The following is a 56691-nucleotide window of genomic DNA, read 5'->3' as shown; positions in this document are numbered from 1 at the left end:
ACCTCCACGGTCACCCCCTGCTGCCGGCGGTCCACGCGGACCTGAACCAGCCCCTGCCCCGCCGGCACGAACTTGGCGGCGTTGGACAGGAGGTTGAGCATCACCTGCGTGAGGCGGTCCGCATCGGCCCGCACCATCACGGCTTCGGACGGCGCGTGCACCGTCACCTGGGCACCCCGCTCCCGCAACAATTCCGCCGTCGTCTGCACCGACTGCCTGACCAGACTGACGATATCCAGCTCGGAGTTGTGCCATTCGGCGTGGCCGGACTCGATCTTGGCCATGTCCAGGACCTGGTTGACCAGACGGGTCAGGCGCTCCGTCTCGGAAACGATGATTGCAAGGAAACGCTGGCGTTGGACGACATCCATGTCTGCATCATCCACCATGAGTTCAGCCAGCGCCCTGATCGACGTCAAGGGCGTTCGCAACTCGTGCGTCACCGAGGACATGAAGTCGTCCTTCAGCCGGTCCAGGCTCTGCAATTGCTCGTTGGCGGCCCGCAGTTCCGCGGTCGCCAGTTCGAGCGAACGCGATTTTTCCTCCAGCTCGTGGGAGTGCAGGCGCAGCCGGTTGGCTTCCTCCAGAATGCCCATCACGTCGTTCAGATCAAGCGATTCCTCCTTGACCACGGACGCCACCATCACCCGTGCAGACGCACTGCCGATGGCACCTGCCAGCTGCGTTTCAACGAATTGCACCAGTTCCGGCGTGGCCTGCAACTGGTCTACGGATGCCACCCCCTGGGCCTGGGCGTAGGTGCGGAATAGCTGGTTGGCGCGCTCCACGCCCAGGAAGCGGCCAGCCAGGGGCAGCAAGGCCGCCACGCTGGCCTGGCCGCGCCAGAACACCGGGTGCCGCGAGCTGGGGCGGTCACTGCGGTCAAACACGTCCACGAACAGCAGCGCCTGGCTGGTTTCCCGGGCCGAAGGCGTGCGCCAGACCGACACGACCACATAGGCACCAGCGTTGAACAGCATGCTCCAGAACAGCGAATGGGTCAGGTTGTCCAGCCCCCTCAACCCGAAGAGTTGCTCAGGCATGAGCAGCGCCACACCCCAGGGTCCGTGCTCCAGGAAATCGGCGGGCAACCAGCCGGACTTGGCCAGCGAAGGCAGCATCAGCGTATAGCTCCACAAGGCGAACCCCAGGAGCAGGCCAGCCATGGCCCCCTGCCGCGTACCGCCCTTCCAGTACATGCCCCCCAGCAGCGCTGGCGCAAACTGGGCCACGGCCGCAAAACTGATGAGGCCGATGCTGACGAGCGCGTACGCCTCACCTGCCAGGTGATAGTACAGGTAGCCCAGCAGCAGGATCAGCAGGATGGCCAGGCGGCGTATGTACAGGAGCAGCCGGGTCAGGTCGCTGCCCTGCGCACGCATCCAGCGCTGGGTGCGCAGCAGCACGGGCATGACCAGGTCGTTGCAGACCATGGTGGAAACCGCGATGGCCTCGACGATCACCATGCCCGTTGCCGCCGAAAGCCCCCCGACGAAGGCCAGCAGGGCCAGCGCGCTCTGCCCGTGGGCCAGCGGCAGGGTCAGCACGAAGGTTTCGGGGTCCACCGTGCCGCGCCCGAAGTCGAGCAAGCCGCCGAGCGCGATCGGCAGCACAAACAGGTTGATGAGCAACAGGTACAGGGGAAACACCCAGACCGCGCGCTTGAGGTGGCGCTCGTCGACGTTCTCCACAACCATCACCTGGAACTGGCGCGGCAGAAGGATGACCGACAACATGGCCAGCACCGTCATGCCGAACCATTGCGCGTAGGCAAACGGCTTGCCCTGCCCCAGCGTCAGCAGCTGCGCCAGCTCGGGCACGGCACGCACGCGCTCGAAGATGTCCCCCACCCCCTCGAAAAGCCCGTAGGACACGAACAGGCCGACGGCCAGAAACGCCAGCAGCTTCACCACCGACTCGAACGCGATGGCGGCGACCATGCCCTCGTGCCGTTCGGTGCTGTCAAGGTGGCGCGCACCGAACACCATGGTGAAGCCCGCCAGCGCCAGCGCCAGGTAGAACGTGCTTTCCTGCCACCAAGGCTGCGAGGACATCAGCGGCTCCCCCGGCGGGGTGGTCATCACAGCGTAGCCGACCGATATCGCCTTGAGCTGCAAGGCGATGTAGGGAACGATGCCGACAACCGTGATGAGCGTGACGGCACCGGCCAGCACAGGGCTCTTGCCATAGCGGCTGGAGATGAAGTCGGCGATGGAGGTGATGCGGTAGGTCTTGGCGATGCGAATCATCTTGCGCACCACGAGCCAGGCGAGGATCATCGCCAGCATGGGCCCCAGGTAGATGGGCAGGAACCACACCCCCGAGCTGGCCGCGCGCCCCACGCTGCCGAAGTAAGTCCAGGCAGTGCAATACACCGCCATGGAAAGCGCGTAGACCCATGCGCTGCCGATGACGGAGCGACCTTGCGCCGCCCGCCGGTCGCCCCAGTACGCCACCGCGAACAGCAGCAGCAGGTAGGCAAAAGAGACCGAGACGACCAGCAGCGCAGACACGGCAACGTCACTCCGGCTGTCGCTCGACGATCCAGGCCAGCAGCGCTATCAGGCTCCCCCACACGATGAAAAGCGCCAGCGGAAACAGCGGCAGACCGAACCACTGCACATCGCGGTCCCAAAGGGCGATGAGCGGAAAGTTGAACAACAGCCCACCAGCGAAAAACAGCGCCAGCAGGCGTTGGGACACCAGCGTCTGGTTCATGGTTTGCCTCCTCTTGCGCCGGTGCAGCCAGACCGGCCACCCTATTGTGCTCCCAAGGGGCTTACCAAGCACTTACCGGGCGCAGATGAAAAAAGGGCCGTTGCCGGCCCTTTTTGTGGTCGATGCGTGAACCCGGTCACTTGGCGGCAAGTTTCTGCCAGGTGTCCACCACGGAATCGGGGTTCAGGGAGATGGAGCTGATGCCCTCGTCCTTGAGCCACTGGGCGAAGTCGGGGTGGTCGCTGGGGCCCTGGCCGCAGATGCCGATGTACTTGCCCTGCGCGCGGCAGGCCTTGATGGCCTGACTGATGAGCGCCGTGACAGCGGGGTCGCGCTCGTCGAAGTCGTGGGCCAGCAGTTCCAGGCCGGAGTCACGGTCCAGACCCAGGGTGAGCTGGGTCAGGTCGTTGGAGCCGATGGAGAAGCCGTCAAAGAACTGCAGGTACTGCTCGGCCAGGATGGCGTTGCTGGGGATCTCGCACATCATGATGAGCTTGAGATCGTTCTCGCCACGCTTCAGACCGAACTTGGCCAGCAGGTCCACCACACGCTCGGCCTGCTTGAGGGTACGAACGAAGGGAACCATCACCTGCACGTTGGTCAGGCCCATGTCCTCGCGCACGCGCTTGAGCGCCTCGCACTCCATGGCAAAGGCTTCGCCGAAGTCGTCGCTGATGTAACGAGCGGCGCCACGGAAACCCAGCATGGGGTTTTCCTCGTCCGGCTCGTAGCGGCTGCCGCCCACCAGCTTGCGGTACTCGTTGCTCTTGAAGTCGCTCAGGCGCACGATGACCGGCTTGGGCCAGAAGGCCGCGGCGATGGTGGCCACGCCCTCGGCAACCTTGTCGACATAGAAGGCGCGCGGGCTGGCATGGCCACGGGCCACGGATTCCACGGCCTTCTTCAGGTCGGCGTCCACCTGGGGGTAGTCCAGGATGGCCTTGGGGTGCACACCGATGTTGTTGTTGATGATGAATTCCAGACGCGCCAGGCCGACGCCGCCGTTGGGGATCTGGGCGAAGTCGAAGGCGAGCTGCGGGTTGCCCACGTTCATCATGATCTTGACGTCCAGCTCGGGCATCTCACCGCGCTTGACCTCGGTGACCTCGGTTTCCAGCAGACCGTCGTAGATGTTGCCGGTATCGCCCTCGGCGCAGCTCACGGTGACGAGCGTGCCATCCTTGAGCGTGTCGGTGGCGTTGCCGCAACCCACCACGGCGGGGATGCCCAGTTCACGCGCGATGATGGCGGCGTGGCAGGTGCGCCCGCCGCGGTTGGTGACGATGGCGCTGGCGCGCTTCATCACGGGTTCCCAGTTGGGGTCGGTCATGTCGGTGACGAGCACGTCGCCGGGCTGGACCTTGTCCATTTCGGAGATGTTGTGCACCAGGCGCACCGGGCCAGTGCCCACCTTCTGGCCAATGGCGCGGCCAGAGGCCAGCACGGTGCCCTTGCCCTTGAGCTTGTAGCGCATTTCCACCTGACCTGCCGCCTGGCTCTTCACCGTCTCGGGGCGGGCCTGCAGGATGTAGAGCTGGCCGTCGTTGCCGTCCTTGCCCCACTCGATATCCATGGGGCGGCCGTAGTGCTGTTCGATCACGATGGCGTACTTGGCCAGCTCGCGCACGTCGGCATCGGTCAGGCTGTAGCGGTTGCGCTGCTCCACCGGTACGTCGATGGTTTTGACGAGCTTCTTGGTGGCGGCCTTTTCCTCAGGGGTGCTGAAGACCATCTGGATCAGCTTGGAGCCCAGGTTGCGGCGGATGAGCGCCTGCTTGCCCGCCTTGAGCATGGGCTTGTGCACGTAGAACTCGTCAGGGTTCACAGCGCCCTGCACCACCGTCTCACCCAGGCCGTAGCTGGAGGTGATGAAAACCACATCCTCAAAGCCACTTTCGGTGTCGATGGTGAACATCACGCCAGCGGCGCCCAGATCGGAACGCACCATGCGCTGGATACCGGCGGACAGCGCCACTTCAGAGTGGGTGAAACCCTTGTGCACGCGATAGCTGATGGCGCGATCGTTGTAGAGACTGGCGAACACTTCCTTGATCTTGTGCAGCACCTCCTCGATGCCGTGCACGTTCAGGAAGGTTTCCTGCTGGCCAGCGAAGGAGGCGTCGGGCAGGTCTTCAGCCGTGGCGGAGGAACGCACGGCGTAGGTGGCGGTGGTGCTGTCGCCGTTGAGGGTGGCGTAGCCGTCGCGGATGGCCTGCTCAAGATCGGCCGGGAACGGCTGAGCCTCGACCATGGCGCGGATCTCGGCGCCGACTTCGGCCAGGGCGCGCACGTCTTCGGTGTCCAACGCTGCCAGTTTGGCGTGGATGCGCTCGTCCAGGCCGTCGGCCTTGAGGAACTCGCGGAACGCGTGCGCCGTGGTGGCAAAGCCCGTGGGCACCCGCACGCCTTGCGGCAGTTGCGAGATCATCTCGCCGAGGCTGGCATTCTTGCCGCCGACGGCTTCGACGTCGCTCATTCTGAGTTGTTCAAAGGGCACGACCAGAGCGGTCGGGCTGAACAGTTGGGACATGGTAGGACTCCTAAGTTAAAAAACCGGGAGCCACCCCGCCACCACCACCCCGATCGTTGTTGTGTTCTGGGAGGTGCCGGAAGCCAGGCGACAAATCTGGATAATGGGCGTGATTGTAGGTCCTTGGCTCCCTGACACCATGCCCCACCGCACAGCCTTCTTCATTTCCGACGGCACCGGCATCACCGCCGAAACGTTTGCCAAGGCCATCCTGGCGCAATTCGAGATCGACCCCAAGCGTGTGCGCCTGCCCTTTGTGGACGACGCCGACAAGGCCTGGCAGGCCGTGCGCCAGATCAACCACGCCGCCGAGGTGGACGGTGTGCGCCCGCTGGTCTTCACCACCGTGGTGAACATGGAGGTGCTGGCCGTGCTGCGGGCAGAATGCAAGGGCATGCTGATCGACATGTTCGGCACCTTCATCTCGCCCCTGGAGCACGAGCTGGGCATGAAGTCCAACCACCGCGTGGGGCGCTTTTCGGACGTTTCCAAGAGCCAGGAGTACCACGACCGGATCGAGGCCATCAACTTCGCACTGGAACACGACGACGGCCAGACCAACAACAACCTTGAACAGTCCGACGTGATCCTGGTGGGGGTGAGCCGCAGCGGCAAGACGCCGACCTCGCTGTACCTTGCCATGCAGTTCGGGCTGAAGGCGTCGAACTACCCGCTGATTCCGGACGACTTCGAGCGCCGCCAGCTGCCGCCGCCGCTGGTGCCATTCAAGAAGAAGCTCTTCGGCCTGACCATCCAGCCCGAACGGCTGAGCGAGATCCGCAACGAGCGCCGCCCCAACTCGCGCTACGCGAGCCTGCAGAACTGCCGTTACGAGGTGTCTGAGGCCGAGGCCATGATGCGCCGCGCGGGCATCCGCACGCTCTCCACGACGACCAAGTCGATCGAGGAGATCGCCACCATCATCCGGCAGGACCTGAACCTGGAGTGACCAGGCGGCTGAACCGCTGGCTTACATGGCGCCCGGGCGGGCATGCACGGGCGAGCGGTAGAAGTGCAGGATGCGCTGCACGTAGTTCTGCGTCTCGGCATAAGGCGGCACGCCGCCGTGTTTTTCGACAGCGCCTTCACCCGCGTTGTAGGCCGCTGACGCCAGCGCCACGTTCCCGTTGAAACGCTCCAGCAGCCAGCGCAGATAGGCCAGCCCGCCGCGCACGTTCTGCTCCGGGTCAAAGGCGTTGCGCACGCCGAAACGTGCCGCCGTGTCGGGAATGAGCTGCATCAGCCCCTGCGCGTTCTTGGATGACACCGCCGCCGGGTCCAGGTTGGACTCGGCCCGGGCAATGGCCAGGGCCAGCCGGAAATCCACGTCGAAGCGCGGCGCCAGGCGCCGGATCAGCAACGCATGGCGCTGCTTGTCGCGGGGGAGCGTCAGCATGTAACGCTCGACCACCTCGAGCGGCACGGCGGGTTCAACGGCGGGCTCTTGACGTGCCAGTTCGAAAGCGGGTGCACGCCCGGTCAACAGGCACTCCGGCCACAAGTCCATGTGCCGCTGCTCGCCGAGCAGCTCCCTCGCCTTCTCGTGGCCGCGCTGCGCAGCCATGGCCAGCAGCGTCAGGCCTTCCTGCCGCCCGCTGTCGTCTGCACGCTCCAGGAAAAGGCGGCCAAGGCGGTATTGCGCCTCGATGCTGCCAAAACGCGCCGCGGCGCAAAAGCGCTCTGCGGCCAGAACGGGGTTGCGCTTTCGCTGGGCGTCGTAGCCCTCCTCGATCCAGCGCGACAGCCTGGGCGGTTCATCGCTCCACTCAGGCGGGGCATCCTCGGGCAATGGCATGGCCACGGCGCACAGGCTTGCAGCCCATACCCCCAGCACCGCCAGAACCCGAACGGATTTCATGTCTTTTGTGCTTTCTTCTTGCTGAAGTCGATGCCATGCGCATGCCGGCTCAGCGCAAACGAGGCGAATATCTTCATCCACAGCGTCACGCCCGCGGTAGCGATCCAGTCTTCGCGGGCCATGGCCTGGAACCCGAGGACAGCGACGAGCACCCCGACCAGCACCACCACCCCGATCAGGTTGATGACAAGTTCGTACGGCGCATAGCGCTCTGGCTGGGCGGGCGGGACCCCTTTCTTCAGGGCAACCTCGGAAAAATCGCGCTTGACGAGAATGCGCCACACGCGCCTTCCCCAGAAAAATGACACCGGAAACAGGGCCAGCAAAAAGACCCAGTCCAGTATGGCAATGCTTACACCCCAGTCCATCTTGAATATCCCACTTCCGTAACTCACTCTGGCATTCTCTGCCAAAGTCAAGAGATTGTCCAAAGGGCGGTGGCGACCGCCCCTGTCCCCAGAAAAAGAAAAACCCCGCCGGCCCATGACCGGCGGGGTTTCAGGAGCTCAGTTCACACGGACTCAGTGACCGGTGGCTGCGCCTGCGCCCTTGGGCACACGCACGGACTCCACCAGTTCCTGAATGTTGTGCGGCACCGGTGCGGACACCTTGCTCACCAGGAAGGCCACCACGAAGTTGACGATGGCGCCCACGGTACCGAAGGCTTCCGGCGTGATAGTGAAGAAGCTGTTCGCGCCACCGATCAGGTCGGTGTACTCGGTGCCCTTCACAAAGAACAGGCCCTTGTGTGCGAACACGTAGAACAGGGTCACGAACAGACCGGCCAGCATGCCTGCGATTGCGCCCTTGTCAGTGATGGTCTTGCTGAAGATACCCATCATGATGGCGGGGAAGATCGTAGAGGCGGCAATACCGAAGGCCAGAGCCACCGTACCGGCCGCGAAGCCAGGGGGGTTCAGACCCAGGTAACCTGCCAGCACGATGGCACCTGCCATGGAGATCTTGCCTGCCAGGAGTTCACCCTTCTCGCTGATGTTGGGGTTGATGGCACCCTTGATCAGGTCGTGGGAGATGGCGGACGAGATGGCCAGCAGCAGACCGGCAGCGGTGGACAGAGCGGCAGCCAGACCACCCGCAGCGACCAGGGCGATCACCCAGTTCGGCAGCAATGCGATCTCGGGGTTCGCCAGCACGATGATGTCGGCGTTCACGGTCAGCTCGTTGCCTTTCCAGCCTGCGGCCTCAGCCTTGGCCTTCACGCCTTCGCTCTTGTCGTTGTAGAACTGGATGCGGCCGTCGCCGTTCTTGTCTTCGAACTTCAGCAGGCCGGTCTTCTCCCAGCGCTTCATCCAGTCAGGACGCTCGTCGTACTTCAGGCTGGCGTCAGCGGCGAACAGGTCGCCATTCGCCTTGACGACGTCGGCCTTCACCACCATCTGGCCAGCGGCATTGGTGCCCAAGCCCACAGCGGTGTTGGTGGTGCCGAACAGGTTCAGGCGAGCCATGGCGCCCACGGCCGGAGCAGTGGTGTACAGCAGCGCGATGAAGACCAGGGCCCAGCCAGCGGACGAACGGGCATCAGCCACCTTGGGAACGGTGAAGAAGCGAACGATCACGTGCGGCAGACCGGCGGTACCGATCATCAGCGACACGGTGTAGAAGAACATGTTCAGCGTGGAGCCAGCCGAAGTGGTGGTGTACTTGCCAAAGCCGAGGTCGGTCACGACCTGGTCGAGCTTGGCCAGCAGGGACACGTCGGTGCCCGCCAGGGTGGAACCCAGGCCCAGCTGCGGCAGGAAGTTGCCAGTCAGGTTCAGAGAGATGAAGAAGGCAGGCACCAGGTAGGCCAGGATCAGCACGATGTACTGTGCCACCTGGGTGTAGGTGATGCCCTTCATGCCACCGAACACGGCGTAGGCGAACACGATGGCCATGCCAAGGTAGATACCCATGTCGCTCGACACACCCAGGAAGCGCGAGAAGGTCACGCCCACACCGGTCATCTGACCGATGATGTAGGTGATGGAGGCCACCAGCAGACAGACCACGGCAGTGGTGCGCGCAGTCTGAGAGTAGTAGCGGTCGCCGATGAACTGGGGCACGGTGAACTTGCCGAACTTGCGCAGGTACGGTGCCAGCAGGCAGGCCAGCAGCACGTAGCCGCCGGTCCAGCCCATCAGGAACACGGCACCGCCGTAGCCCATGTTGGAGATCAGGCCGGCCATGGATATGAACGAGGCCGCCGACATCCAGTCAGCGGCCGTGGCCATGCCGTTGGTGATGGGGTGCACGCCGCCGCCAGCGACGTAGAAGTCGGAGGTGCTGCCCGCACGCGCCCACACGGCAATGCCGATGTACAGCGCGAACGTGGCACCCACCACGAGATAGGTCAGGGTTTGCAGATCCATTTTGTGGTGTCCTCTCGATCAGTCTTCCTGCATGCCGAACTTGCGGTCGATCTCACCCATCTTCTTGGCGTACCAGAAGATCAGTGCGATGAACACATAAATGGAACCCTGTTGCGCAAACCAGAAACCCACCGGGTAACCGCCCAGATGGATGTTGTTGAGCGCTGGCGCGAACAGGATGCCTGCGCCGTACGACACCAGGAACCAGATGACCAACACTTTGGTCAGCAGCCCCAGCGTTGCGGACCAGTAGGCCTTAGCATTGCTTTCACTTGACATGAACGTCATCTCCTCGGAGTGATGCTTTTCTTCGGCGGTTTGACCCACCACGCTTGAACACCGCAAGGGAACTCGCGATATTGCAGGGGGGACTGTCAGCGCCGTTGCTTACAGTGAACTTATGAAATGGCGCCCCGCCATTGAACCTAGGGAAAGTCCTAGTGAGTCTGGTGGCCGGGTTGCAGCTCGCCGGATTCCCGCTGGGCCACGCCCGCCGATTCGAAGCTCGCCATCTCGCGCAAGATCGCGGTGGCAGACACCAGGAGCGGCCACGCCAGGGCCGCGCCAGACCCTTCGCCCAGCCGCAACCCCAGGTCCAGCAGAGGCTGCGCCTTCAGGTGCGCGAGCATGAGTGCATGCCCGCGTTCCCCCGACTGGTGCGCAAAGACGCAACGCTGCAGCACATGCGCTTGCAGCTTGCTGGCCACCAGCACCGCTGCGGACGCGATGAACCCGTCGACCACGATGACACGCCGCTCAGCGGCGGCCTGCAGCACGGCGCCGGTCATTGACGCGATCTCGAACCCGCCCACGGCGGCCAGGGCATCCAGGGGCGCTTGGGCATCGCCATGGTGCTGCAGAACGTCGCGCAGTATCCCGACCTTGCGCTGCACGGCAGGCGCGTCCAGGCCGGTGCCTGCGCCGGTGCAGTCGACGATGTCCAGCCCCGTTAGGCGGGCCATCAGCATGGACGCTGCCGATGTATTGCCAATGCCCATTTCCCCCAGCAGCAGGACGTTGCCGGGCAGCTGCCGCACCAGTTCGCCGCCGTTGGCAAGCGCCTGGGCGCACTGGGCCGCAGTCATGGCAGGCTGCACGCTGGAGTCTGCGGTGCCATGGGCCACCTTGCGCGGGTGCAGACCCGCTCGCGGCGCAAAGTCGTGACGCACGCCACAGTCCATCACGGTCAGGCCGATGCCGTGCTGACGCGCCAGTACGCTCACCGCCGCACCGCCTGCCAGGAAGTTCTCCACCATCTGCCAGGTGACGTCGCTGGGGTAGGCGGACACCCCCTTTGCTGCAAGGCCATGGTCCCCCGCGAAAACCACCAGCTGGGGGTCGCCAAGCATGGGGGCTTCCGTGCCCAGAATCAGGCCCAGACGCAGGGCCAGGGCCTCCAGGCGGCCAAGCGAACCCAACGGCTTGGTCTTCTGGTCAATCTTGTGCTGCAACGCCTGCGCCAGTCTGGTGTCGGTGATGTCTGCAATGACGGGGGGAAGGTAGTTCATGTGGACTCCAGCAAGGGGGTTGGACAGAGACGGCATCAGCCGCCCGCTAGAAGATCGAGCACGCCCAGCTGGGTATGCTGCGCCAGGAAATCGGCAAGCTGATCGAACACGCCATCCAGCGTGGGCGTCTGGGCGCCGAACAACGCCCGCACCACCGCCTCGTCCTCGAACAGGCCGTGCATGTACAGGCCCAGCACGTTGCCAGCCTGGTTCTGCCACGCCAGACCGGGCAGGACCTCATGGGCCAGAGCGCCCTGGGCCAGCATGCCAGGGTGCAACGCGGTCTGGCCATGGTGTATCTCGTACCCGCTGACGGCCACCCCGTTCAGCGCGCTCAGGGGCCCTGCGGGCACCGACAGCCGCCCCTGGCTGGGTTTCACGGTTTTTTCTGCGGCGAACACCGTGACCAGCGGCAGCAGCCCCAGCCCGGGTGCGTTGCCCGATTCAATGGACTCTATGCCATGGGTGTCGATGAACGCCTCGCCCAGCATCTGCAGCCCGCCGCAGATGCCCAGCACCACCCCGCCCCGCTGCGCATGCGCAGCCACGGCGTGATCCAGGCCCTGCGCGCGCAACCACGCCAGATCAGCGCAGGTGTGTTTGCTGCCTGGCAGAACCACCCAGTCGGCTCCGGCAAGATCGGCCGGGCTGCGCGCCCACACCAACCGCACGCCGGGCACGTTCTTCAACGCCTGGAACTCGTCAAGGTTGCTGATGCGCGGATACGCCACCACGGCCACCGTCAGGCGCAGGGCACCTGCGGTGTGGGTACGGTCGTCGAACACGCCGTCCTCCTCTGGCAGGCCGTGGCCGTAGTACATGGGCAGGGTGGCCACGGTGGGCACGCCGGTCAGCTCCTGCAACATTTGCGGCGCGGGCGCAAGCAAGCTGGCGTCGCCCCGGAACTTGTTGAGCACGAAACCTCGTATCAGCTGGCGCTCCTCGGTAGGCAACAAGGCCCAGGTGCCATACAAGTGGGCAAAGGCACCGCCCCGGTCGATGTCGCTGACCAGCAGGCAGCGGGCCTGGGCGTGGCGGGCGACGCGCATGTTGACGATGTCACTCGCGTGAAGGTTGATCTCTGCTGGCGAACCCGCTCCCTCGATGACCACCACGTCGTGGCTGTCGCGCAGTTCGTCCAGCGCCTGCCGGATGTGTGGCCACACGTGCTCGCTGCGCCCGCTCCAGGGCATGGCGCTGAGTTCGGGGTGAACCCGGCCCATCAGCACGACCTGGCTGCGGGTGTCGGCCTCCGGCTTGAGCAGCAGCGGGTTCATGCGGACATCGGGCACGGCCCGTGCGGCCAAAGCCTGAAAGTACTGCGCGGAGCCGATCTCGCCCCACTCGAAAGCGTCGCCCTGGCGCTGACCGGCAACGACACGGGCGTTGTTGCTCATGTTCTGCGCCTTGAAGGGGGCCACCTTGAGCCCTTGGCGCGCATAGTGGCGGCAAAGCGCCGTGGTGAGCCAGCTCTTGCCAGCGCCACTGGTGGTGCCCAGCACCATGATGCATTTGGCGGTCATGTTCGGTGTTGTGCGGTGGATGTTGGAGCGGCGGCACCTTGCAAGGCCGCCACCAGCGCTTGCTGCGCCACGGGCGGCTGCACGCTCAGGCGCCAGTAGCCGGGCAGGCCGAAGGAAGTGGCATCGCGCAGCTTGATGCCCTGGCTGCGCAAGGCGTCCGCGTCTATTGACGTCGGCGGCCGTGCGCAGAAGAAATTGGCTTGGCTGGGCAAGCAGGACCAGCCCAGGGCCTCCAGGGTGTCCCGCTGACTCGTGCGCCACCGCCGCAGCACATCGCGTGTAGCGGCGAGCCAACGCTGAGTGGCCGGTTGCGTCCAGGCACGGAGCATCGCCACGGCATGGGCGCCCAGTGGCCAGGACGGCCCCAGGGCCTCCAGCTGCCGGGCGCCGGCCTCCGCCCCCACGGGGGCGATCAGGTAAGCGCCGCGCACGCCCGTCAGCCCCAAGGCCTTGTTGGGGGTCCACAGCTGCCACACCTGCTGCAGCTCACTCTCGTTCAAGGATGGCTGACCGTCCAACCGCAGCGGCTCATAGGCCCGGTCCAGCACGGTCACACCTGACTGCCCAACGGTAGCATGCGGCTGCCAGGCCTGGCCCAGGGGGCTGCTCGGCTCACAACCCCAGCGCAGGTCTGCCGCATCACCAGTCTGCAAGGCCATGCCCCAGGCCTGGGCAAGCTGAGCGTAGTCGCCAAACGCATGCTCCGGCACGCTGACCCGCCGCCCCCCCCGCCTGGCCACCCAGGCCGTGACCCGCGCGATGGCCTCGCTCCCGCTGGCGGCAAGAACAATGCGCTGCGAAGCAACTCCATGGAATTCCGCCAGGGCTGCGCGAAGGCTGCCATATGCAGGGTCCGGGTAATGCGTGGGCTCTACAGCGCGCACGGCTTCCAGCGCCATGGTGCACGGCCCACAGGCATTGGCGTTCGTGGAAAAGTCCCAGGCGGGAATGCCCAGTGTGTCGGGGCCACCGTGCACACGGCTCATGACAATGCTCCCATCCAAATCGACAGGGCGGCAAGCACGCACAGCGCCACGCCCCATCCCACAGCGCGGCCAGCCATACCGAGCGCGCGCTCCATGTCCCTGGTGCCAGGCTCAGCGCCCATGGCATTGAGCACATAGACGCCGGGCTTGCCCAAGCGAACGCCCAATGCCATGGCCATGGTGGCCATGGGCCAGCCGCCGTTGGGTGAAGGTGTGAACGCGGCCTCATTCGGCAGGCGAGACCACCGGACGCTCTCGCCCCCTGGCCCATGGCTCGCCGCCCACAGCAGGCCTGCCGTCAGGCGCGCGGGCAGCCAGGAAAGCACGTCGTCGGTCCGCGCCGCCCACTTGCCTGCCCAGGTCCAGACGCGCCCTTGCCGCTCACCACGGTAACCCCACATGGCGTCGGCCGTGTTGGCCATGCGGTACAGCGCCGCGCCCGGCAAACCGGCCACGAGAAACCAGAAAACGGGCGCCACCACCGAGTCGTTCAGGTTTTCGGCCAGCGTTTCGATCGCCGTCTCGCGCACTTCGCTTTCGGTGAGCTGGCTCACGTCGCGGCTGCACAGCCACGACAGGCGCTCCCGGCCAGCCTGGAGGGACTGTTCCAGCGCAGCCTCCACCGCCGCCACTTCTGATCGCAGCATGCGCCAGGCCAGCAGCGGCTTGAGGCACAGGCCCAGCAACAAGGCCTGCGCCCAGACGGGCCACTGCAGCAGCCAGAACTGCAAGCCCAGTGCCACGGCGCACACGGCCGCCGCAAGGCACAGCCACGCCAGCGCCCCGCGCACGAAAGGCCCAGCCGCCGCTTCGGTGCCGCCGTCGCCTCTGGCTGCAGGCGCCGCCCAGCGGCCCAGGTGCTCCAGCGCTTTGCCCATCCACACCACGGGGTGCCAGCGCACGGGCGGCTCGCCCCACCAGCGGTCCACAGCCAGCGCCACGGGAACGGCAGCGGCCAGCGCCAAGGCATCTGGCAAAAACGGGCCGCCGACCATCACTTCGTTACCTCCTTCTGCGCGCCGCAGGCGAACAGTTGGCTCACCTCGCCCCAGACATCGTCGAACACGAGTGCCTCCAAGGGCGCACGGCAGGCCCAGCGCTCCTGCTCCAGCATGGGCTGCGCATAGTAGCCCTGCACCGGCCCCAGGCAGAGAATGGCGATGGGTTCCGCCCCCTCGGGCAGGCCCAGCAAGGTGGCCAGATCCGCCGGTTCGAACAAAGACACCCACCCCATGCCCAGTCCTTCGGCACGGGCCGCCAGCCACAGGTTCTGGATGGCGCAGGCTGCGGACGCCAGGTCCATCGCAGGCATGGTCCTTCGGCCAAAAACGTGCTTGTCCCGCCCGTCGGCCAGCGACACCACCAGCACCTCGGCGGCGTCCAGCACGCCTTGCACCTTCAAGCGCATGAACTCGTCCTGCCGCGCCCCCAAGGCCTGGGCGGTGCGCTTGCGCTCGTCCTCCACCAGCCCATGCAGGCGCTCGCGCATGTCGCGCTGCGTGACCCTGATGAACCGCCACGGCTGCATGAAGCCGACACTGGGCGCGAAGTGGGCCGCCTGCAACAGACGGCGCAGCACGTCCGGTGCCACCACGCCCCCGCAGAAATGCCGCATGTCGCGCCGCTCGCGGATGGCGCGGTAGACGGCGTCGGCGTCTTGCGCGGAAAACGGTTGTGCCGGTCCCCACTGCAGGGCGTTGGATGTCTGCTGCTGGGCGCTCACGGCAGGGAGGGCGCCAGCGTTGGCGGCAGCTTGGCGAGAATGCCGTTGCGCAGGCCCTCAGGCCGCTCGCCCCGCGCAAGCGTACCGTCCGGGGCGTCAGCGTGCAGGCGGGCGCAGGCCAGCACCTGCTCGGCAAGTCCGGCAACTGGCGTCAGATCGCCAAACAGGTAGCTGTGCTTGCCAGGCGCCTGGAAGGCCACGGTACAAGCTCGCGAGCAACCGCTCATGCATGCCATCCCGCGAACCCGCACCCGGCTCCACTGGCCTGACGCATCCGCGCTTTGTGCCGCCTGAACCGCGTCGAACAACAAGGCACCAGCCGCTGGTTCGTCTCGTGAAGCCCCAGGAGGCCTGCAGGTGGTGCAGACGATCAACTCTGTGACAGGAAAAGAAGACGTTTGTGTCATGGGAGTCCGGCTTGTTGGCCGCGTGAGTCAGTCCTCGATGCCGCGCTGCGCGGGCACACCAGCCTGGAAGTGGTGCTTGACCAGCGTCATCTCGGTCACCGTATCGGCCAGCTCGACAAGTTCGGCAGGTGCGTTGCGTCCGGTCAGCACCACATTGACGTGCGACGGCCGCTCCCGCAGACAGGCCAGCACTGGCTCCAGGGGAATCCAGCCGTAACGCAGCGGGTAGGTGATCTCGTCCAGCACCACCATGAAGTGCTCGCCCGCACGGATCGTGGCCTCGGCCCTGCCCCAGCCCTCCTGCGCCAGCTGTGCGGAATGATCCAGGTCACGGCTCTTCCAGCTGAACCCGTCACCCAGTCCTTCGATGGGAATGCCCAACTGGTCGAAAACGCGGTGCTCGCCAAACCTGGCCGTGGGCACCTTCATGAACTGATAGACCTTCACGGCTTTGCCACGGCCATGGGCCCGAACAGCCAGCCCAAAGGCCGCCGTGCTCTTGCCCTTGCCGTTGCCGGTGTGAACGATGACCAGGCCCCGGCGCTCACCCTCAGGTTTTTCGTAGCGTTTGTCGGTAGGCGGTGTTTCGATTTCCATCTTATGTTCCTGTGTTTTGTTCAGCGCGGTAGAGCAACCCACTGGCCCTGCAGCGGCAGGATGCTGATGCGATGATCAAAAACCGCTTCCAGCGCCCGGTGGGTTTGCGGGTCGTCGCAACGCCCATGGCAACACATCCGCCCCTGGGCCATCACGACCATGTCGTCGGCGTGCAAGGCGAACGATATTTCGTGCAGCACGCTCACCACAGTCTTGCCCTCGTCCACCAAGCCCCTAACCAGTTTCAGCCAGTCAGCCTGGTGCGGTGGGTCAAGGTTGGCCAGCGGTTCGTCCATCAGCAGCACCTGGGCCTCCACCGCCAGGGCCCGGGCCAGCAACACACGCTGGCGTTCGCCGCCAGAAAGCGCCGCCAGAGGGCGGTCACGCCACTCCCACGCCTGGGTGGCGCGCAGCGACCGCTCCGCGGCGGCCAGATCGGCCGCGCTGGGTGGGGCCAGCCACCCCTGGTGCGGCAGGCGGCCCAGCATCACCACGTCGTGCACGGTCAGGTCGTCGCTGGCCGATTCGTTCTGGCCCAGCCAGGAAAGCTGCCGCGCGCGCTCACGGTGAGGCACTTCCTGCAACGGCCGGCCCAGCAGATGCACCTGCCCGTGCGCCACACCGTGCGGCAACAGACCGGCCAGAACTTTGAGCAACGTGGACTTGCCTGCACCGTTGGGTCCCACCAGCGCGGTCCAGCGCCCTTGTTCAATCGCCAGATCAATGCCGTGCAGCACCTCTGAGCGGCCCAGCTTGGCACGCACACCTTTGGCTTCAATCGCAAGGCCGCTCATCGCCAGCCTCCCCGCCCTTGCCCGCGGTACATCAACCACAGCAGGTAGCCGCCACCCAGCACCGCCGTCAGCACACCCACAGGCAATTCCTGGGGGGCCAGCACGGCGCGCGCCAGCACGTCGGCCCCCAGCAGCAAGGCGCCACCCGCCAACGCGGACAGCAGCACCAGCCGGTTGTGGGTCGTCTTCACTACCGAGCGCACCAGGTGCGGCGCCGCCAGGCCAACGAAGGCGATCAAACCCGTCTGGGCCACTGCGGTACCCGTGGCCAGCGCCAGCACCGCCACCAGCGCGGCACGCATGGGCGCCAGCGGCAAACCCAGGCTCTGCGCCGTGGCCTCGCCCAGGCTCAGGCCATCCAGCACACGGCTCAAGCCCACCGCCGCGACCACACAAAGCAGCAGCAGCACGGCCATCACACCCGCCGCGCTCCATCCTACAAAACCGGTGGAGCCCAACATGAAGGCCTGCATGGCCTGCAACACGTCCGGGTGGGTGAGCATGACGAGCGACGTCATTGCCCCCAGCACCACGCCCACGATGACGCCTGCCAGCAACAGGCGCAGGCTGTGCTGCACGCCTTGCGCCAGCACCAGCGTGAGCAGCACCGCCGCCACGGCACCGGCAAACGCCGCCCCGGTCAAACCCAGCCGCAACACCCAGGCGGTGGCGAAGGGGCTGCCACCAAAAAGCGCCAGTGCCAGCGCCACGGCCAAAGACGCGCCCGAGGCGCTGCCCAGCAGGTAAGGATCTGCCAGCGGGTTGCGGAACAAGCCTTGCGCCACCGCTCCAGCCAGACCAAGGAGCGCGCCAGCCAGCCAGGCGCCCAGCGAGCGCGGCAAACGGATGTCCCAGACGATCTGCGCGGCCACCGGGTCTTGCCACATGGCCCGCAGGCTGTCCAGGCCCGTGCTGCCCACACTGGTCCCCAGAACCATGAGCATGGCTGCTGCAGACACCAGAACGGCGCTCAGCCACCACGCTCGGCGAGCCATCGGCGACACCCCGTTCACGGCTGGCCCTTGCCCTGCGGTGCGGGCCGCCGCACATCGCCCGTGGCGCCTGGCGCCTTGTCCGCCAGGCAGGCGGCCATGATGCGGGCCGCCTCTGCCATGCGCGGGCCCGGCCGCACCAGCAAGTCGGCCTCTGCCGAGGGGAACACACACAGGCGCTTTTCGCGCACCGCGCGAATGCCCGCCCAGCCCGGCCGGTCGGTCATACCCGCGAAGTTACGGTCACCCACCATGATCACGTCTGGGTTGGCACGCACCACGAACTCGGGGTTGAGCTTGGGAAACGGCCCCAGCGCCGCCCCAACGATATTGCGCGCGCCCAGCCGTTGCAGCGTCTCGCCAATGAAGGACGATTCGCCCGCCGCGTAAGGCGCGCGATTGACTTCGAAATACACACGCGTGCCCCGCGCCGCCGCAGGCAGCGATTGCGCCGCCGCCGACACGGCCGCATCGATGTGCCTCCATACGCGCTCGCTGTCGCTCACGGGCAGGCCCAACACCTGCGCCACTTTGCCCAACACCCGGCGCACATCGGCATGGGTCTTGGGCTCCAGTGCCACCACCTTCAGGCCCAACGCCTGCAGGCGGTCGCTGGCACGCGTGGCGGTGCTCACCAGAACGACATCGGGCCGCAGCGCGACGATGGCTTCAATGTTCGGATCCAGTCCGCCTCCCAGCTGTGGCAGCCGCGTCACGGCCTGCGGCCAGTTGGAATAGCGGTCCACACCCACCAGGCGATGGCATTGACCCAGCTCGCACACGGTCTCCGTCAACGACGGCAGCAGAGACACGATGCGCTGCGGCGCCTGCTCCCAACGCACCATCTGGCCACGGTCATCGGTCACTTCCAACGGCGCCGCGTGCAACGCACTGCCCGCCCAGCACGTGCCAAGCAACACAAGGGTCAGCGCGCGGTGCCACGCCCTGGTCAAAACGCTGGTCATGTGTTTCCTTTCAGCACCATGGGCAGCCCCGCCGCCATGAGGATGGCGCGCTCGCACACCCCGGCCACGCGCTGGTTCAGCCGCCCCAGCGCATCCACAAAGGCGCGCACGTCGCGACCCATGGGAATCACGCCCAGCCCGATCTCGTTGCTGACCAGCACCACCGGTCCAGGCAGGCTTTCCAGCGTTTCCACCAAGCTCGCCAACTGGGCATCAAGCTCATCGGCAGACCAAGGCTCACCAGCCATCGGCATCAGGCCTGCCGTCAACCACAAGGTCAGGCAGTCCACCACCAACAGCGTGTCCGGGCGGCTCTCGCGCACCAAGGCCTCTACCAGGCCAGCCCCCACCTCCAGCGTGGCCATGCCCGGCACCTTCTCTGCCCTATCACGCTGGTGGCGTGCAATGCGCTCGCGCATCTCGTCATCCCAGGGCTGGGCTGTGGCCAGCAGGCACGCACTGTGGCCGGGCTGCGCCAGCCACGCACGCGCCAAGTCTTCCGCCCGGCGCGACTTGCCGCTTTTCTGCCCGCCCAGGATCAACTCGGACCTGGCAATGCTCATGCGCTCAACCATGCGTGACCATCCATTCCGCAACGATGCGGTGCAACTGCTCCAAACCATCGGTCAACGCTGCCGGGCCAGGCTGCAGGATGTCGGCCGACTTGATCTCGAACAGCTGGCCATGCTTTACTGCGGGCACGTCCTGCCAGCCTGCACGGGCTGCCACCTTTTCGGGGCGAAACTTCTTGCCGCACCACGAGCCGATCACGATGTCCGGCGCACGCCGCACGATCTCTGCCCCATCGGCAATGATGCGCTGCTTGCCCATGGGTTGCTGAGCCAGCTCCGGGAAGATGTCATCGCCGCCGGCAATGCCCATCAACTCGGACACCCAGCGGATGGCGCTGATGTGCGGCTCGTCCCACTCCTCAAAGAACACGCGCGGCCTGCGCCGCCCCTGTGCCTGCAACCTCTTCACCGCCACCTCGATCTGTGCGATGCGTTCACGCCGTTGCGCGACCCACTGCTGCGCCTGCGCCTCACAGCCCACCATGGCGGCCACCTGGTAGAGCACGGAAAAAATCTGTGCCACGCTGCGCTGGTTGAATACCGTCACCTGCACACCTGCGCGTACCAGTGCCGCCGCAATGTCGGCCTGCAGGTCGGAGAACCCGAACACGCAATCGGGCTGCAACGCCAGGATCTTGTCGATCTTGGCGTTGAGAAAGGCGCTGACCTTGGGTTTTTCCTCCCGCGCACGCCGGGGCCGCACGGTGTACCCGCTGATGCCGACGATACGGCGCTCCTGCCCCAGCAGGTAGAGCCACTCGGTGGTCTCTTCAGTCAGGCAGACGATGCGTTGTGGCCCAAGGTCGGTGCTCATTGGGGCTCCCCTTGTGCCGTGGGCAGGAACAGGCTGGCCGCCGCCGCTGGCGCCGACGCGAACCAGGCGTGGAAGTAGCTGGCACGCACGCTGCCAAGTTGGTAAAGCGCCTCCCCGGCGTCGGGTACGGGCTCGGCGTCAGGGCGAGCGGTGCGGGTCAGCACCTTGGCACTGGTTGCGGCCGTGGAGTAATGGAAGGTGTGACCACGCAGCGTGCCTTGCGACAGCGCCAGTTGCTGCGGCCCCAGCGCGGCCAGTCGCTTTTGCATGGTGACCCGGCCGGGTAGCAGCCCCCACATCGCATGCACCTCACCCTCGCGCGTTTCCAGTTCGTCAAACAGCGCCATCATGCCGCCACATTCGGCCCAAACGGGGCGCCCAGCCTCCACATGGGCCAACAGACTGTCACGCACAGCGTGCTGCGCGCCCAGCGCCTGCGCATTCAGTTCCGGGTAGCCCCCGGGCAGCCACAGGGCGTCGCAAGCGGGCACCGCCTCACCCGCGAGCGGTGAGAAGTGCACCACTTCGGCCCCCAGCGCCCGCAAGGTATCCAGGTTGGCGTCGTAGATGAAGCAAAAGGCACGGTCCCGCGCCACGGCCACCTTGCGGCCAGCCAGCAACTGAGGTGGGGCAGACAGCTTTGCAGGCGGCGCGAAGTTGACCGCCCAACGATGCAAGTCTTCCGGGCCCATGCGCCCCAACGGGGTGTCGCTCAATACGTCCGCGGCAGCATCCAGCCGCTGCAATGCGTCGTCTATCTCCCCGGCCATGGTCAAGCCCAAATGGCGCTCCGGCAAGGCCCAGGCCGCGTCGCGCCGCAGCGCACCCAGCCAATGCGAAGGATCGTCCAGCGAATCCTGCAACATCTGCGCATGCCGGTCGCTGCCCACCTGGTTGGCCAGCACACCCGCCCAAGGCAGCCCCGGGCGGTAATGCTGCAGGCCATGCGCCAGTGCACCGAACGTCCCTGCCATAGACGACGCATTGATGACGGCCAGCACCGGCAAACCAAAGCGCCGCGCCAGATCGGCCGCGCTCGGTTCGCCATCGAACAACCCCATCACTCCTTCGACCAGAATCAGATCGGCCTCTTGCGCCGCTGCGTGCAGGCGCTCGCGGATGTCTTCCTCACCCGTCATCCACAGGTCGATCTGGTGCACCGGCGCGCCGCTGGCCAGCGCGTGCCAGTGCGGGTCCAGAAAATCTGGCCCGCACTTGAACACGCGCACCCGCCGCCCGGCACGGGCATGCAGGCGCGCCAACGCTGCGGTCAGCGTGGTCTTGCCCTGGCCGGAGGCAGGGGCGGCGATAAGCAATGCCGGGCATTGGCTATTCGCCGCAGCCCGAGCCTCCCGAAGGGTGATGTCCGTCTTCATCACGACTATCTTCTCAGATCAGCGCGCCATTCTGGGTTGCCACCTGACGCCCACATAGAGCGCTCTGCCAGGCTGGTTATATCCCTTGGCCAACTCGTAGGGTTTGTCCGCCAGATTGTTCAACCTGAAATCCAGCCGCCAGTCGCTGGAAAGTTGCCTGGAAGCGTAAAGATCAAGTGTTGCGAAACCAGGCAGGCGAACGGTGTTGGCCGCATCGTCATAACGGTCTGACAGCAGCAGCAGACTGCTGCCCCACGTCCAAGTACCCGCCCGGTACTCCAAGGACGACGTCAGCTGTTGCTCCGCGCGGCGGTTCAGACGCCGACCGTTGACCACGTTACGGGCGTCCAGCCAGTCAAGTTGATTGCGCAGGGACCACTTGCCCAAGTCGCTGGAATGGCTGAGCGTCCACCCGCGCATCCTGGCCTGCGGAACGTTGGCAACAGCCGGCTGCAGCGTGATGAACCCACGAACGCGGTTATCGTAGTAAACCATCTTCCATTCGTGGCTCCCCAAGCTGTAAGCCATCCCCACTTCCCTGTTGCGCCCCCGCTCGGGCTGTGTGGTTGGGTTGCCCTGGAAAGTGGGGGAACTCCAGTACAACGTATTGAATGAAGGCACTTTGAAAGTCGTGCCATATGCGCCATGGACGCGCCAGTGCTGACTCAGCTGGTACCCGTAGCTGACAAGCCCCGTACCGGCCCGGCCGAATTGCGAGTTGCGGTCCTGGCGCAGATTGACCTGCCACACGTGCGATCCGGCCAAGCCATTCAAGCCGACGAACCAGGAATTGGTCGAGCGCTGATTAACCGCATAGGCCTGGGTGCTCTCCACCTCCTCCTCAAGCCTCTCAAAACCTGCCAGCCAAGTACCCAGAACTGTCCGCCACTCGCTCTGCACCCCCCACTGCGTATGGGTGGTGTCAAACGCAGACGTTTTCGTCGCAGAGCCGAAATCGGTCGACAGGTCTTTGCTGGTCGACCAGCTCAAGCGTGTGGAGACATCATCATCCCATTTCCTGGTCAGTCCAGCGCCAAGCACCTGTGTCTTGCTATCCGATCGCACATCAAAGGCCCCCGGCCCTCCGTCGTAGCGACTGGTGCCTTCGGCGTGCAACAGCCGTGCGTCTGCCCGCCAGCCCGCGGCAGGCGTCCACTGCACCGATGCGGACAGGCTGTCCTGATCGAAACCATCGCGATCCGGGTTGTAACGATTGAATGAAACACCGGGGTTGGTAGACGAAAATCCGTCCTCATGCAGATGGGTGACATCCAGCGAATAAAGTACCTCTGGCGTTCCTCCGCCAATACCCGCGCCAATCTTGCGGTAGCCTTGGCTTCCTAGTGAGAAGCCAGCCGAAGGCTGAAACCCGGTCACGCCTCGCTTGGTGAAGATCTGGACCACACCGCCCACAGCGTCGCTGCCATACAACGCCGACGCAGGCCCCTTGAGCACCTCGATGCGCTCGATCATCTCGAGGGGAATGTTGTCCCATGAAGCCGAGCCCTGGGTGGCCGAGCCAAAACGGACACCATCGATCAGCAAGAGAACATGCCGTGTTTCGGTTCCTCTGACAAACAGACCTGACTGTTTGCCCAAACCACCATTCGACGTCATCTGCAAACCCGCCTGACGGGTCAAGACCTCGGAAAGACTTCGGCCGCTCGACCTCTCGATGGTCTCAGCGTCGATCACCATCACATCGCTGAGCAGAATGTCCGCCCGCGTGTCCGTGCGCGTGGCTGTCACCACCGTCTCGACAAGGCTACCACCATCCTGTGCCCAGGCGGGCACCAGACAACCTGGAACGGCCAGGGACAGCGCGGCCACGGGCACGCGCAAATTGCACTTCTTCATGATTGAGAAACAAGCATTGCTGCCCTCACTGCCTTCCCCGACAGTGCATGAGCGACACGGTGATGCTTCTGTGTGCACAGTGGCACCACCACCTTGTTGGCCGGTATCCGGGCTGGTGGAGGCGACCTTCAATGCCTTCCCAGGTAAATGCAATTACCCAGTGGCGATGGATTGAAAGCGGAGCCCGGTCTGAAGAGACAGGGCCCGTCCACTTACCGTTGCGGGGGCAGCGCTGGTTAGAAATCGGCTTGCAGGCCCATTTCCCCCAGCTTCCCGTTGAACTGCAGCGCAAGAACCACGCCGCGAGCACCAACAAAGCACATTGTAGTGATGTCGTCTTACAAGCGACCTACAATGGACGGCAAATGGCTGCCCAGAACTACATAGACCAGATCGCCGAGCGCATTGAGCGCCTGCTGCTGCGTCACGAGGAACTCCAACGCACCAACGCCCTGCTCACCCAGCAGGTGCGTCAGCTCACCCAGGAAAGAGACCACCTCAGGACCCAGACCCAGGCTGCACGTGCGCGGCTCGATGCCCTGCTGCAGCAACTGCCCGACGACCTGGGAGACAACGCGACATGAACAAGCCCGGCATCAAACAGGTGGAAGTCCAGATCATGAGCCAGACCTACATGCTGGCTTGCCCCGTGGATGGCGAACCCGCGCTGCGCGAAGCCGTGGCCAAGGTGGACAGCGCCATGTGCCGCATCCGCGACGCAGGCAAGGTCAAGGCCCGCGACCGCATCGCCGTGCTGGCGGCACTCAACATCGCGTTCGAGCTTTCCCAGAAGGACACGGGCGCGGCATTCCGCAACTCCTCTTTCGGCAACACCGAATCGGGCGAGACGGCGGAATCCGCCGCCGCGTTGCTGGGGGCAGACGAAACCCGCCTGCGCGCCCTGATCGAGAAGCTCGACAACGCGCTGGCCGAAGACGGCCGCCTGATCTGACAGGCGGTCATTGCCAGGCGCGTACCCACCTGGCGCGGGCGTACAATACCAACCGTCTGCCGCTGTGGCCGGGCTTTATATTTCCTTGAACCAATGCTCTCTGAGCCCGGGCTTGGTACATTGCGCAGTGGGTGTGATCGTCTCGCGTCAGACGAACCCGAAGCTGCGTTGCCCTCGCCCACCTGAACCCCCACGTTCAGGATGCCGGTCCGGTTCTGCGGCAGACACCCCCACCCCTCTCTCCCCTCACCATGCTTGAACCCCAGCTGATTGTGGAATTGGCCTTGCTCGGCCTGTGCACCGGCTTTCTCGCTGGCTTGCTCGGCATTGGGGGCGGCATGCTCATGGTGCCCTTCATCACCCTGATCATGACCGGCCGCGGTGTCTCGCCCGATCTGTCGGTCAAGGTGGCGATCGCCACCTCCATGGCCACCATCATCTTCACGTCCGTGTCCAGCGTGCGGGCGCATCACAAGCGCGGCGCCGTCAGGTGGGACGTCGTCTGGCGCCTGGCCCCCGGCATCGTGATGGGTGCCGCGCTGGCCAGCATGGGCGTGTTCTCCGTGCTCAAAGGCAGTTCGCTCGCGCTGTTCTTCGCATTGTTCGTGGCTTTCTCTGCCACGCAGATGTTGCTCGACCGCAAGCCCGCACCCAGCCGCACCCTGCCAGGCACAGGCGGTCAACTGGTAGCAGGCGGCGTCATCGGTTTTCTGTCGGGTCTCGTGGGCGCAGGCGGCGGCTTCGTCAGCGTGCCATTCCTCACCTGGTGCAATGTCGTCATCCACCAGGCCGTGGCCACCAGCGCGGCGCTGGGCTTCCCAATAGCGCTGGCCAACGTTGTGGGCTACATCATCGCAGGGCAATCCGTCGAAGGGCTGCCCAGCGGCGCGCTAGGCTATGTGTACCTGCCCGCACTGGCCGTCATAGCCACTGCCAGCGTGTTGATGGCCCCCTTGGGCGTCAAGGCGGCGCATGCCATGCCGGTCAAACAGCTCAAGCGCGTGTTCGCCTTCATCCTTTACATGCTGGCGGCCTACATGCTCCATCGCGGCCTGACCGCCTGACCCCACCGGAACAGATCAGGTCAGCGGCACGTCGGACACGACGATCCCGTCCTCGTCCGCGTACAACCAGTCACCCGGGCGCACCCAGACTCCTTGAATCTGCACGGCCACGTCGCGCTGGCCTTCGCTGCGCTTTTCGGTGGGCAGCGGCATGCTCGCCAACGCGCGAATGCCCGTGTCGCAAGCAGCCAGCTCCACAACGTCGCGCACGCAGCCGTCCACCAGCACGCCGGCCCAGCCATTGCGCGCCGCCGCGGCCCCCAGGTTGCCACCAACCAGCGCGCGCCGCAAAGATGCGCCGCCATCCACCACCAGCACCCGGCCTTCGCCAGGCGAGTCCACCGCGGCCTTCACCAGGGTGTTGTCTTCGAAACACTTCACCGTGCTCACACGTCCCGCGAAACGGCGCCGGGCGCCGAAATCACGGAACACCGGTGGCAGCACACGAAATGCGCCAGACGAGTTGTTCTTGTGCACATCGCACAGGTCACAGGTGGCGAACGCCAGCTCTTCCCGCTCCATCTTTGCTTCCTCTCAGGTGGTTGTCGCAGCGCAGCAGATCATAGTGGTGTCTCCTTGGCGCCTCGCTGACACCGGGAAAACCCAAAAAAATCCCAAAAATCACTCTCATCAGTCTAGGAAACGCCCATCTTTCAGATTAGGATGGCGTTGCCCCGCGAAAGCCCCTCTGGCTCCACGGGCGAGAATTCAACTTCCAGAAGGATTTCACACATGGCAACTGCGAAAAAAGCCCCCGCCAAGAAAGCTGCTGCACCCGCTAAGAAAGCCGCCGCACCGGCCGCCAAGCGTACGCCCAATGCCGCCTTCATGAAGGCGATGACCCCCAGCGCCACGCTGGCCGCCATCGTCGGCGCCAAGCCGCTGCCGCGCACCGAGGTCACCAAGAAAATCTGGGAATACATCAAGAAGAACAAGCTGCAGGACGCCGCCAACAAGCGCATGATCAACGCAGACGCCAAGCTGAAGGACATCTTCAAGAAGCCTCAGGTCTCCATGTTCGAAATGACCAAGCTGGTCAACGAACACCTGTCCTGATTCGTCTCGGGCACGAAAAGCAAAAGGCCGCATCAGCGGCCTTTTGCTTTGGTACCTAATACAGGCTCAGGCCTTGGCCGTGCGGCGCCCAACGCCGATCGCTGCGTAGACGGACAGCAGCAGCACGCAGCCGGCGCCCGCCAGCGTGGCGGCATACCAGCCACGGTCCATGAACACACCAAAAATGAGCGGTGACACGGCGAAACCCGTGTCAAGCCCGGAATAGACCGTGCCATACACACGGCCGGTGGCGCCCTTGGGTGTGGCACGCTTGATCATCATGTCGCGGCTGGGCCCACCCACACCCACGGCAAACCCTGTTGCAGCCAACACCACCATGGTCCCGGTGCCACCCAGCCATCCCGTGGCGCACAACAGCAGCAACGCCGCACCCGCAGCCATGGCCGCAGCCACCACGCGGTCGGTCTGTCGTGTGTGGCTTGCCACGAAGCCTCCCACCAACATGCCCAGCGCGCTCGACAGCATGTATGCCGTCAGCGTGAACGTGGCAGCCTCCAGACTCACGGCATGCATGGCCTTGAGAATGGAGGCGGAATAGGTCTGCACCACGGCCAGCGTCATGGTGGAAAGCAGGAAGAAGGCGAAGCACCACCACACAACTGGCAGCTTCATGAAGGCCACGTCGGAATGCGGATGGCTGTCCGGATGGCGCACCACCACCTCGGTTCGCAACTTGTCACGCTGCCAATACAACACCGCAAACACACCAACGTAGAGCAGCACCGCAGACTGGTAAGCCACCCGCCAGTCCGACAGCGCGGAAATGCCCACGAGGAAAACGGGTGACAAGGCCCAGCCCAGGCTACCCGTCAGCCCGTGCACGCTGAAGGCGTGACCCAGCCTGGGCGCAGAGACGCGCTGGTTGAGGATAGAAAAATCCACCGGATGGAACGGCGCGTTCCCCAGACCTGCGAGCAGCGCCGACAGCATCAACATGCTGTAGCCATCAGCCATGGATGCGGTGAGCGCCGAAAGCATGAAAAGCACGATCGACGCAAACAAGACGGGGCGGGCCCCCACCCTGTCCACCAAAAAGCCCGCCGACGCCTGCCCGACGCCGGACACGACAAAGAACACGCTCATGAGCAGGCCGACGTCGGAGTAGCTCAAGCCGAAGTCGCGCATGAACACCGGAAACAGCGGCGGCAGCAGCAGGTGGGAAAAGTGGGAAGTCGCGTGCGCCAGGCCGACAAGCCCCATGACTGCGGCATCCTGGCGCAGTGGAACGGCAATGGGAGGGGCGCTCGCGCCCAGGGTGGTGGAGGTCATTCCCCGAATGGTAAGACACGCAACATCTTGTGTCTGTCTCGGGGGCTTGTCCGTGACGTACGCATGCGTACAGGCACAATAGTGCGATGAACATCGTGATCCTCGACGACTACCAAGACGCCGTGCGCAAACTGCCTTGCGCAGCGAAGCTGGAACCCTACCCCGCCAAGGTGTTCACCAACAACGTCAAGGGCGTCGCCCAGTTGTCGGTCAGGCTGCGCGATGCTGACATTCTGGTGCTCATTCGGGAACGCACCCAGGTGCCCCGGCAACTCATCGAAAAACTGCCCAAGCTCAAGCTGATCGCGCAGACGGGCGCCGTCGGCAAACACATCGACGTGCAGGCGTGCACCGAACATGGTGTAGCCGTTGCCGAGGGCGTCGGCTCCCCCATCGCCCCAGCGGAACTCACCTGGGCACTCATCATGGCGGCCATGCGGCGCATTCCGCAGTACGTCGCCAACCTCAAGCACGGCGCCTGGCAGCAGTCAGGTCTGAAGTCCGCATCGATGCCCGCCAACTTTGGCATCGGCATGCTGCTGCACGGCAAGACGCTGGGCGTTTGGGGGTACGGCAAGATCGGCCGGCTCGTCGCGGGTTACGGCAAGGCCTTCGGCATGCGTGTGATGGTCTGGGGCAGCGAGGCATCGTGCCAGCGCGCGGCCGACGATGGCTATGACACGGCCGCGTCCAAAGAAGCCTTTTTCAGCGCCTGCGACGTGCTGAGCCTGCACCTGCGCCTCGCCGAAGGGAACATCGGCTGCGTCAAACTGGAAGACCTGGCCTTGATGAAACCCACGGCCCTGCTCGTCAACACGTCACGCGCGGAACTGATCCAGCCCGACGCGCTGGTGGGAGCGCTCAACCGGGGACGCCCCGGCATGGCGGCGGTGGACGTTTTCGAGTCGGAACCGATCTTGCAAGGGCATGCCCTGCTGCGCCTGGAGAACTGCATCTGCACACCCCACATCGGATTCGTGGAGCAGGACAGCTACGAGAAGTACTTCTCTGCGGCGTTCGACAACGTCGTGAATTTCATCAAGGGCACGCCCACCAACATCGTCAACCCTGGCGCCCTGCACGTGCGAAGGTAAGGCGGCCCGTAGTCCGCCCTCCTGGCTCAGGACTTGGACGAGCCCTTGCTGCCGTCCGGCTTGTCAAAGTCCAGGAAGTCAAAGTCCAGCGGCGCCATGTCGGGCTTCGCTGGCGTCTCCGACACCACGGGTTTGGCCGATTCAGCCTCGCCGTCAGCCTGATCGAGCGTCGCCCAGCCAGAGACATGAAAAGGCATGGCCGCCTGTGGTGCGGGTGCAGCCACCTCCGGCGCTTCCGGTTGCGTCTGAAGGACGTCCCACAGACCACACAGGGTGATCAGGTCGTCGAAGGCGTGGACCGTACGCACCACCAGGCCCGACGCCGCATCGCCTGGCTGCGACAGCAAGGCCTGTTCAAGAAGCCGCCGCGCCTCGTCCTGCGGCCACACGTCGGCCAGTTTCGTGGACAGCGTGGTGTCGTCCTCCAGCCCCAACCCCGCGCCACCGGAAGTGACATTACCGGGGATCAAGCGCTGGTAGTGGTGTTCATAGACCGCCTGGGCCCGCTCGAACATACCCGCCACGCCCAGCTCGGACGTCAGCTTCAGCAGGCGCAGGTACGGCGCCTCGCTGGCGCGCGGATGCTCCTGCACGAATGATTCGAGGGCCTGGGCGGCATCCAGACGCTGGCCAATCGACTCGAAGAAGTCAACCTGCTGCCAAAGGTCGAGCAGCACGCCCACATCCACCCTGGCTATCGGAACTTCCTCGAAACGGGAAGCGCCGGCCTCTTCGACTTCGATGCCTTCAACGCCGGAAACATCGTTGCTCACCGCCATTGGCGCCACGACGGGCTGAACGGCTGTCTTGGGAGGCGCTGCAGGCATGTCGGCAGGCATGACCGAATCGGGGCCGGGCACAGACACCGTCCACCACGGAGCGCTTGCCGGATCGATCGCCGCCTCGGCGCGCCAGCGCCTGCGAACCATCCACAGCAGGCCACCGAGCAATCCCACCACCAGGGCGCCCAGGCCGTAGACCACCGGATTGGCATACCGGTCCTGCTGCGCCTGGGCCAGCTGTGCATTCATGGTCTCGACGGCCAGCCGCAGACGCTCCTGCTCCTGCCGCAATGTCTGCAGTTCCTGTTGAACCGCCGACGCCTGCGGCGCCTGCGCATCGGTTCCCGCACCCGAGGCGGCATCCGCGTCCGCTGGCGCAGATGCCGACGCTGGCGGCGGCGTTTCCGCCGTGCCGGCCTGAAGCACGGCGCCCGTCTGCTCTGAGGTCACATCCAGCGGGTCCAGCTTGAGCCGTGCCCCAGCCGGGGCGGCTGCGGGCGCCTCCTTGTTCGGGGTAGGTGCAGACGGCGCTGCCGAATCGTCCTTCACCGCCTCGGGCGCCTTGACAGACACGGGCGCCACCTTGCTCTTGATACCGCTGACCCCCGTGGGGCGCGGGCTGGGTGCGCTCAGACGGACAGGGGTTTCCTCCTTGGGCGCGGCAGGAGTGGCTGGCGCTGCGCTGACCGCCCCACGAACTGGCTGTGCGGGCACAACACTCTGGGCGGGCGAATCGGCGCGCGCGGGGCGCGTGCCTGTGACGGGCTGCGTCACGACCGGCACGGATCGCTCGGCCACGGGGGCCGCTGCCGCAGGCAGCGGCTCGAAGTCGGCCAGCAGGGAATAGCTGCGGCGGAACGTCTGCTGGCAACCAGCCTTCAGCATCACCGTGACGATGGGCTCGTTGACGGGCTGCGTCACACGCACCCTGAGCGCACCGGATCCGTCCACCCCGACCCTGTGTATGGCCGTGGTGATGGCTGACGCCGGTATCCGCGCTTCGCCGTACAGCACCTCGGCCTCCAGGCACAGCCCCGAAGCGGCATCCTCCGCGTCGATGTTGCTTTGCACCAGAATGTCGAGCGGCCGACCGATAATGACGCTGCCTTGTGTGCCCCCCAACGACAGGGCAACACAATGAGTGGCTGTCACGAGCAGTGCACTTCCCACCGCGAACTTCAACATGCTGCGTTCCTTGCTGTAAGGAGTTTTTTTCTTCTATACGACGCGGCATTTTGTCACAACCGATACTTCAACAAACGAGAGACATCGCATATGAGCAGCAACTTCCAGAACGTGGGCATCGTGGGCGTGGGCGCCATGGGCCGCGGCATCGCGCAGATCGCCGCCCAGGCCGGCAGCACGGTCTGGCTCTACGACACACAGGCACCGGCCGTGGAAGCCGCATACCAGGCCCTGGTCGACCAGTGGGACAAGCTGGTTGGCAAAGGGAAAATGCCACAGGAGCAGCGCGACGGCTGCGTGGAGCGGCTGCGGCGCGCCAGCCAGCTTGCCGACCTTGCAGTGTGCGACCTGGTGGTCGAAGCGATCGTGGAACGGCTCGACATCAAGAAAAACCTGTTTGCCGAACTCGAAGGCCTGGTCGCCGAAACGGCGGTTCTGGCCACCAACACCTCGTCGCTGTCGGTCACGGCCATTGCCAACGGCCTGCGGCGGCCCGCCCAGCTGGCCGGGTTCCACTTCTTCAACCCGGTGCCGCTGATGCGGGTGGTCGAAGTGATCGCAGGGCTCAAGACCAGCCGCGACGTCTGCCAACGGCTGAGTGCGTACGCCCGTGAAATGGGCCACACCCCGGTGACCGCGCAGGACACGCCGGGCTTCATCGTCAACCACGCAGGACGCGGGTACGGCACCGAGGCGCTGCGCATCGTGGGCGAAAGCGTTGCCGACTTCGCCACGGTGGACCGCATCCTGCGCGACCAGATGAGCTTCAAGCTTGGCCCGTTCGAACTGATGGACCTGACCGCACTGGACGTTTCGCACCCAGTGATGGAGTCGATCTACCACCAGTACTACGAAGAACCCCGCTACCGCCCCAGCGTCATCACGGCGCAACGCCTGGCAGGCGGCGTGGTTGGCAAGAAGGTGGGCGAAGGCTTTTACCGCTACACCAACGGGCAGGCCGAAGTGCCTGCAGAGCCCGCCGTGCCGCAGGTAGTCGAACTGCCCCCCGTGTGGGTTCCGGCTCGCGCCGCGCGCCGGGCCGAGTTGTACCAGTTGCTCAAGGACCTGGGCGCCACCATCGAGACCGCACAGCAGCCGTCCGACCGCGCGCTCATCATCGTGGCACCGCTCGGACATGACGTGACCACCGTGGCGGCCGTGGAGCGGCTGGACGCCACGCGCGTGGTGGGCATCGACCTGATGCTGCCCGATGCCGCGACCCGCCGCCGTGTGCTCGCCACCAACCCCGCCACCCGACCCGACATGCGTGACGCCGCACACGCGCTTTTTGCCCGCGACGGCAAGGCCGTCAGCGTGATCCGCGACAGCGGCGGCTTCGTCACCCAGCGCGTGGTGGCCACCATCGTCAACATCGCCACCGACATGTGCCAGCAGGGCATCTGCACGCCCCAGGACCTGGAAACCGCCGTGACCCTGGGCCTGGGCTACCCCGCCGGCCCGCTGGCCATGGGCGACCGCGTGGGCCCGACCAACTTGCTGGAGATCCTCTTCAATCTGCAGACGGTGTATGGCGACGCCCGTTACCGCCCCTCGCCCTGGCTGCGCCGCCGCGGCGCGCTGGGCCTGAGCCTGACGCACGAGGAAGCATGACATGACAGCCTCGCTGAAAAGCCACAGTGAAGGCGGCACGCTGGTGCTGACCATCAGCAACCCGGACATGCGCAACGCCCTGGGTCCGGAGATTTACGCCGCAGGCGTCGAATCCATCATCGCCGCCGACGACAACCCGGAAGTGCACTCCGTCATCATCACCGGCGAGGGAGGCAACTTCTGCGCCGGGGGCAACCTGCAGCGGTTGCTGGCCAACCGCGAGAAACCCGCCGAAGTACAGGCCGAAAGCATTGAAGGCCTGCACAGCTGGATCGAAGCCATCCGCAGCTTTTCCAAACCGGTGGTCGCGGCGGTTGAGGGCGCGTGCGCTGGCGCGGGTTTCTCGCTGGCCCTTGCCTGCGATTTCCTGGTGGCCGCGCGCGACAGCGTGTTCGTCATGGCCTACGCGAACGTTGCCCTGTCGCCGGACGGCGGCGGCAGCTGGAGCCTCACGCGCAACCTGCCCCGCGCCACCGCCATGCAGCTGCTGATGCTGGGTGAACGCATGGGGGCCGAGCGGCTGCAGCAACTGGGACTCATCAACCGCGTGACCGACCCCGGCCACGCGCTGGACGAGGCCCGGCGCCTGACGGACAAGCTCAACGCCAAGGCGCCCAACACCCTGGCGAGCATCAAGGAACTCGTGAACGAGGCACCAGCACAGTCTCTCAACAGCCATCTGAAAATGGAGCGGGACTTTTTTGTGAAGAACCTTCACCACCCCAATGGCGGCGAAGGCATCAGAGCGTTTCTGGAAAAGCGAACGCCTGGCTACCTCTGACGCCGCCGCCCGAGGGAGGTCGCGCGGGTGACAAAACCACTGCCAACCAGTCACACATAAGACAGACGATGGACGAACCGATTCTGACAATGGAAGAACGAGAGGCGATCAACAGCGGTCGCTGGTTCAGCACTCTTTCTCCATCCCTGCGTCACGACATACTTCGATGCGCTTACGTCAAACGTTTCAAGGACGGCGACCTGATTGTTGCCCGGGGCGACCCGCCGACCGAATGGACCGCGGTGGCCAAGGGAGCCGTCCGCGTGAGTTCGACGTCGCTTTCGGGCAAGCAGATCACGCTGACGTACGTGGAGCCCGGGGTGTGGTTCGGCGATGTGGCCATGTTCGATGGCGACCAGCGAACGCACGACGCCTACGCCCACGGCGCCACCACGCTGCTTTGCGTGGCACGCAACGACTTCCAGAAGATTCTCTCGCAGCACGTAGAGCTGTACGAGGCCCTGATGCGCCTGCAGGCACGGCGCATACGCAACCTGTTCGGCCTGGTGGAAGACCTCAACACCCTGCCGCTGCGTGCCCGTCTGGCCAAGCAGTTGCTGCATCTGGTGCGCAGCTATGGTGTTCCCTGCCTGTCCAACAGCAGCGAAACGCGCATCGGTCTGCAACTGGCGCAAGAGGAGCTGGCGCAGATGCTGGGTGCCTCCCGGCAGCGGGTGAACCAGGAACTCAAGACGATGGAGCGCGAGAACGCGATCCGCATCGAACCCGGTGGACTGGTGGTGCGCGACAGGTCTGTTCTGATGCGCATCTCGGAAGCGGACAACTGACCCCTACGATGAGGCAAGGCCATGAGTGAGCAGCAGACATCCGGCGACAACACCATGGCCCCCCTGCCCTTCGAGGTCGAAGCGCTTGAACGCTGGCTAGGCGCACACCTGGAAGGGTTTGCTGGCCCGCTGAGCGTGCACAAGTTTCCCGGCGGGCAGTCCAACCCGACCTACAAGCTTGTCACCCCGGGCAAGCTCTATGTCATGCGGACCAAGCCCGGGCCTGTCGCCAGGCTGCTGCCGTCGGCGCACGCCATCGAACGTGAATTCAAGGTGATGCGCGGTCTGCACGGCACCGGTGTGCCCGTGGCTCGCATGCACGTGCTGTGCGAAGACGAATCCGTCATCGGCCGTGCCTTCTACGTGATGGAACACATCGAAGGCCGGGTGCTTTGGGAACAATCGCTTCCTGGCATGACACGCAGCGAACGCCGGGCGATATACGAGGAAATGAACCGTGTGCAGGCCGCGCTGCACAAGGTGTCACCCGCGGCCGCGGGGCTGGCCGATTTCGGCAGACCGGGCAACTACTTCGAACGCCAGATCGGACGCTGGAGCAAACAGTACCTGGCTTCGGTCACCCAGCCCATTGCGGAAATGGACCGACTGATCGAGTGGCTGCCCAGCCACATTCCGGCGATGGCGCTGGACGAATCCCTGGTGTCCATCGTCCATGGCGACTACCGGCTGGACAACCTCATGTTCCACCCGAGCGAGCCGCGCGTGCTGGCGGTTCTGGACTGGGAACTGTCCACGCTGGGCCACCCTTTTGCCGACTTCAGCTACCACTGCATGTCCTGGCACATTCCCCCGCAGATGTTCCGTGGCATCGCGGGCCTGAACCTGGACGACCTGGGTATTCCCAGCGAGCGTGAATACGTCGAGATGTATTGCCGGCACACCGGCTTTGCAACGGCCGAAGCCCTGCTTGCCGACTGGAACTTCTACCTCGCCTACAACATGTTCCGCCTGGCGGCCATTCTGCAAGGCATTGCCAAACGGGTCGAGGACGGCACCGCATCCAGCGCACAGGCCCGCGAGTCGGGCGCCCTCGCCCGGCCCATGGCCGAACTCGCCTGGAGCTTTGCCCAGCGCGCCTGAGCCTGCCACACCGCTTTCCCGCAACACAGAGGACCTTTCCATGAATTTCGACTACACGCCCAAAGTGAAGGAGTTGCAGGCCCGCCTGCTGGCTTTCATGGAAGAGCACATCTACCCGAACGAAAACCGCTTCTTCGAGGAAATCGCGGCGAACCGCGCCAAGGGCAATGCCTGGGTTCCCACGGCGTTGATCGAAGAACTCAAACCCAAGGCACGCAAGGCGGGGCTGTGGAACCTGTTTCTGCCCCATTCCAAAAGGGCGCCAGAAGGGCTGAGCAACCTGGAATACGCACCGCTGTGCGAAATCATGGGCCGCGTCCCGTTCGCAGCAGAAGTCTTCAACTGCTCGGCGCCCGACACCGGCAACATGGAAACCCTGGAGCGCTACGCGTCCGAAGCGTTGAAGGACGAGTGGCTGGAGCCGCTGCTGCGCGGCGAGATCCGTTCCGCATTCCTGATGACCGAGCCAGAAGTGGCTTCGTCGGATGCCACCAACATCCAGTGCCGGATCGAACGGGACGGCAAGGACTACGTCATCAACGGCCGCAAGTGGTGGTCCTCCGGCGCCGGTGACCCGCGTTGCGCCGTCTACATCGTCATGGGCAAGACCGACCCTGAGGCCCCCCGCCACTCCCAGCAGTCGATGATCGTGGTGCCTGCCAATGCCCCAGGTGTCACGGTGCTGCGTCCGCTGTCGGTTTTTGGCTATGACGACGCCCCCCACGGACACATGGAAGTGCTGCTGGAGAACGTGCGCGTGCCGGCGGAGAACATCCTGCTCGGCGAGGGGCGCGGGTTCGAAATCGCACAGGGCCGCCTGGGCCCGGGGCGCATCCACCACTGCATGCGGTCCATCGGCGCGGCAGAGCGTGCGCTGGAACTGATGTGCAAGCGGCTCAACAGCCGGGTTGCCTTCGGCAAGCCCGTGGCCGCGCAATCGGTGTGGCATGAGCGCATTGCGGATGCGCGCTGCATGATCGAACAGGCCCGGCTGCTCACGCTCAAGGCCGCCTACATGATGGACACCGTGGGCAACAAGGTTGCCAAGGCCGAAATCGCGATGATCAAGGTGGTGGCGCCCAACATGGCCTGCCAGGTCATCGACTGGGCCATCCAGGCCCACGGCGGCGCGGGAGTTTCGCAGGATTTCCCCCTGGCCTACAGCTATGCCAACCAGCGCACCCTGCGCCTGGCGGACGGTCCCGACGAAGTGCACCGCAACGCCATCGCCAAGCTGGAGCTGGCCCGGCACATCGCCGTGAACCAGGACGTGGAGATGCCCGTTACCCGGGGTTGCTGAGCAACCCCGGCCAGGGGTCAGACGTTGCTGGACGAGCGAACCTCGGCCAGACTGGTCAGCCCCTGGAGCACCTTCTCGATGCCGTCCTGGCGGAGCGTCAGCATACCGTCGGCCATGGCGGCCTGCTGCAACTCGGCGGGCCGCGCACGGTGCTGGATGAGCTGGCGCATGCGCGGTGAGGTGACCAGCAATTCATGCAGCGCCACCCGGCCACGGTAGCCGGTCTGCGCGCATTTCTCACAGCCCGGTGCGCTGCATGCGTGCAGCTGGCCGTTTTTGCCGAACCGTTGTACCCAGTCGGCACGCAATGCGTTGGCGTTCTTCTGCGGATGGCCTTCGGGCAAGACCTGCAGGTAGTCGTCGAGCAGCTCGTCCACCTGATCCGGGTTGAGTGCCTCGCTGCGCACGCAGTCCGGACAGAACCGCCGCACCAGCCGCTGGGCCAGAATGCCTTGCAGCGAGTCGGCGAACGAGAACGGGTCCACCCCCAGATCGATCAGGCGGACAATGGTCTCAGAGGCCGAGTTGGTGTGCAGCGTGGACAGCACCAGGTGCCCCGTGAGCGACGCCTCAATGGCCATCTCCGCGGTTTCCTGGTCACGGATCTCACCCACCATGATCACATCCGGGTCGGCACGTAGCAAGGCGCGCAGCGCCGAAGCAAACGTCCAGCCGATCTTGGGGTTGACCTGTATCTGGCGCAGGCCGCGCTGCGTGATTTCCACGGGGTCCTCGGCCGTCCAGATCTTGCGGTTGGGGGTGTTGATGAACTGCAGCCCCGAGTGCAGTGTCGTCGTCTTGCCCGAACCCGTGGGGCCCGCGCAAAGGAACAGTCCGTAAGGACGCTGGACGATCTTCTCGAAAGACCGGACGATGGTCGGACTCATGTTCAAGGCCTCCAGCGGCAGGGGCTTGAACGAAGACAGAATCCGCATCACCACGTCTTCCAGGCCGCTGGCCGTGGGAATGGTGGCCACGCGCAGCTCAATGCCCAGCCCACCGAACTTGGCGAAGCTGATCTTGCCGTCCTGCGGCTTGCGGCGCTCTGAGATGTCGAGGTCGCACATGATCTTGATGCGTGCAATCAAGGCATTGCGGTAGCTGGCTGGCAACTCCAGGTAGTGGCGCATCTCGCCGTCCACGCGAAAGCGTATGACCAGCTTCTCGCGGCCCGGGTAGGGTTCGATGTGGATGTCCGACGCGCGCTGGTAATAGGCCTCGGTGATCATGGAGTTGATCAGCTTGACCAGCGTGTTGTCGGACTGCTCGACTGGCCGCTCCTCGGTAGGGTCGTTGGTCGCCTCGCCGGACAGTTCGACCGCCAGCTGAAAGGCGTCCACCGCATCCCCGGCAGGTACCTGCAGCTCGCCCGCGGCCGGCTCGGGGCGCGAGGACTCGCCACCCTCTCCCATCCCGATGTCGCGGTAGGACTTGGTGATCTGCGCGAGCAGATCGGTGCTGGTCGTGACCACCGGCACGACTTTGCGCTGGGTGGAGAATTCAAGTTCTTCAATGATCTTGAACTGCAGGGGGTCCTGCATGGCCACCACGACCGCCGTTTTCTGGTCAAGCAGCGGCAACACCTTCAGGCGTTTGGCAGTGGCGAACGGCACCAGGCGCAGTGCGGCCGTGTCGACCGGAAACTTCTTGAGGTCGATGAACGGATAGCCCATCTTGCGCGCGAAAGCGGTCTGCAGATCGGCCGGGGTCACCAGGCCCATCTCGACCAGCATCTGCCCAAGCGGCAAGGACTTCTTTTCCTTCTGGCGCCGCAGCGCATCGGCCAGCTGGTTCGGCGTGATCTTTCCCAGCCCCATCAGGGCCTCGCCAATCGGCACGGGCTTGAGCCGGTTCTGGTTCTCCAGCGCCTCCTTGAGCTGTTCACGCGTTTCGACCATCGAGCTGCCCGATCCCAGGGCAGCCTCGATGCCCATGCTCTCGATGTCGCCGATGACCGTGTCTTCGAAGTCGGTGTCGTTCAACACACCCAGGCCATCGCCCTTGACCTCGAAGCTGTTGATCCCGCTCTTGGGAATGAAGACCCGAAACGGCTCGTCGTCACCCGAGGTCTTGGGAAAGATCCACAAGCCATAAGACTCCTTGCGGTGGGCGTGTGCAATGCCGGAAAACAGTGCCCCGTCGCGCAGATGCACCACGAAAGTCTGGGGCGTTCTTTCGCCATCGCCCGAAGGAAATCCGGTGGGCAGGAAGTCGGTGTCCAGGTCTGGCTGCAGATCGATCTTCAGCCGCTTGACCTGGTTGAACTTGAGCAGCACGCCCCTTTCCTGCCCGAAGGGCTGGATCTTCAGCGAACGCTGCTCGGGCGAGAAATCGATCAGGTGCCCGGAAATGGTGTTTGCGTTCCAGCCTTCTGCGGTGCAGGTGAGCTTCTTCTCGCCGACCGTGAACGTGTCTTCGTGGTTCCAGTTCGGAACCGTAAATTGCGCGTTTTTCATGGGCTCCCCAACGTTTCCCTACGCTGGTATCAGATGTCCAGCATCCATTTGATGAAATTCTTGGCCAGAAATCCAAGCATGCCCAGCGACAGCACCAGAAACAAGATGAACGTCCCGAACTTGCCAGCCTTGGACTCACGGGCCAGATTGAACACGATGAACAGCATGTACAAGACGAAGGCGCCAACGCCAAACGTCAAGCCAAACTGCGCGATCTGTGCCTCGGAATAACCAAACACGGTACCTTCCATGCCTGCCACCCGCCTTACAGAGCCTGGCCGCCAGCGGGCGGGGGCAGCAGATCCCGGTATGCGTGCCAGCTGGCATGGGCCAGCACTGGCACGACCACGATCAACCCGAGAAGCAGCGTCAGCATGCCGAGCGCGACGAGCACGGTGATGACCATCGCCCAGAGCGCCAGCGGGCCGGGGTAGTTGCCGACAGCACGCCAGCTCTGGGTCACCGCAACCCACAAAGGCATGCGGGTGTCAACGAGCAAAGGCAGGGTAAGCACGCTGGAAGCGAACATGGGCGCCACCAGCAACGCGCCCAGGAGCAGCCAGACCTCGAAAAGACCGGGCGACTTCGCCAGTACCACATGATGGAGGAAGTCCGCGGGCCGCCTGATGGGCACCTCGGACCAGAGCGTGATGAGACCGGCGGAAGTCAACACCCACCCGGTTCCAGCCAGCCCCAGCAACACACCAAAGGCAATGAGTCGACGGTCACCAGACATCCAGATGGCCAGCACCTGGGCAAGACCGATGTTGCGCCCCTGCTCCCGTGCCAGGCTGACGGCATACAGACCGGTGGCCAGAACGGGCGCGACGATCAGGAAACCGGAAAACGCCCCCACGAGCAGCCAGAAGTGGTCCCGCGCGCCGAAGAACAGAATGGCACCAAAAAGCGCCAGAACGAAGCCGTGCAACAAGCCAGGTGCAGGATTGGCCCGCAGGTCTTCCCAACCCAGCGCAAGCCACCGCCAAGGGGATGCCCACGTCACGGGGGCAGTCTCATGCCGCATTTTCACCACTTTCAGGAAAGTCAATTACCCAGAGATTGGATCACAACAGTTCGGCCGAGGCTTGCAGCAATTGCCGCGTGTAGCTGTGGGACGGGGTGCGCATCACGGCATCGGCCGGCCCAGACTCCACCAATTGGCCGTCTTTCATCACGACCACCTCGTGCGCCATCGCCCAGATGACGTCCACGTCATGGGTGATGAGCAAGTAGCTCAGTTGCCTGGTGTGCTGCAACTGCAGGAGCAGCTCGATGACCTGCTTCTGCACGGTCACGTCCAGCGCGCTGGTGGGCTCGTCCAGCACCAGCATGCGCGGCTTGACGATCAACGCCCGGGCAATCGCCAGCCGCTGACGCTGCCCGCCCGAGAATTCATGGGGATAGCGCATGAGCCAGCGTGCCTGCATACCGGGGTCTGTTTCGGGCAGCAGCCCCACCTCGCGCAAGGCCTGGAGAATCCGCTCACGCCGCTGCGGTGCGGTCAACGAGGGTTCGTGCACCTCCAGCCCTTCACCAACGATCTGCTCCACCGTCATGCGGGGCGAAAGGGATGAGAACGGGTCCTGGAACACCACCTGCACCTGCCTGCGCAAGGCGCGGTCGCTCACCGTGCCACGGTGCTGCCCGCTCCAGGCCTGTCCCAGGATGTTCAGCTGCCCCTCGTGCGGAAGCAGCCCCAGTGCCGCCAGGGCAAGTGTCGACTTGCCGGAGCCCGACTCGCCAACAACGCCCAGGGTACGGCCAGCAGGCAGGTCCAGCGCCACGGACCGGACCGCGTCAAAGCGCCCCTTCCTGAACCAACCCTTCACGCCGGGCAAGGGCGTGGCGTAGGACACCGTGAGCTGCCTGGCCTGCAGAACAGCCTGCCCACCGGACTGGCCCTGCGCGCCAGGCGACAGTCGCCGCCGCAGGCGGCTGTCCAGCAACTTTCTGGTGTACGCGTGGCTTGGCTGGGCGAACACGTCTGCCACGGCCCCCTGCTCCACCAGGTAACCGCGCTCCATGACCGCAACGCGGTCGGCAAAGCGTCGCACCAGGTGCAGGTCGTGGGTGATGATGAGCACAGCCATGCCCATGCGCCGCTGGAGCTCGCTCAGCAGGTCCAGTATCTGGCTGCGAAGACTGGCGTCCAGGGCGGTGGTGGGCTCGTCGGCGATCAGCACCTTGGGCTCGCTGGCCAAGGCCATGGCGATCATCGCCCGTTGCCGCTGGCCGCCGCTGAGCTGGTGCGGAAAGGCGCCAGCGCGGCGCTCGGGCTCGGGTATGCCTGTGGCGCGCAGCAGCTCCAGCACCCGCTCGCGTGCCTGCTCGCCCGACAGCCCCTTCTTCAAGGTCAGCACCTCGGCAATCTGGTCGCCGACCGTGTAGAGCGGGTTCAGTGCCGTCATCGGCTCTTGGAAAATGCAGGCCACGTCGTCCCCCCGCAGGCCTCGCAGCTCACGCTCGCTGCACCGAAGCAGGTCTCGCCCCCCCAGCAGCACCGAACCGCTGACCTCCGCCTGCGGCACCAGGCGCAGCAGGCTCAGGGCAGACACCGTCTTGCCAGAGCCGGACTCACCGACCAATGCCAGCTTTTCGCCAGCACGCAGGGTGAAGTCGATGCCGTGGACCACGCTCTGCCCGCCAAAGGCGACGCGCAGACCACGCACTTCCAGCACAGGGGCGTTGTTCATGCTTCAGCCTTTCGCGGGTCCAGAGCATCGCGCAGCGCGTCGCCCATGAAGGTAAGCAGCAGCAGCGTGACCACGAGCACACCGAAGGTGGACATGGATATCCACCACGCATCGATGTTGTTCTTGCCCTGGCTGAGCAGTTCCCCAAGCGATGGCGTGCCCGGCGGCACACCCAGCCCGAGGAAGTCCAGCGACGTCAGGGCCAGGATGGAGGCACTCATGCGGAAAGGCAGAAAGGTGACCACGGGCGTCAGGCTGTTGGGAAGGATGTGGCGCCAGATGATCTGGCCGTTGGTCAACCCCATGGCGCGGGCGGCACGCACGTAGTCCAGCTGGCGATTGCGCAGGAATTCGGCACGCACGTAATCGCTCAGGCCCATCCAGCCGAACAGGCTGAGCAGGGCCAGCAGCAACGCAATGCTGGGCGCGAACACCGCGCTGAAGATGATGAGCAGGTACAGCTCCGGCATGGAGCCCCAGATCTCGATAAAGCGCTGGAAAGCCAGATCGGTGCGGCCGCCAAAGTAACCCTGCACCGCCCCTGCTGCCACCCCCACCAAGACGCCAATGGCGGTCAGGGCCAATGCGAACAGCACGCTCACCCTGAAGCCGTAGATCAGCTGCGCCAGCAGATCGCGGCCCCGGTCATCCGTGCCGAGCCAGTTGTCGCGCGAAGGCGCAGACGGATTGGGCTCCTTGGCAAAGTAGTTCAGCGTCTTGGGGCCATAGGGGTTGAGCGGGTAGATGGCCCAGTTGCCGCCAGCGCTCAGGCGCTCCCGGATGTACGGATCGAGGTAATCGGTGGGGGTTTCGAAATCGCCACCGAAGACCGTCTCGGGGTAGTCGTGAACCAGGGGGGTGTAGAACTGGCCCTCGTACCGCACCAGCAGCGGGCGGTCGTTCGACAGCACCTCGGCAAAAAGGCTGGCTACCACCAGCACGCAGAACACGATCAGGCTGACGAAACCCAGGCGGTTGCGCTTGAAGCGCAGCCACGCCCGGCGCGACGGGGACAGAGGCGAGTCGCCCTTGGGCGCCATGGCCACAGGCATGGATTCAGTCGAACTTGACACGGGGGTCCACCCAGACGTAGCAGAGGTCGCTGATCAGCTTGGTCAGCAGGCCGATCAGTGTGAACAGGTACAGCGTTCCCAGCACCACGGGGTAGTCGCGCCGGATCACGCTCTCGTAGCTCAGCAGGCCCAGGCCGTCTAGCGAAAAGAGCGTCTCGATGAGCAGCGAGCCTGCGAAGAACGCGCCGACGAAGGCTGCCGGAAAGCCCGTGATGATGGGGATGAGTGCGTTGCGGAACACATGCTTCCACAGCACCTGGCGCTCGCTCAGGCCTTTGGCGCGGGCGGTCAGCACGTACTGCTTGCGTATCTCTTCCAGGAAGGAGTTTTTCGTCAGCATGGCCGTGACGGCAAAACTGCCCAGCACCATGGCCGTGACTGGCAAGGTGATGTGCCAAAGGTAGTCCACGATGCGCGCACCCCACGACAGTTCTTCCCAGTTCGCTGACGTGAGGCCGCGCAGCGGGAACCACTGCAACTGCCCGCCAAAGATGACCAGCAGCGCCACCCCCAGCACGAAGCCCGGAATGGCGTAGCCCACCAGCACCAGCAGCGTGGTGACCAGGTCAAAGCGCGAACCGGCACGCACCGCCTTGGCCACGCCCAGGGGCACCGCGATCAGGTAGCTGATGAAGAAGGTCCACAACCCCAGGCTGATGGACACCGGCAGCTTTTCCACGACCAGTCGCGAGACGGCCTTGTTCTGGAAGAAGCTGGTGCCCAGGTCAAACCGGGCGAACTGGCCCAGCATCTGGAAGAATCGCTCGTGCGCCGGTTTGTCAAAGCCGTACAGCGCCTTGATCTGCTCCAGGCGTTGCGGGTCCACCCCTTGCGCGCCCCGGTAGACCGAGCCGCCTTCCGCGCCGCCCACCGCGCCCGCACGGGCTTCGGCCAGGTACTGTTCCACCGGCCCGCCGGGCACGAACTGGATGACGACGAAGGTGATGAGCAGGACCCCGAACAAGGTCGGAATCATCAGCAAGAGGCGTTTGAGGATGTAGGCCCACATGAATTGCACTCCCCGTCACTTGGTGCTGGCAGCCGGTTTGGCCCACCAGGTGTCAATGGCCCAGCCCTCGCCCGACGCGTAAGGCGGCATGTCCTTGGGGCGTTCCAGCCGCCAGGCGTTGTAGGCCATGCGGTGCGTGGTGGCGGACCATTGTGGAATCAGGTAGTGGCTGTGGCTGATGACGCGGTCCAGCGCCCGGCAGGCCGCCAGGAACTCGGGTTTGCTGCGCGCGTCCGTCATGCGCGTAACGAGCGCGTCCACTGCCGGGCTTTTCACCCCGGCAAAGTTGCCAGAATCCTCGGTGCGTGCCGCCTCGCTGCCAAACAGGTCGGCGTACTCGGCGCCCGGGTTGTGGGTGCCACCATAGGCGATGGAGATGATCTGGAAATCAAACGTGCGCAGGCGCTGCTGGTAGAGCGCGAAATCCACCGGGCGGAATCGCAACTCGATGCCCAGCTTCTCCAGGTTGCGCGACCAGGGTGTGACCACGCGCGCGCCGGTCTCGGCACTATCCAGGTACTCAAGCACCATGGGTTCGCCTCTTGCATTGCGCAGCTTGCCATCCTGCACGGTCCAGCCTGCCTCGCGCAGCAGTGCCTGGGCACGGCGCAGGTTGGCGCGCAACGAACTGTCGCCGTCGGTGCGCGGCGGCTCATACATGGCGCCGAACACCGCTGGCGGCAACTGCTTGCGCCAAGGCTGCAGCAGCGCCAGCTCATCCTCATCCGGCGCACCTTGAGGTGAGCACTCCGTGTTGCCGAACAGCCCGCGCACCCGCTGGTAGCTGTTGTAGAACATCTGGCGGTTCATCCACTCGTAGTCCAGCGCAAGGCCCAGCGCCTCGCGCACGCGAATGTCGTCCAGCGGCGCGCGGCGCGTGTTGAGCACGTAGCTCTGGAAGCCCGTGGGCAGGCGGTGCGTGAATTCGCCCTTGACGAGTTCGCCACTGTCAAACCGCTTGCCGTTGACGCGGCGCGCCCAGTCCCCTGCGGAAAAGAAGCGCATCAGGTCGAACTCCCCCGCCTTCAGTGCCTCCAGCCGGGCAGTGTTGTCCTTGTAGATCTTGACGGTGATGCGGTCGAAGTTGGCCGTACCCCTGCGCACCGCCAGGTCGCGGGCCCAGTAGTTCGGGTCGCGCACGTAGGTGATGTCCTTGCCGAAACGCACCGGCCCGATCCTGTAGGGCCCGCTGCCGATGGGAATGTCCATCACCACCTGATCGAACGTCTTGCGCTGGCCGGTCTTGGGGTCGACCTCGTTGCCCCAGGCACGGCTGAACACGGGTAGCCCACCCACCGTGAGCGGCAACTCCCGGTTGGGCTTCTTGAAGCGGTAGCGCACGGTGCGCTCGTCCAGCACGTCCAGGCCCGCCACGTCGGCCAGGATGGTCTTGTAGGCAGGCGAGGTATGCGGCCCCATCAGCGTGTCGTAGCTGAACTTCACGTCGGCCGCCAGCACCGGGTCGCCGTTGTGGAAGCGCGCCTCACGCCGCAGACGGAAGGTGACGGACAGGCCATCCGGTGAGGCGGTCACGTCCTCGGCCAGCAGGCCGTAGGCAGCGCCGCTTTCGTCGGCGGCACCAGTCAGCAGGCTGTCGAACATCAGGTCCGACAGGTACGCTGGCGCATTGCCGCGCAGCGTGAAGGGGTTGTACTTGTCGAAGGTGGACACCCGCAGGTTGCTCACCAGCCGCAACTCGCCGCCCTTGGGCGCGTTCGGGTTCACATAGTCGAAATGGGGAAATCCCGCGGGGTACTTCAGTTCGCCCCACAGCGCGTAACCGTGGGCCGCCCAGGCACCGGGCGCTGCCAGCGCCACTACAACGGCCAGCACCGGCGCCAGCAAGCGCCCCGCCGACGGGAACCAGGAAAGGCGGCGGGTACTGGAAGGGTGGGCGCGCATGCGACAATTCTGCAGGATTTTTTCTGGAGATTGACTCATGGGTTTTCTGGCTGGCAAGAAATTGCTGATCACGGGCGTGCTGTCCAACCGTTCCATCGCCTACGGCATCGCCAAGGCCTGCCACCAGCAAGGTGCGGAACTGGCCTTCAGCTACGTAGGCGAGCGCTTCAAGGACCGCATCACCGAGTTCGCGGCCGACTTCGGGTCCAAACTGGTTTTCGACTGCGATGTGAGCGATGATGCCCAGATCGAGAATTTGTTCCGCGACCTCTCCGCGCACTGGCCCACTTTCGACGGCTTCGTTCACAGTATCGGCTTTGCGCCGCGCGAGGCCATCGCGGGCGACTTCCTGGAAGGCCTGAGCCGCGAATCGTTCAAGATCGCGCACGACATCAGCGCCTACAGCTTCCCCGCCATGGCCAAGGCCGCGCGCCCCTACCTGAACGACAAGTCGGCCCTGCTGACCCTGACCTACCTGGGCGCCCTGCGCACCATCCCCAACTACAACACCATGGGCCTGGCCAAGGCCAGCCTGGAAGCCAGCGTGCGCTACCTGGCCGAGGCGCTGGGCCGCACGGCCGACGGCCGCAGCGTGCGCGTCAACGGCATCAGCGCCGGCCCCATCAAGACGCTGGCTGCCAGCGGCATCAAGGATTTCGGCAAGCTGCTGGGCATGGTGGCCGATGCGTCGCCCCTGCGCCGCAACGTGACCATCGAAGACGTGGGCAACGTGGCCGCCTTCCTGATGAGCGACCTGGCCAGCGGTGTCACCGCAGAGATCACCTACGTTGACGGCGGCTTCAGCCAGACCGCCGGCATCAGCCGCGACAGCGAACAGGTGGCCTGAGGCACCCACCCCTACACGGGGTGCGGCCAAACAAAAAGGCAGCTCAACGAGCTGCCTTTTTGCTTTCTGAACAGAAGGATCACTTCTTCTGCGGCGGCAAGTCCGTGCACGAACCGTGCGCCACCTCTGCCGCCATGCCGATGCTTTCGCCCAGCGTGGGGTGCGGGTGAATGGTCTTACCGATGTCCACCGCGTCGGCGCCCATCTCGATGGCCAGCGCGATCTCGCCGATCATGTCGCCCGCATGGGTGCCCACGATGCCACCGCCCAGGATCTTCCCATGGCCATGCGCCTCGGGGCTGTCGTCGAACAGCAGTTTGGTGTAGCCCTCGTCACGGCCGTTGGCAATGGCGCGGCCCGAAGCCGTCCACGGGAACAGGCCCTTCTTGACCTTGATGCCCTGCGCCTTGGCCTGGTCCTCGGTCAGCCCCACCCAGGCCACCTCGGGGTCGGTGTAGGCCACGCTCGGGATCACCCGTGCGTTGAACGCGGCAGCCGCCAGTTCGGCGTTGCCTTGCAGTTCACCGGCAATCACCTCGGCCGCCACGTGCGCCTCGTGCACCGCCTTGTGCGCCAGCATGGGCTGGCCCACCACGTCACCAATGGCGAAGATGTGCGGCACGTTGGTGCGCATCTGGATGTCGACGTTGATGAAGCCCCGGTCCGTCACGGCCACACCGGCCTTGTCGGCGGCAATCTTCTTGCCGTTGGGCGTGCGGCCCACGGCCTGCAGCACCAGGTCGTAGGTGCCTTCGCTCTTGGCGCCGTCCAGGCCCTCGAACTGCACCTTGATGCCTTCAGGCGTGGCCTGCGCACCCACGGTCTTGGTCTTCAACATGATGTTGTCGAAGCGGTGGGCGTTCATCTTCTGCCACACCTTCACCAGGTCGCGGTCGGCGCCCTGCATCAGGCCGTCGAGCATTTCCACCACGTCCAGGCGCGCGCCCAACGTGCTGTACACCGTGCCCATTTCCAGACCGATGATGCCGCCGCCGATGATGAGCATCTTCTTGGGCACTTCCTTGAGCGCCAGGGCACCCGTGCTGTCCACCACGCGCGGATCGTCGGGCATGAAGGGCAGGCGCACGGCCTGCGAACCGGCCGCGATGATGCACTTCTTGAACGCCACCACCTTCTTGGTGCCGGTCTTATCCTGGCCCGTGCCCGTGGTTTCTTCCACCTCCACGTGGTTGGGGCCCACGAAGGCGCCGTAACCGCGCACGATGGTGACCTTGCGCATCTTGGCCATGGCCGCCAGGCCGCCCGTGAGCTTGCCGATGACCTTTTCCTTGTGGCCGCGCAGCTTGTCCACATTCACGGTGGGCGCGCCGAAGTCCACGCCCAGGTCGGCCATGTGGCTCACTTCGTCCATGACGGCTGCCACGTGCAGCAGCGCCTTGGACGGGATGCAACCCACGTTCAGGCAGACGCCACCCAACGTGGCGTAGCGCTCGACGATCACCACCTTCAGGCCCAGGTCGGCCGCGCGGAAGGCTGCGGAATAGCCGCCAGGGCCGGCGCCCAACACCAGCACGTCGCATTCCACGTCGGCACTGCCGCCGAAGCTGGCGGCCACGGGGGCCACCACCGGCGCTGCTGCTGAAGCAGCTGGGGCGGCGGGCGCAGGCGCGGCAGCCGGTGCCGCAGAGGCAGCAGCCTCACCCGCCACTTCCAGCGACAGCACCACCACGCCCTCGTTCACCTTGTCGCCCAGCTTGACCTTGAGTTCCTTCACCACGCCAGCGTGGCTGGAGGGAATCTCCATCGAAGCCTTGTCCGACTCCACCGTGATGAGCGACTGCTCGGCCTTGACCGTGTCGCCCGGCTTGACCAGCAGCTCGATGACCGCCACGTCCTTGAAGTCGCCAATGTCGGGAACCTTGATGTCCATCAGTGCCATGTTCAGGTTCCTTTACAGCAACACGCGGCGGAAGTCCGCCAGGATCTGGCCCAGATAGGCGTTGAAGCGCGCTGCAGCGGCGCCGTCGATCACGCGGTGGTCCCACGTCAGCGACAGCGGCAACATCAGGCGCGGCACAAACTGCTTGCCGTCCCACTTGGGTTCCATCTGGCTCTTGCACACACCCAGAATGGCCACCTCGGGCGCGTTGATGATGGGCGTGAAGTAACGCCCGCCAATGCCACCCAGGCTGCTGATAGTGAAGGTCGCACCGCTCATGTCGGCGGGGCCCAGCTTGCCGTCGCGCGCCTTCTTGGCCAGCTCGCTCATCTCCTGGCTGATCTGCAGCACACCCTTCTTGTCGGCGTCCTTGATCACAGGCACCACCAGGCCGTTGGGCGTGTCTGCCGCAAAGCCAATGTGCCAGTACTGCTTGTAGACCAGGGCGTCGCCGTCCAGGCTGGAGTTGAACTCGGGGAACTTCTTGAGCGCTGCCACGCAGGCCTTGATGAGGAAGGCCAGCATGGTCACCTTGACGCCGGACTTCTCGTTCTCCTTGTTGGTGGACACGCGGAAGGCTTCGAGGTCGGTGATGTCGGCGTCGTCGTGGTTGGTCACCGCCGGGATCATCACGGCGTTGCGCAGCAGGTTGGCGCCACTGATCTTCTTGATGCGGCCCAGCTCCTTGCGCTCGATGGGGCCAAATTTGGCGAAGTCCACCTTGGGCCAGGGGATGAGGCCCAGCTCGGAGCCGCCACCCGAAGCCGCAGGCGCCTTGGCAGCCTGCGCTTGCGTCTGGATGGCACCCGCCATCACCGACTTGGTGAAGCCCTGCACGTCTTCCAGCGTGATGCGGCCCTTGGCGCCGGAGCCCTTGACCTCGGCCAGCGGCACGCCCAGTTCGCGGGCGAACTTGCGCACCGAAGGCGACGCATGCGGCAGGCCCAGCGCCGGGGTGGCGGTGGGGTTGTGCGCGGGGGCCGACACAGTGGCCGCAGCAGGTGCCGCAGCAGCGGCAACAGGTGCAGGCGCAGCGGCCACCGGCGCGGCTGCGGGTGCTGGTGCAGCAGGGGCAGCCCCAGCGGCGACGGCACCTTCCAGAATGGCCAGCAGGTCGCCGATGTTGACCTTGTCACCCAGCTTGACCTTCAGCTCCTTGATCACGCCTGCGTGGCTGGAGGGAATCTCCATCGACGCCTTGTCGGACTCCACGGTGATCAGGCTCTGCTCCACCTTGACCGTGTCGCCCGGTTTGACGAACACCTCGATCACCGCCACGTCCTTGAAGTCGCCGATGTCGGGCACACGGACTTCAATGCTGCTGGTAGCCGCAGGCGCTGCCACAGGAGCCGCAACAGGCGCAGGCGCAGCGGCAACGGGGGCTGCCGGTGCGGCGGCAGGAGCGGGTGCGGGTGCAGCGGCACCTTCGGCCTCCAGCACCAGCACGGCGGAGCCCTCGCTCACCTTGTCGCCCAGCTTGACCTTGAATTCCTTGACCACGCCTGCGTGGCTAGAGGGAATCTCCATCGACGCCTTGTCGCTCTCAACCGTCATCAGCGACTGGTCCACGGCGACGGTGTCACCCGGCTTCACCAGCAGCTCGATGACCGCCACTTCAGAAAAATCCCCGATGTCCGGGACCTTCACTTCGATCAGTGCCATGTTCTTGTCTCCGGTAAATCAGGCGTACAGGGGGTTCACTTTGTCCACGTTGATGCCGTACTTGGCAATCGCCTCGGCCACCTTGGCCACTGGCACCGTGCCCTCTTCGGCCAGCGCCTTGAGCGCGGCCACCACGATGTAGTGGCGGTTGATCTCGAAGTGCTCGCGCAGCTTGCTGCGGAAATCGCTGCGGCCAAAGCCGTCGGTGCCCAGCACCTTGTAGGTGCGGCCCTTCGGGATGAACGGGCGGATCTGGTCGGCGAAGGACTTCATGTAGTCGGTGGAAGCCACCACCGGGCCAGCGTGCTTGTCCAGCTGCTGCGTCACGAACGGCACGCGCGGCGCATCGGTCGGGTGCAGCAGGTTCCAGCGCTCGCAGTCCTGGCCGTCGCGGGCCAGTTCGTTGAAGCTCGGGCAGCTCCACACGTTGGCGGCCACGCCCCACTCTTTCTCCAGCAGTTCCTGGGCGAAAAGGCTTTCGCGCAGGATGGAACCAGAACCCAGCAGCTGCACGCGCGGCGTCAGCTTGGCGCCTTCCTTGCACAGGTACATGCCCTTGATGATCTGCTCTTCGGTGCCAGCGGTCAGGCCGGGCATCGGGTAGTTTTCGTTCAGCAGGGTCAGGTAGTAGAAGACGTTTTCCTGCTTCTCCACCATGCGCTTCAAGCCATGGTGGATGATCACGCCCACTTCGTGCGCGAACGTCGGGTCGTAGCTCACGCAGTTGGGAATGGTGCCCGCCATGATCTGGCTGTGGCCGTCCTCGTGCTGCAGGCCTTCGCCGTTGAGCGTGGTGCGCCCGGAGGTGCCGCCCAGCAGGAAGCCGCGCGCCTGCATGTCGCCCGCCGCCCAGGCCAGGTCGCCAATGCGCTGGAAGCCGAACATCGAGTAATAGATGTAGAACGGCACCATGATGCGGTTGTTGGTGCTGTACGACGTGGCCGCCGCGATCCAGCTGGCCATGCCACCTGCCTCGTTGATGCCTTCCTGCAGGATCTGGCCGGCCTTGTCTTCCTTGTAGTACATCACCTGGTCTTTATCCACCGGGGTGTACAACTGGCCCTTGGGGTTGTAGATGCCGATCTGGCGGAACAGGCCTTCCATGCCGAAGGTGCGTGCCTCGTCCACCAGAATGGGCACCACGCGCGGGCCCAGCGCCTGGTCGCGCAACAGCTGCGTCAGGAAGCGCACGTAGGCCTGGGTGGTGGAAATCTCGCGGCCTTCGGCCGTGGGCTCCAGCACCGACTTGAAGGTCTCCAGCGACGGAATGGTGAAGCTCTCGTCGGCCTTGGTGCGGCGGTGCGGCAGGTAACCGCCCAGCGCCTGGCGGCGCTCGTGCAGGTACTTCATCTCCGGCGTGTCGTCGGCCGGCTTGTAGAACGGCACCTTGGGCAGTTCGCTGTCGGGAATGGGAATGTTGAAGCGGTCGCGCATGTAGCGGATGTCGTCATCGCTCAGCTTCTTGGTCTGGTGGGCGGTGTTCTTGCCCTCGCCAGCGCGGCCCATGCCGTAGCCCTTGACGGTCTTGACCAGCAGCACGGTGGGTTGGCCCTTGGCGTTGTGCGCGCGGTGGAAGGCAGCGTACACCTTCTGCGCATCGTGGCCGCCACGGCGCAGCGCCCAGATGTCCTCGTCGCTCATCTTCGACACCAGCTCCAGTGCCTTCGGGTCGCGGCCGAAGAAGTTCTTGCGCACAAAGGCGCCGTCGTTGGCCTTGAAGGCCTGGTAGTCGCCGTCCAGCGTGTCGAGCATGATCTTGCGCAGGGCGCCGTCCTTGTCGCGGGCCAGCAGCGGGTCCCAGTTGCTGCCCCACAGCAGCTTGATGACGTTCCAGCCAGAGCCGCGGAACTCACCTTCCAGTTCCTGGATGATCTTGCCGTTGCCGCGCACCGGGCCGTCAAGTCGCTGCAGGTTGCAGTTCACCACGAACACCAGGTTGTCCAGCCCTTCGCGTGCCGCCAGGCCGATGGCACCCAGGCTCTCGGGCTCGTCCATCTCGCCGTCGCCACAGAACACCCACACCTTGCGCTGGGAAGTGTCGGCAATGCCACGGGCGTGCAGGTACTTCAGGAAGCGTGCCTGGTAAATGGCCATCAAGGGGCCCAGGCCCATGGACACGGTGGGGAACTGCCAGAACTCCGGCATCAGCTTGGGGTGCGGGTAGCTGGACAGGCCCTTGCCGTCCACTTCCTGGCGGAAGTTCAGCAGCTGGTCTTCCGTCAGGCGGCCCTCCATGAAAGCGCGGGCGTAGATGCCGGGCGCGCTGTGGCCCTGGATGTAGAGCAGGTCGCCGCCGTGCGTGCCGCCCTTGTCGGTGTTGTCGGCGTGCCAGAAGTGGTTGAAGCCGCAGGCAAACAGGTGAGCCAGCGACTGAAAGGAACTGATGTGACCACCCAGGTCACCGCCGTCGGCCGGGTTCAGGCGGTTGGCCTTCACCACCATGGCCATGGCGTTCCAGCGCATGTAGGCGCGCAGGCGGCCTTCAAGCTCCAGGTTACCCGGGCTGCGCTCTTCCTCGTCCGGGCTGATGGTGTTGACGTAACCCGTGTTCGCCGAGAACGGCATGTCTACGCTGTGCTCACGCGCCTCTTCCAGCAACTGCTCCAGCAGAAAGTGAGCCCGTTCGGCGCCCTCCTTCTCGATCACCGCGTTCAGGGCATCCAGCCATTCACGGGTTTCCTGGTGGTCGATATCGGGCAGGCCAATGCCTTGCGCCGGGTTGGGGCTCGAGGACATGTTTGTCTCCTAAAGGTACGTCAAGGAAGGTTAGGCGATTTACACGCCATGCCGCAAGTGTCTCACGAAAATTCTCATTTTTCAACATGTGCCTATCGCTTTCTTATTATGAAATATCGCAAGCCAACCGGAGGTTCAATCGGCCTTCGCCTCCGATAGACTCCACGGCATGTCCAACACCCCTCCGCCCGCCAAACAGCGACTGAACCTTGCAAACCGCTGGAAGATCTGGTGGCGCAAGCTGTCTCCTGCGCGGCAGGACCGCATCGCCACACTAGGCCCGTTGCTGTCGGTTCTCCTGTTTCTTTCGGCCATCGTCGCCGCCATCACCTACTTCACCCTGGAAGAGGTGGAGCGCGAACAGGAAGCCGTGACGCGCGATGTCGAATACGCCCAGCAACGCTTGCGGCTGCGCCTGCTGGAACGGCAGGAACAGCTGATGCGCATTGCCCGGGACATCTCGAACAAGGAAATCGAAGAAACCGAATTCACCTTCCAGGGCGAATCGCTGGTGGCCCAATACCCAGAGGTGATGGCCGTCACCTGGGTGAATGCGCGCCGCGAGGTGGTCACGGCTTACGCCTCTCCCAGTGCCCCGGAAGCCCTCAGCCGCCAGGCAGGCACGGTGCTGCAGGCCAACGAGACCGAAGGCAGCTTCGACCTCTCACGAGACCTTCGCCAACCCATCTACTCACGCCCGCTGGGAGGCCCCGGGGAAACCAAGCTGCTCATGCTTGTCATTCCGCTCAACGAGCAGGGCCGCTTCAGTGGCGCACTGGTCGCGGAATACGCCATTGAAGGGCTGCTGCGCTTTGGCGTGCCCCCCGAGGTGATGGCGCGCTACGCGGTGGCATTGCTCGACGAACAGCAGAACGTGCTGGCCGGCACCGTGCATTTCGACACCGGTGGCAGCCCCCGTCGGCTGCCCTGGTCGATCAAACCCCAGTCCCACGACATCCCCGTCTCTCCCGTAGGCAACAGCCTCGTCATCAGAGCCGTGGGCTACCGGACATCCAAGGACACGATGGGGGAGGCCTTCTTCTGGATGGTTGGCGCCCTCAGCGTGTTGACCGTCTGGATGCTGCTGGCCAACATGAGGCACACGCGCCGGCGTTTGCAGGCGCAACGCGCGCTGGTGGCCGAAACCAACTTTCGCCGAGCAATGGAAAACTCCATGCTCACCGGCATGCGCGCCCTCGACCTGGCAGGCCGCATCACCTACGTCAACCCGGCGTTCTGCAGCATGACGGGCTGGACCGAGGCCGAACTGATCGGCTGCGGGGCGCCCTTCCCTTATTGGCCGGAGTCCGAGCACGAGGTACTCGCCGCAAGGCTGGAAGAGGAAATACAAGGCCGCTCGACGCCTGGCGGGTTCGAGGTTCCCGTCAAGCGCAAGAATGGCAGCATCTTTTACGCACGGATGTACGTTTCCCCCCTGATCGATCCGCAAGGACGCCAGACCGGCTGGATGACGTCCATGACGGACATTACCGAACCCAAGCGCATACGCGAGGAGCTGACCGCCTCCTACGAACGCTTCACCACTGTGCTCGACAGCCTGGATGCCGCGATTTCCGTGGCGCCGCTGAGCAGTTCCGAACTGCTGTTCGCCAACAAGATGTACCGCACCTGGTTCGGCACCAGCGGGCATGGCCACCGCGTGATGGTCGACCTGGCTTCCAACCTGCCCGCCACCAACCACGCCGAGAACGGCGACCATGTCGACGTGCTGGCAGGCCTGCCCACCAACGCACTGCTGGAGGCTTCGGCAGAAAACGCCGAGGTCTACATCCCCGACCTTGACAAGTGGCTCGAGATGCGGACCCGCTACCTCACCTGGGTTGACGGCCGCCTGGCCCAGATGGTGATCGCCACGGACATCACGGCCCGCCGCCATGCCGAGGAGCAGGCGGCCCTGCAGGCCGAGCGCGCCGAAACCGCCAGCCGCCTCATCACCATGGGCGAAATGGCATCCAGCGTCGCCCACGAACTGAACCAGCCGCTCACCGCCATCAGCAACTATTGCAGCGGCATGATCTCGCGGCTGCACAAGCAGCAGATCGAGCAGGACGACCTGCTCAACGCCCTGGAGAAGACCGCCAGGCAGGCACAGCGGGCCGGACAGATCATCCAGCGCATCCGCGCCTTCGTGAAGCGCAGCGAACCCAACCCCACGCTATCGGACGTGGCGCAGATGGTCAGCAACGCCACCGAACTGGCCGACATCGAACTGCGGCGCCACATGATCCGGCTGAACACCTACGTCGCCGCGCGCCTGCCCTACCTCATGGTCGACCCGATACTGATCGAACAGGTGCTGATCAACCTGCTCAAGAACGCTGGCGAGGCCATCCAGGACGCCAAACGGCCGCCGTCGCAGCGGCACATAGAACTGCGCGTCACGCCCAGGCACGTGGATGGCGTGGAAGTCATCGAGTTTGCAGTGCAGGACAGCGGCAGGGGCGTGCCGCCGGAAATGCTGGAGCGCATCTACGAAGCCTTCTACAGCACCAAGGCCGAAGGCATGGGCATCGGCCTGAAGCTGTGCCGCTCCATCGTCGAGTCGCACCACGGGAGACTGCAGGCGCGAAACCTCTACAATGGCGAAGAGATCACAGGCTGCGAATTCAGTTTCTGGATTCCAGTCTCGGCGCAGGTCAAGGCGTGACGATCCTGGCATACAGGCCGGAGTCATGCCGGCCAGACAACGAGAAAGAGTGAGATGAGCTTGATTCCGAAACGAGGCACGGTGTATGTGGTGGACGACGACGAAGCTGTCCGGGACTCACTGCAGTGGCTGTTGGAGGGCAAGGACTACCGGGTCCGCTGTTTCGAATCCGCCGAGGCGTTTCTCAGCCGCTACGACCCGCGCGAAGTCGCCTGCCTGATCGCTGACATCCGCATGGGCGGCATGAGCGGCATGGAACTCCAGGAACGTCTGCTGGAACGCCAGTCCCCGCTGCCCATCGTCTTCATCACCGGTCATGGCGACGTTCCCATGGCGGTGGAATCGATGAAGAAAGGCGCGCTGGATTTCATCCAGAAACCCTTCAACGAAGAACAGCTGCTCGGCCTCGTCGAGCGCATGCTCGAAAAAGCGCGTGAAGCTTTTGCCGTGCACCAGCAGGCCGCCAACCGCGACGCGCTGCTGGCCAAGCTCACCACACGCGAATCCCAGGTGCTCGAACGCATCGTTGCAGGCCGCCTCAACAAGCAGATCGCCGACGACCTCGGCATCAGCATCAAGACGGTCGAGGCGCACCGCGCCAACATCATGGAAAAACTGGCGGCCAACACCGTGGCCGACCTGCTCAAGATTGCCTTGGCACCCAATCAGCCCAAGGCCTGACCTGCTCTCTGTACATCAATGACCGCCCAACTGATCGACGGCAACGCCCTCTCGCGCCAACTGCGCGCCCAAGTTTCGGAACGTGTCGCTGCCCTCAAGGCGCGCGGCGTCACCCCCGGCCTAGCCGTCGTCCTGGTGGGTGACAACCCCGCCAGCCAGGTCTACGTTCGCAACAAGGTCAAGGCCTGCGAAGACACCGGCATGCATTCGGTGCTGGAGAAGTACGATGCCTCCATGTCCGAGGCCGAGCTGCTGGCCCGCGTGGACGCACTCAACAACGACCCAACGATCCATGGCATCCTGGTGCAGTTGCCGCTGCCCGCGCACATCGACGCGCACAAGGTGATCGAGGCCATATCCCCTGCCAAGGACGTGGACGGCTTCCATGTGGCCAGCGCGGGCGCGCTGATGGTCGGCCAGCCGGGCTTCTGGCCCTGCACGCCCTACGGCTGCATGAAGATGCTGGAATCC

Annotated in this window: 49 protein-coding genes and 1 riboswitch (2 of these 50 running past the window's edge); of the genes, 15 read left to right on the top strand and 34 right to left on the bottom strand. The window is 64.8% G+C overall.

Translation table 11 applies throughout. From position 1 onward, the window contains the following. The 3 genes from ACYVHH_RS08235 to ppsA form a co-directional block, all read right to left on the bottom strand. On the bottom strand, positions 1 to 2513 hold the 5' portion of the coding sequence (locus ACYVHH_RS08235) for an ATP-binding protein (protein ID WP_460564650.1). Its footprint begins 250 nt before the window's first position; the window shows 2513 of its 2763 coding nt (coding positions 1-2513); its start codon is at positions 2511 to 2513; the stop codon falls past the left edge of the window. Positions 2514 to 2520: 7 nt separating this feature from the next. Continuing rightward, a complete protein-coding gene (locus tag ACYVHH_RS08230) occupies positions 2521 to 2718 on the bottom strand; it encodes a hypothetical protein (RefSeq protein ID WP_460564649.1) in 198 nt (65 codons plus the stop codon). 136 nt (positions 2719 to 2854) lie between these two features. Next, positions 2855 to 5248 (bottom strand): phosphoenolpyruvate synthase, encoded by a 2394-nt coding sequence (ppsA, locus tag ACYVHH_RS08225; RefSeq protein ID WP_460564648.1) that lies wholly within the window; start codon positions 5246 to 5248, stop codon positions 2855 to 2857. A gap of 139 nt (positions 5249 to 5387) precedes the next feature. Between ppsA and ppsR the strand changes: the two genes are divergently transcribed. Continuing rightward, positions 5388 to 6197: a posphoenolpyruvate synthetase regulatory kinase/phosphorylase PpsR gene (gene ppsR, locus ACYVHH_RS08220; RefSeq protein WP_460564647.1), complete on the top strand. Its 810-nt coding sequence runs from the start codon at positions 5388 to 5390 to the stop codon at positions 6195 to 6197. A gap of 21 nt (positions 6198 to 6218) precedes the next feature. On the opposite strand, the gene ACYVHH_RS08215 is transcribed toward ppsR, so the two are convergent. The 18 genes from ACYVHH_RS08215 to ACYVHH_RS08130 all read right to left on the bottom strand — a co-directional run bounded on the left by ACYVHH_RS08215 (position 6219) and on the right by ACYVHH_RS08130 (position 23589). Beyond that, on the bottom strand, positions 6219 to 7106 hold the full coding sequence (locus ACYVHH_RS08215) for a lytic transglycosylase domain-containing protein (protein ID WP_460564646.1): 888 nt from the start codon (positions 7104 to 7106) through the stop codon (positions 6219 to 6221). Continuing rightward, complete coding sequence (locus ACYVHH_RS08210; RefSeq protein ID WP_460564645.1) at positions 7103 to 7474, bottom strand: hypothetical protein; 372 nt, start codon at positions 7472 to 7474, stop codon at positions 7103 to 7105. The genes ACYVHH_RS08215 and ACYVHH_RS08210 overlap by 4 nt, the downstream gene beginning before the upstream one ends. A gap of 153 nt (positions 7475 to 7627) precedes the next feature. Further along, complete coding sequence (locus tag ACYVHH_RS08205; RefSeq protein WP_460564644.1) at positions 7628 to 9475, bottom strand: sodium:solute symporter family protein; 1848 nt, start codon at positions 9473 to 9475, stop codon at positions 7628 to 7630. Between the two features lie 18 nt (positions 9476 to 9493). Continuing rightward, positions 9494 to 9754 (bottom strand): DUF4212 domain-containing protein, encoded by a 261-nt coding sequence (locus ACYVHH_RS08200; protein ID WP_460564643.1) that lies wholly within the window; start codon positions 9752 to 9754, stop codon positions 9494 to 9496. A gap of 158 nt (positions 9755 to 9912) precedes the next feature. Next, complete coding sequence (cobT, locus tag ACYVHH_RS08195; protein WP_460564642.1) at positions 9913 to 10983, bottom strand: nicotinate-nucleotide--dimethylbenzimidazole phosphoribosyltransferase; 1071 nt, start codon at positions 10981 to 10983, stop codon at positions 9913 to 9915. Between the two features lie 35 nt (positions 10984 to 11018). Then, positions 11019 to 12506 carry a cobyric acid synthase gene (locus tag ACYVHH_RS08190; RefSeq protein ID WP_460564641.1) on the bottom strand — a complete coding sequence of 496 codons (1488 nt, stop codon included), beginning with the start codon at positions 12504 to 12506 and terminating at the stop codon, positions 11019 to 11021. Next, entirely contained in the window at positions 12503 to 13492 is a 990-nt protein-coding gene (locus ACYVHH_RS08185) for an aminotransferase class I/II-fold pyridoxal phosphate-dependent enzyme (protein WP_460564640.1), read from the bottom strand. The genes ACYVHH_RS08190 and ACYVHH_RS08185 overlap by 4 nt, the downstream gene beginning before the upstream one ends. Continuing rightward, positions 13489 to 14487 carry an adenosylcobinamide-phosphate synthase CbiB gene (gene cbiB / locus ACYVHH_RS08180; protein WP_460565265.1) on the bottom strand — a complete coding sequence of 333 codons (999 nt, stop codon included), beginning with the start codon at positions 14485 to 14487 and terminating at the stop codon, positions 13489 to 13491. The genes ACYVHH_RS08185 and cbiB overlap by 4 nt, the downstream gene beginning before the upstream one ends. After that, positions 14487 to 15185, bottom strand: a complete 699-nt coding sequence (gene bluB, locus ACYVHH_RS08175) for a 5,6-dimethylbenzimidazole synthase (protein ID WP_460565264.1) — start codon at positions 15183 to 15185, stop codon at positions 14487 to 14489. Before bluB ends, cbiB begins: the two co-directional genes overlap by 1 nt. A gap of 26 nt (positions 15186 to 15211) precedes the next feature. Next, positions 15212 to 15622 (bottom strand): DUF1636 domain-containing protein, encoded by a 411-nt coding sequence (locus tag ACYVHH_RS08170; RefSeq protein WP_460564639.1) that lies wholly within the window; start codon positions 15620 to 15622, stop codon positions 15212 to 15214. Positions 15623 to 15649: 27 nt separating this feature from the next. Further along, positions 15650 to 16243, bottom strand: a complete 594-nt coding sequence (gene cobO / locus ACYVHH_RS08165) for a cob(I)yrinic acid a,c-diamide adenosyltransferase (RefSeq protein ID WP_460565263.1) — start codon at positions 16241 to 16243, stop codon at positions 15650 to 15652. Beyond that, on the bottom strand, positions 16240 to 17013 hold the full coding sequence (locus ACYVHH_RS08160) for an ABC transporter ATP-binding protein (RefSeq protein ID WP_460564638.1): 774 nt from the start codon (positions 17011 to 17013) through the stop codon (positions 16240 to 16242). The genes cobO and ACYVHH_RS08160 overlap by 4 nt, the downstream gene beginning before the upstream one ends. Next, entirely contained in the window at positions 17010 to 18008 is a 999-nt protein-coding gene (locus ACYVHH_RS08155; RefSeq protein WP_460564637.1) for a FecCD family ABC transporter permease, read from the bottom strand. Before ACYVHH_RS08155 ends, ACYVHH_RS08160 begins: the two co-directional genes overlap by 4 nt. Positions 18009 to 18022: 14 nt before the next feature. Beyond that, the gene (locus ACYVHH_RS08150; protein WP_460564636.1) at positions 18023 to 18970 is read right to left on the bottom strand and encodes an ABC transporter substrate-binding protein; all 948 of its coding nucleotides are present in this window, start codon (positions 18968 to 18970) and stop codon (positions 18023 to 18025) included. Further along, positions 18967 to 19533: a bifunctional adenosylcobinamide kinase/adenosylcobinamide-phosphate guanylyltransferase gene (locus ACYVHH_RS08145; RefSeq protein ID WP_460564634.1), complete on the bottom strand. Its 567-nt coding sequence runs from the start codon at positions 19531 to 19533 to the stop codon at positions 18967 to 18969. The genes ACYVHH_RS08150 and ACYVHH_RS08145 overlap by 4 nt, the downstream gene beginning before the upstream one ends. 4 nt (positions 19534 to 19537) lie before the next feature. Further along, on the bottom strand, positions 19538 to 20356 hold the full coding sequence (locus ACYVHH_RS08140) for an ABC transporter substrate-binding protein (RefSeq protein WP_460564633.1): 819 nt from the start codon (positions 20354 to 20356) through the stop codon (positions 19538 to 19540). Further along, the gene (locus ACYVHH_RS08135; RefSeq protein ID WP_460564632.1) at positions 20353 to 21732 is read right to left on the bottom strand and encodes a cobyrinate a,c-diamide synthase; all 1380 of its coding nucleotides are present in this window, start codon (positions 21730 to 21732) and stop codon (positions 20353 to 20355) included. The genes ACYVHH_RS08140 and ACYVHH_RS08135 overlap by 4 nt, the downstream gene beginning before the upstream one ends. A gap of 18 nt (positions 21733 to 21750) precedes the next feature. Further along, positions 21751 to 23589, bottom strand: a complete 1839-nt coding sequence (locus ACYVHH_RS08130) for a TonB-dependent receptor domain-containing protein (RefSeq protein ID WP_460564630.1) — start codon at positions 23587 to 23589, stop codon at positions 21751 to 21753. 81 nt (positions 23590 to 23670) lie between these two features. Further along, a riboswitch (cobalamin riboswitch) is annotated at positions 23671 to 23918 on the bottom strand. Positions 23919 to 23954: 36 nt separating this feature from the next. Here ACYVHH_RS08130 and ACYVHH_RS08125 point away from each other — a divergent pair. From ACYVHH_RS08125 to ACYVHH_RS08115, 3 genes are all read left to right on the top strand, one after another. Beyond that, positions 23955 to 24173, top strand: coding sequence for a DUF904 domain-containing protein (locus ACYVHH_RS08125; RefSeq protein WP_460564629.1), 219 nt, complete (start codon positions 23955 to 23957; stop codon positions 24171 to 24173). 11 nt (positions 24174 to 24184) lie between these two features. Continuing rightward, entirely contained in the window at positions 24185 to 24541 is a 357-nt protein-coding gene (locus tag ACYVHH_RS08120; RefSeq protein ID WP_460565262.1) for a cell division protein ZapA, read from the top strand. Positions 24542 to 24792: 251 nt separating this feature from the next. Beyond that, positions 24793 to 25605 carry a sulfite exporter TauE/SafE family protein gene (locus ACYVHH_RS08115; RefSeq protein WP_460564628.1) on the top strand — a complete coding sequence of 271 codons (813 nt, stop codon included), beginning with the start codon at positions 24793 to 24795 and terminating at the stop codon, positions 25603 to 25605. Between the two features lie 15 nt (positions 25606 to 25620). On the opposite strand, the gene rraA is transcribed toward ACYVHH_RS08115, so the two are convergent. Next, on the bottom strand, positions 25621 to 26127 hold the full coding sequence (rraA, locus tag ACYVHH_RS08110) for a ribonuclease E activity regulator RraA (protein WP_460564627.1): 507 nt from the start codon (positions 26125 to 26127) through the stop codon (positions 25621 to 25623). 141 nt (positions 26128 to 26268) lie between these two features. Between rraA and ACYVHH_RS08105 the strand changes: the two genes are divergently transcribed. Then, positions 26269 to 26661 (top strand): SWIB/MDM2 domain-containing protein, encoded by a 393-nt coding sequence (locus tag ACYVHH_RS08105; protein ID WP_460564626.1) that lies wholly within the window; start codon positions 26269 to 26271, stop codon positions 26659 to 26661. A gap of 66 nt (positions 26662 to 26727) precedes the next feature. On the opposite strand, the gene ACYVHH_RS08100 is transcribed toward ACYVHH_RS08105, so the two are convergent. Continuing rightward, positions 26728 to 27951, bottom strand: a complete 1224-nt coding sequence (locus ACYVHH_RS08100; RefSeq protein WP_460564625.1) for an MFS transporter — start codon at positions 27949 to 27951, stop codon at positions 26728 to 26730. An 86-nt stretch (positions 27952 to 28037) separates the two neighbouring features. Here ACYVHH_RS08100 and ACYVHH_RS08095 point away from each other — a divergent pair, with 86 nt between their 5' ends. Then, positions 28038 to 29045 (top strand): D-2-hydroxyacid dehydrogenase family protein, encoded by a 1008-nt coding sequence (locus ACYVHH_RS08095; protein WP_460564624.1) that lies wholly within the window; start codon positions 28038 to 28040, stop codon positions 29043 to 29045. 26 nt (positions 29046 to 29071) lie between these two features. Here ACYVHH_RS08095 and ACYVHH_RS08090 read toward each other — a convergent pair whose 3' ends face one another. Continuing rightward, positions 29072 to 31012: a type IV pilus assembly protein FimV gene (locus tag ACYVHH_RS08090; RefSeq protein ID WP_460564623.1), complete on the bottom strand. Its 1941-nt coding sequence runs from the start codon at positions 31010 to 31012 to the stop codon at positions 29072 to 29074. Between the two features lie 90 nt (positions 31013 to 31102). On the opposite strand from ACYVHH_RS08090, the gene ACYVHH_RS08085 reads away from it, so the two are divergent. From ACYVHH_RS08085 to ACYVHH_RS08065, 5 genes are all read left to right on the top strand, one after another. Further along, positions 31103 to 32623: a 3-hydroxyacyl-CoA dehydrogenase gene (locus tag ACYVHH_RS08085; protein ID WP_460564622.1), complete on the top strand. Its 1521-nt coding sequence runs from the start codon at positions 31103 to 31105 to the stop codon at positions 32621 to 32623. Position 32624: 1 nt separating this feature from the next. Beyond that, positions 32625 to 33404 (top strand): oxepin-CoA hydrolase, alternative type, encoded by a 780-nt coding sequence (locus ACYVHH_RS08080; protein ID WP_460564621.1) that lies wholly within the window; start codon positions 32625 to 32627, stop codon positions 33402 to 33404. A gap of 68 nt (positions 33405 to 33472) precedes the next feature. Beyond that, on the top strand, positions 33473 to 34192 hold the full coding sequence (locus ACYVHH_RS08075) for a Crp/Fnr family transcriptional regulator (protein WP_460564620.1): 720 nt from the start codon (positions 33473 to 33475) through the stop codon (positions 34190 to 34192). Between the two features lie 54 nt (positions 34193 to 34246). Next, the gene (locus ACYVHH_RS08070) at positions 34247 to 35293 is read left to right on the top strand and encodes a phosphotransferase (protein WP_460565261.1); all 1047 of its coding nucleotides are present in this window, start codon (positions 34247 to 34249) and stop codon (positions 35291 to 35293) included. A gap of 40 nt (positions 35294 to 35333) precedes the next feature. Next, positions 35334 to 36593, top strand: a complete 1260-nt coding sequence (locus ACYVHH_RS08065) for an acyl-CoA dehydrogenase family protein (RefSeq protein ID WP_460564619.1) — start codon at positions 35334 to 35336, stop codon at positions 36591 to 36593. Positions 36594 to 36610: 17 nt separating this feature from the next. On the opposite strand, the gene ACYVHH_RS08060 is transcribed toward ACYVHH_RS08065, so the two are convergent. From ACYVHH_RS08060 to ACYVHH_RS08030, 7 genes are all read right to left on the bottom strand, one after another. Then, positions 36611 to 39049 carry a GspE/PulE family protein gene (locus tag ACYVHH_RS08060; RefSeq protein WP_460564618.1) on the bottom strand — a complete coding sequence of 813 codons (2439 nt, stop codon included), beginning with the start codon at positions 39047 to 39049 and terminating at the stop codon, positions 36611 to 36613. Between the two features lie 29 nt (positions 39050 to 39078). Further along, entirely contained in the window at positions 39079 to 39300 is a 222-nt protein-coding gene (locus ACYVHH_RS08055) for a DUF2788 domain-containing protein (RefSeq protein ID WP_460564617.1), read from the bottom strand. Between the two features lie 14 nt (positions 39301 to 39314). Beyond that, positions 39315 to 40052 (bottom strand): DUF2189 domain-containing protein, encoded by a 738-nt coding sequence (locus ACYVHH_RS08050; RefSeq protein ID WP_460564616.1) that lies wholly within the window; start codon positions 40050 to 40052, stop codon positions 39315 to 39317. A 61-nt stretch (positions 40053 to 40113) separates the two neighbouring features. Further along, a complete protein-coding gene (locus ACYVHH_RS08045; RefSeq protein ID WP_460564615.1) occupies positions 40114 to 41742 on the bottom strand; it encodes an ABC transporter ATP-binding protein in 1629 nt (542 codons plus the stop codon). Then, the gene (locus ACYVHH_RS08040) at positions 41739 to 42794 is read right to left on the bottom strand and encodes an ABC transporter permease (protein ID WP_460565260.1); all 1056 of its coding nucleotides are present in this window, start codon (positions 42792 to 42794) and stop codon (positions 41739 to 41741) included. Before ACYVHH_RS08040 ends, ACYVHH_RS08045 begins: the two co-directional genes overlap by 4 nt. Positions 42795 to 42798: 4 nt before the next feature. Continuing rightward, positions 42799 to 43824, bottom strand: a complete 1026-nt coding sequence (locus ACYVHH_RS08035; protein WP_460564614.1) for a microcin C ABC transporter permease YejB — start codon at positions 43822 to 43824, stop codon at positions 42799 to 42801. A 15-nt stretch (positions 43825 to 43839) separates the two neighbouring features. Continuing rightward, positions 43840 to 45726 (bottom strand): extracellular solute-binding protein, encoded by a 1887-nt coding sequence (locus tag ACYVHH_RS08030; protein WP_460564613.1) that lies wholly within the window; start codon positions 45724 to 45726, stop codon positions 43840 to 43842. Between the two features lie 37 nt (positions 45727 to 45763). On the opposite strand from ACYVHH_RS08030, the gene fabI reads away from it, so the two are divergent. After that, the gene (gene fabI / locus ACYVHH_RS08025; protein WP_460564612.1) at positions 45764 to 46573 is read left to right on the top strand and encodes an enoyl-ACP reductase FabI; all 810 of its coding nucleotides are present in this window, start codon (positions 45764 to 45766) and stop codon (positions 46571 to 46573) included. Between the two features lie 79 nt (positions 46574 to 46652). Here fabI and lpdA read toward each other — a convergent pair whose 3' ends face one another. The 3 genes from lpdA to aceE are packed head-to-tail and all read right to left on the bottom strand — an operon-like array spanning position 46653 to position 52871. Continuing rightward, the gene (gene lpdA / locus ACYVHH_RS08020) at positions 46653 to 48473 is read right to left on the bottom strand and encodes a dihydrolipoyl dehydrogenase (protein ID WP_460564611.1); all 1821 of its coding nucleotides are present in this window, start codon (positions 48471 to 48473) and stop codon (positions 46653 to 46655) included. Positions 48474 to 48485: 12 nt separating this feature from the next. After that, positions 48486 to 50135: a dihydrolipoyllysine-residue acetyltransferase gene (aceF, locus tag ACYVHH_RS08015; protein WP_460564610.1), complete on the bottom strand. Its 1650-nt coding sequence runs from the start codon at positions 50133 to 50135 to the stop codon at positions 48486 to 48488. A gap of 18 nt (positions 50136 to 50153) precedes the next feature. Beyond that, positions 50154 to 52871, bottom strand: coding sequence for a pyruvate dehydrogenase (acetyl-transferring), homodimeric type (gene aceE / locus ACYVHH_RS08010; protein ID WP_460564609.1), 2718 nt, complete (start codon positions 52869 to 52871; stop codon positions 50154 to 50156). 169 nt (positions 52872 to 53040) lie between these two features. Between aceE and ACYVHH_RS08005 the strand changes: the two genes are divergently transcribed. The 3 genes in view from ACYVHH_RS08005 to folD are tightly spaced (at most 54 nt apart) and all read left to right on the top strand, a layout consistent with a single transcriptional unit that may run on beyond the window. Further along, complete coding sequence (locus ACYVHH_RS08005) at positions 53041 to 55539, top strand: PAS domain-containing sensor histidine kinase (protein ID WP_460564608.1); 2499 nt, start codon at positions 53041 to 53043, stop codon at positions 55537 to 55539. Positions 55540 to 55593: 54 nt separating this feature from the next. Then, positions 55594 to 56220, top strand: coding sequence for a response regulator transcription factor (locus ACYVHH_RS08000; RefSeq protein ID WP_460564607.1), 627 nt, complete (start codon positions 55594 to 55596; stop codon positions 56218 to 56220). Between the two features lie 18 nt (positions 56221 to 56238). After that, on the top strand, positions 56239 to 56691 hold the 5' portion of the coding sequence (folD, locus tag ACYVHH_RS07995; RefSeq protein WP_460564606.1) for a bifunctional methylenetetrahydrofolate dehydrogenase/methenyltetrahydrofolate cyclohydrolase FolD. 408 nt of this gene lie beyond the right edge of the window; only the first 453 of its 861 coding nucleotides appear in the window; the start codon lies at positions 56239 to 56241; its stop codon lies beyond the right edge, outside the window.

This window comes from Hydrogenophaga aquatica (genome assembly GCF_054780915.1).
Note: the sequence above shows the minus strand (reverse complement) of the source record. Positions and strands in the feature narration are given on the sequence as shown.

What these genes read in the sequence shown, in the direction of transcription:
- ACYVHH_RS08125 (WP_460564629.1), top strand. Translation starts at nt 23,955, where the DNA reads ATGGCTGCCCAGAACTACATAGACCAGATCGCCGAGCGCATTGAGCGC.
- ACYVHH_RS08210 (WP_460564645.1), bottom strand. Translation starts at nt 7,474, where the DNA reads ATGGACTGGGGTGTAAGCATTGCCATACTGGACTGGGTCTTTTTGCTG.
- ACYVHH_RS08100 (WP_460564625.1), bottom strand. Translation starts at nt 27,951, where the DNA reads ATGACCTCCACCACCCTGGGCGCGAGCGCCCCTCCCATTGCCGTTCCA.
- ACYVHH_RS08190 (WP_460564641.1), bottom strand. Translation starts at nt 12,506, where the DNA reads ATGACCGCCAAATGCATCATGGTGCTGGGCACCACCAGTGGCGCTGGC.
- ACYVHH_RS08150 (WP_460564636.1), bottom strand. Translation starts at nt 18,970, where the DNA reads ATGACCAGCGTTTTGACCAGGGCGTGGCACCGCGCGCTGACCCTTGTG.
- ACYVHH_RS08040 (WP_460565260.1), bottom strand. Translation starts at nt 42,794, where the DNA reads ATGCCTGTGGCCATGGCGCCCAAGGGCGACTCGCCTCTGTCCCCGTCG.
- ACYVHH_RS08200 (WP_460564643.1), bottom strand. Translation starts at nt 9,754, where the DNA reads ATGTCAAGTGAAAGCAATGCTAAGGCCTACTGGTCCGCAACGCTGGGG.
- ACYVHH_RS08005 (WP_460564608.1), top strand. Translation starts at nt 53,041, where the DNA reads ATGTCCAACACCCCTCCGCCCGCCAAACAGCGACTGAACCTTGCAAAC.
- cobT (WP_460564642.1), bottom strand. Translation starts at nt 10,983, where the DNA reads ATGAACTACCTTCCCCCCGTCATTGCAGACATCACCGACACCAGACTG.
- ACYVHH_RS08030 (WP_460564613.1), bottom strand. Translation starts at nt 45,726, where the DNA reads ATGCGCGCCCACCCTTCCAGTACCCGCCGCCTTTCCTGGTTCCCGTCG.
- ACYVHH_RS08060 (WP_460564618.1), bottom strand. Translation starts at nt 39,049, where the DNA reads ATGAAAAACGCGCAATTTACGGTTCCGAACTGGAACCACGAAGACACG.
- ppsA (WP_460564648.1), bottom strand. Translation starts at nt 5,248, where the DNA reads ATGTCCCAACTGTTCAGCCCGACCGCTCTGGTCGTGCCCTTTGAACAA.
- ACYVHH_RS08080 (WP_460564621.1), top strand. Translation starts at nt 32,625, where the DNA reads ATGACAGCCTCGCTGAAAAGCCACAGTGAAGGCGGCACGCTGGTGCTG.
- ACYVHH_RS08205 (WP_460564644.1), bottom strand. Translation starts at nt 9,475, where the DNA reads ATGGATCTGCAAACCCTGACCTATCTCGTGGTGGGTGCCACGTTCGCG.
- ACYVHH_RS08105 (WP_460564626.1), top strand. Translation starts at nt 26,269, where the DNA reads ATGGCGTTGCCCCGCGAAAGCCCCTCTGGCTCCACGGGCGAGAATTCA.
- ACYVHH_RS08230 (WP_460564649.1), bottom strand. Translation starts at nt 2,718, where the DNA reads ATGAACCAGACGCTGGTGTCCCAACGCCTGCTGGCGCTGTTTTTCGCT.
- ACYVHH_RS08130 (WP_460564630.1), bottom strand. Translation starts at nt 23,589, where the DNA reads ATGAAGAAGTGCAATTTGCGCGTGCCCGTGGCCGCGCTGTCCCTGGCC.
- ACYVHH_RS08095 (WP_460564624.1), top strand. Translation starts at nt 28,038, where the DNA reads ATGAACATCGTGATCCTCGACGACTACCAAGACGCCGTGCGCAAACTG.
- ACYVHH_RS08000 (WP_460564607.1), top strand. Translation starts at nt 55,594, where the DNA reads ATGAGCTTGATTCCGAAACGAGGCACGGTGTATGTGGTGGACGACGAC.
- ACYVHH_RS08055 (WP_460564617.1), bottom strand. Translation starts at nt 39,300, where the DNA reads ATGGAAGGTACCGTGTTTGGTTATTCCGAGGCACAGATCGCGCAGTTT.
- ACYVHH_RS08115 (WP_460564628.1), top strand. Translation starts at nt 24,793, where the DNA reads ATGCTTGAACCCCAGCTGATTGTGGAATTGGCCTTGCTCGGCCTGTGC.
- aceE (WP_460564609.1), bottom strand. Translation starts at nt 52,871, where the DNA reads ATGTCCTCGAGCCCCAACCCGGCGCAAGGCATTGGCCTGCCCGATATC.
- ACYVHH_RS08085 (WP_460564622.1), top strand. Translation starts at nt 31,103, where the DNA reads ATGAGCAGCAACTTCCAGAACGTGGGCATCGTGGGCGTGGGCGCCATG.
- aceF (WP_460564610.1), bottom strand. Translation starts at nt 50,135, where the DNA reads ATGGCACTGATCGAAGTGAAGGTCCCGGACATCGGGGATTTTTCTGAA.
- ACYVHH_RS08045 (WP_460564615.1), bottom strand. Translation starts at nt 41,742, where the DNA reads ATGAACAACGCCCCTGTGCTGGAAGTGCGTGGTCTGCGCGTCGCCTTT.
- ACYVHH_RS08155 (WP_460564637.1), bottom strand. Translation starts at nt 18,008, where the DNA reads ATGGCTCGCCGAGCGTGGTGGCTGAGCGCCGTTCTGGTGTCTGCAGCA.
- ACYVHH_RS08140 (WP_460564633.1), bottom strand. Translation starts at nt 20,356, where the DNA reads ATGAGCACCGACCTTGGGCCACAACGCATCGTCTGCCTGACTGAAGAG.
- ACYVHH_RS08075 (WP_460564620.1), top strand. Translation starts at nt 33,473, where the DNA reads ATGGACGAACCGATTCTGACAATGGAAGAACGAGAGGCGATCAACAGC.
- cbiB (WP_460565265.1), bottom strand. Translation starts at nt 14,487, where the DNA reads ATGGTCGGCGGCCCGTTTTTGCCAGATGCCTTGGCGCTGGCCGCTGCC.
- fabI (WP_460564612.1), top strand. Translation starts at nt 45,764, where the DNA reads ATGGGTTTTCTGGCTGGCAAGAAATTGCTGATCACGGGCGTGCTGTCC.
- rraA (WP_460564627.1), bottom strand. Translation starts at nt 26,127, where the DNA reads ATGGAGCGGGAAGAGCTGGCGTTCGCCACCTGTGACCTGTGCGATGTG.
- ACYVHH_RS08135 (WP_460564632.1), bottom strand. Translation starts at nt 21,732, where the DNA reads ATGAAGACGGACATCACCCTTCGGGAGGCTCGGGCTGCGGCGAATAGC.
- ACYVHH_RS08035 (WP_460564614.1), bottom strand. Translation starts at nt 43,824, where the DNA reads ATGTGGGCCTACATCCTCAAACGCCTCTTGCTGATGATTCCGACCTTG.
- lpdA (WP_460564611.1), bottom strand. Translation starts at nt 48,473, where the DNA reads ATGGCACTGATGGACATCAAGGTTCCCGACATTGGCGACTTCAAGGAC.
- ACYVHH_RS08170 (WP_460564639.1), bottom strand. Translation starts at nt 15,622, where the DNA reads ATGACACAAACGTCTTCTTTTCCTGTCACAGAGTTGATCGTCTGCACC.
- ACYVHH_RS08185 (WP_460564640.1), bottom strand. Translation starts at nt 13,492, where the DNA reads ATGAGCCGTGTGCACGGTGGCCCCGACACACTGGGCATTCCCGCCTGG.
- ACYVHH_RS08070 (WP_460565261.1), top strand. Translation starts at nt 34,247, where the DNA reads ATGGCCCCCCTGCCCTTCGAGGTCGAAGCGCTTGAACGCTGGCTAGGC.
- ACYVHH_RS08065 (WP_460564619.1), top strand. Translation starts at nt 35,334, where the DNA reads ATGAATTTCGACTACACGCCCAAAGTGAAGGAGTTGCAGGCCCGCCTG.
- ppsR (WP_460564647.1), top strand. Translation starts at nt 5,388, where the DNA reads ATGCCCCACCGCACAGCCTTCTTCATTTCCGACGGCACCGGCATCACC.
- ACYVHH_RS08215 (WP_460564646.1), bottom strand. Translation starts at nt 7,106, where the DNA reads ATGAAATCCGTTCGGGTTCTGGCGGTGCTGGGGGTATGGGCTGCAAGC.
- ACYVHH_RS08145 (WP_460564634.1), bottom strand. Translation starts at nt 19,533, where the DNA reads ATGAGCATTGCCAGGTCCGAGTTGATCCTGGGCGGGCAGAAAAGCGGC.
- ACYVHH_RS08090 (WP_460564623.1), bottom strand. Translation starts at nt 31,012, where the DNA reads ATGTTGAAGTTCGCGGTGGGAAGTGCACTGCTCGTGACAGCCACTCAT.
- ACYVHH_RS08160 (WP_460564638.1), bottom strand. Translation starts at nt 17,013, where the DNA reads ATGAGCGGCCTTGCGATTGAAGCCAAAGGTGTGCGTGCCAAGCTGGGC.